The organism is Rhizobium sp. CRRU65, from assembly GCF_048551595.1.
Classification (GTDB): Bacteria; Pseudomonadota; Alphaproteobacteria; order Rhizobiales; family Rhizobiaceae; genus Rhizobium; species Rhizobium leguminosarum_J.
In genome coordinates this window covers 56263-110514 of the sequence record NZ_JBLYZH010000015.1, presented here as the reverse complement: position 1 = coordinate 110514, position 54252 = coordinate 56263, and the positions used below count along the sequence as shown (strand labels likewise).

56 protein-coding genes, 1 tRNA gene and 2 riboswitches (2 of these 59 cut by a window edge) are annotated in these 54252 nt (G+C 61.0%); of the genes, 27 read left to right on the top strand and 30 right to left on the bottom strand.

Annotated elements, in window-relative coordinates; translation table 11 throughout:
• Together ACM5SV_RS26530 and ACM5SV_RS26525 are read right to left on the bottom strand one after the other, a co-directional pair.
• Window positions 1-392: the 5' portion of a DUF1489 family protein gene (locus ACM5SV_RS26530; protein ID WP_221970232.1), read on the bottom strand. Its footprint begins 46 nt before the window's first position; only the first 392 of its 438 coding nucleotides appear in the window; the start codon lies at window positions 390-392; its stop codon lies beyond the left edge, outside the window.
• 61 nt (window positions 393-453) lie between these two features.
• A complete protein-coding gene (locus tag ACM5SV_RS26525) occupies window positions 454-1857 on the bottom strand; it encodes an L-serine ammonia-lyase (RefSeq protein WP_012757561.1) in 1404 nt (467 codons plus the stop codon).
• A gap of 353 nt (window positions 1858-2210) precedes the next feature.
• Here ACM5SV_RS26525 and ACM5SV_RS26520 point away from each other — a divergent pair, with 353 nt between their 5' ends.
• On the top strand, window positions 2211-2648 hold the full coding sequence (locus ACM5SV_RS26520) for a VOC family protein (RefSeq protein WP_128439313.1): 438 nt from the start codon (window positions 2211-2213) through the stop codon (window positions 2646-2648).
• Window position 2649: 1 nt separating this feature from the next.
• Here ACM5SV_RS26520 and ACM5SV_RS26515 read toward each other — a convergent pair whose 3' ends face one another.
• The gene (locus ACM5SV_RS26515) at window positions 2650-3849 is read right to left on the bottom strand and encodes an acyltransferase family protein (RefSeq protein WP_221970183.1); all 1200 of its coding nucleotides are present in this window, start codon (window positions 3847-3849) and stop codon (window positions 2650-2652) included.
• 219 nt (window positions 3850-4068) lie between these two features.
• On the opposite strand from ACM5SV_RS26515, the gene rpiB reads away from it, so the two are divergent.
• The 3 genes from rpiB to ACM5SV_RS26500 all read left to right on the top strand — a co-directional run bounded on the left by rpiB (window position 4069) and on the right by ACM5SV_RS26500 (window position 6508).
• A complete protein-coding gene (rpiB, locus tag ACM5SV_RS26510) occupies window positions 4069-4518 on the top strand; it encodes a ribose 5-phosphate isomerase B (RefSeq protein ID WP_012757564.1) in 450 nt (149 codons plus the stop codon).
• Window positions 4519-4754: 236 nt separating this feature from the next.
• Entirely contained in the window at window positions 4755-5519 is a 765-nt protein-coding gene (locus ACM5SV_RS26505) for a DUF599 domain-containing protein (RefSeq protein ID WP_012757565.1), read from the top strand.
• The gene (locus tag ACM5SV_RS26500; protein WP_113545042.1) at window positions 5519-6508 is read left to right on the top strand and encodes a heparan-alpha-glucosaminide N-acetyltransferase; all 990 of its coding nucleotides are present in this window, start codon (window positions 5519-5521) and stop codon (window positions 6506-6508) included. The genes ACM5SV_RS26505 and ACM5SV_RS26500 overlap by 1 nt, the downstream gene beginning before the upstream one ends.
• A gap of 24 nt (window positions 6509-6532) precedes the next feature.
• Here the strand turns inward: ACM5SV_RS26500 and ACM5SV_RS26495 are convergent, their stop codons facing one another.
• Both ACM5SV_RS26495 and mgtE read right to left on the bottom strand, forming a co-directional pair.
• A complete protein-coding gene (locus tag ACM5SV_RS26495) occupies window positions 6533-6925 on the bottom strand; it encodes a MerR family transcriptional regulator (RefSeq protein ID WP_011652104.1) in 393 nt (130 codons plus the stop codon).
• A gap of 64 nt (window positions 6926-6989) precedes the next feature.
• Complete coding sequence (gene mgtE / locus ACM5SV_RS26490; RefSeq protein WP_012757567.1) at window positions 6990-8405, bottom strand: magnesium transporter; 1416 nt, start codon at window positions 8403-8405, stop codon at window positions 6990-6992.
• 241 nt (window positions 8406-8646) lie between these two features.
• Between mgtE and ACM5SV_RS26485 the strand changes: the two genes are divergently transcribed.
• From ACM5SV_RS26485 to ACM5SV_RS26475, 3 genes are all read left to right on the top strand, one after another.
• Window positions 8647-9141 (top strand): peptide deformylase, encoded by a 495-nt coding sequence (locus tag ACM5SV_RS26485; RefSeq protein ID WP_222017198.1) that lies wholly within the window; start codon window positions 8647-8649, stop codon window positions 9139-9141.
• A 96-nt stretch (window positions 9142-9237) separates the two neighbouring features.
• Window positions 9238-9756 carry a BON domain-containing protein gene (locus ACM5SV_RS26480; protein WP_012757569.1) on the top strand — a complete coding sequence of 173 codons (519 nt, stop codon included), beginning with the start codon at window positions 9238-9240 and terminating at the stop codon, window positions 9754-9756.
• Window positions 9757-10077: 321 nt separating this feature from the next.
• On the top strand, window positions 10078-10443 hold the full coding sequence (locus ACM5SV_RS26475) for a hypothetical protein (RefSeq protein WP_012757570.1): 366 nt from the start codon (window positions 10078-10080) through the stop codon (window positions 10441-10443).
• Window positions 10444-10539: 96 nt separating this feature from the next.
• On the opposite strand, the gene ACM5SV_RS26470 is transcribed toward ACM5SV_RS26475, so the two are convergent.
• Together ACM5SV_RS26470 and lipB are read right to left on the bottom strand one after the other, a co-directional pair.
• Window positions 10540-11184, bottom strand: a complete 645-nt coding sequence (locus ACM5SV_RS26470) for a methyltransferase family protein (RefSeq protein ID WP_017994154.1) — start codon at window positions 11182-11184, stop codon at window positions 10540-10542.
• A gap of 163 nt (window positions 11185-11347) precedes the next feature.
• Window positions 11348-12067, bottom strand: coding sequence for a lipoyl(octanoyl) transferase LipB (gene lipB, locus ACM5SV_RS26465; RefSeq protein WP_017994155.1), 720 nt, complete (start codon window positions 12065-12067; stop codon window positions 11348-11350).
• A 182-nt stretch (window positions 12068-12249) separates the two neighbouring features.
• On the opposite strand from lipB, the gene ACM5SV_RS26460 reads away from it, so the two are divergent.
• The 7 genes from ACM5SV_RS26460 to sugE all read left to right on the top strand — a co-directional run bounded on the left by ACM5SV_RS26460 (window position 12250) and on the right by sugE (window position 17978).
• Window positions 12250-12334 (top strand) — tRNA-Leu (locus tag ACM5SV_RS26460).
• A 97-nt stretch (window positions 12335-12431) separates the two neighbouring features.
• A complete protein-coding gene (locus ACM5SV_RS26455) occupies window positions 12432-13382 on the top strand; it encodes a DMT family transporter (RefSeq protein WP_222017200.1) in 951 nt (316 codons plus the stop codon).
• Window positions 13383-13479: 97 nt separating this feature from the next.
• Entirely contained in the window at window positions 13480-14184 is a 705-nt protein-coding gene (locus tag ACM5SV_RS26450) for a hypothetical protein (protein ID WP_222017202.1), read from the top strand.
• A 75-nt stretch (window positions 14185-14259) separates the two neighbouring features.
• Window positions 14260-16281: an acetyl-CoA carboxylase biotin carboxylase subunit gene (locus ACM5SV_RS26445; protein ID WP_222017204.1), complete on the top strand. Its 2022-nt coding sequence runs from the start codon at window positions 14260-14262 to the stop codon at window positions 16279-16281.
• Between the two features lie 106 nt (window positions 16282-16387).
• Entirely contained in the window at window positions 16388-16972 is a 585-nt protein-coding gene (locus ACM5SV_RS26440; protein WP_221991611.1) for a GNAT family N-acetyltransferase, read from the top strand.
• Between the two features lie 10 nt (window positions 16973-16982).
• The gene (locus ACM5SV_RS26435) at window positions 16983-17450 is read left to right on the top strand and encodes a YaiI/YqxD family protein (protein WP_012757576.1); all 468 of its coding nucleotides are present in this window, start codon (window positions 16983-16985) and stop codon (window positions 17448-17450) included.
• A 213-nt stretch (window positions 17451-17663) separates the two neighbouring features.
• Window positions 17664-17978: a quaternary ammonium compound efflux SMR transporter SugE gene (gene sugE / locus ACM5SV_RS26430; protein ID WP_003559670.1), complete on the top strand. Its 315-nt coding sequence runs from the start codon at window positions 17664-17666 to the stop codon at window positions 17976-17978.
• Between the two features lie 42 nt (window positions 17979-18020).
• Here sugE and ACM5SV_RS26425 read toward each other — a convergent pair whose 3' ends face one another.
• The 7 genes from ACM5SV_RS26425 to crcB form a co-directional block, all read right to left on the bottom strand.
• A complete protein-coding gene (locus ACM5SV_RS26425; RefSeq protein ID WP_012757577.1) occupies window positions 18021-18413 on the bottom strand; it encodes a DoxX family protein in 393 nt (130 codons plus the stop codon).
• 139 nt (window positions 18414-18552) lie between these two features.
• On the bottom strand, window positions 18553-20085 hold the full coding sequence (locus tag ACM5SV_RS26420; RefSeq protein ID WP_221970171.1) for an acyl-CoA carboxylase subunit beta: 1533 nt from the start codon (window positions 20083-20085) through the stop codon (window positions 18553-18555).
• 50 nt (window positions 20086-20135) lie between these two features.
• Window positions 20136-20594: a hypothetical protein gene (locus ACM5SV_RS26415; RefSeq protein ID WP_221970169.1), complete on the bottom strand. Its 459-nt coding sequence runs from the start codon at window positions 20592-20594 to the stop codon at window positions 20136-20138.
• A gap of 67 nt (window positions 20595-20661) precedes the next feature.
• Entirely contained in the window at window positions 20662-21447 is a 786-nt protein-coding gene (locus ACM5SV_RS26410) for an ATP12 family chaperone protein (RefSeq protein ID WP_222017206.1), read from the bottom strand.
• Window positions 21448-21456: 9 nt separating this feature from the next.
• The gene (locus tag ACM5SV_RS26405; protein ID WP_221970165.1) at window positions 21457-22110 is read right to left on the bottom strand and encodes an HAD-IA family hydrolase; all 654 of its coding nucleotides are present in this window, start codon (window positions 22108-22110) and stop codon (window positions 21457-21459) included.
• Window positions 22107-23099, bottom strand: coding sequence for an RluA family pseudouridine synthase (locus ACM5SV_RS26400; RefSeq protein ID WP_012757582.1), 993 nt, complete (start codon window positions 23097-23099; stop codon window positions 22107-22109). Before ACM5SV_RS26400 ends, ACM5SV_RS26405 begins: the two co-directional genes overlap by 4 nt.
• Before the next feature lie 94 nt (window positions 23100-23193).
• On the bottom strand, window positions 23194-23571 hold the full coding sequence (crcB, locus tag ACM5SV_RS26395) for a fluoride efflux transporter CrcB (protein ID WP_003539962.1): 378 nt from the start codon (window positions 23569-23571) through the stop codon (window positions 23194-23196).
• 121 nt (window positions 23572-23692) lie between these two features.
• Here crcB and ACM5SV_RS26390 point away from each other — a divergent pair, with 121 nt between their 5' ends.
• Window positions 23693-23959, top strand: coding sequence for a hypothetical protein (locus ACM5SV_RS26390; RefSeq protein ID WP_012757583.1), 267 nt, complete (start codon window positions 23693-23695; stop codon window positions 23957-23959).
• Between the two features lie 73 nt (window positions 23960-24032).
• Here ACM5SV_RS26390 and ACM5SV_RS26385 read toward each other — a convergent pair whose 3' ends face one another.
• Complete coding sequence (locus ACM5SV_RS26385) at window positions 24033-25046, bottom strand: copper chaperone PCu(A)C (RefSeq protein ID WP_012757584.1); 1014 nt, start codon at window positions 25044-25046, stop codon at window positions 24033-24035.
• Window positions 25047-25119: 73 nt separating this feature from the next.
• Window positions 25120-25500, bottom strand: coding sequence for a hypothetical protein (locus ACM5SV_RS26380; protein ID WP_221964215.1), 381 nt, complete (start codon window positions 25498-25500; stop codon window positions 25120-25122).
• Window positions 25501-25657: 157 nt separating this feature from the next.
• Window positions 25658-25746: riboswitch (glycine riboswitch) on the top strand.
• Between the two features lie 3 nt (window positions 25747-25749).
• A riboswitch (glycine riboswitch) is annotated at window positions 25750-25830 on the top strand.
• Between the two features lie 77 nt (window positions 25831-25907).
• Between ACM5SV_RS26380 and gcvT the strand changes: the two genes are divergently transcribed.
• Genes gcvT through gcvP form a run of 3 tightly spaced genes read left to right on the top strand, consistent with a single transcriptional unit; the run spans window position 25908 to window position 30294 of the window.
• Window positions 25908-27044: a glycine cleavage system aminomethyltransferase GcvT gene (gene gcvT, locus ACM5SV_RS26375; protein WP_222017208.1), complete on the top strand. Its 1137-nt coding sequence runs from the start codon at window positions 25908-25910 to the stop codon at window positions 27042-27044.
• 23 nt (window positions 27045-27067) lie between these two features.
• The gene (gene gcvH, locus ACM5SV_RS26370; RefSeq protein WP_017994172.1) at window positions 27068-27430 is read left to right on the top strand and encodes a glycine cleavage system protein GcvH; all 363 of its coding nucleotides are present in this window, start codon (window positions 27068-27070) and stop codon (window positions 27428-27430) included.
• Window positions 27430-30294 carry an aminomethyl-transferring glycine dehydrogenase gene (gene gcvP, locus ACM5SV_RS26365; protein WP_222017211.1) on the top strand — a complete coding sequence of 955 codons (2865 nt, stop codon included), beginning with the start codon at window positions 27430-27432 and terminating at the stop codon, window positions 30292-30294. The genes gcvH and gcvP overlap by 1 nt, the downstream gene beginning before the upstream one ends.
• A gap of 307 nt (window positions 30295-30601) precedes the next feature.
• Here the strand turns inward: gcvP and ACM5SV_RS26360 are convergent, their stop codons facing one another.
• Complete coding sequence (locus tag ACM5SV_RS26360) at window positions 30602-31570, bottom strand: SDR family NAD(P)-dependent oxidoreductase (protein ID WP_222017213.1); 969 nt, start codon at window positions 31568-31570, stop codon at window positions 30602-30604.
• Window positions 31571-31665: 95 nt separating this feature from the next.
• On the opposite strand from ACM5SV_RS26360, the gene ACM5SV_RS26355 reads away from it, so the two are divergent.
• The 3 genes from ACM5SV_RS26355 to ACM5SV_RS26345 all read left to right on the top strand — a co-directional run bounded on the left by ACM5SV_RS26355 (window position 31666) and on the right by ACM5SV_RS26345 (window position 33741).
• Window positions 31666-32289, top strand: a complete 624-nt coding sequence (locus ACM5SV_RS26355) for a TetR/AcrR family transcriptional regulator (protein WP_020486980.1) — start codon at window positions 31666-31668, stop codon at window positions 32287-32289.
• Between the two features lie 86 nt (window positions 32290-32375).
• On the top strand, window positions 32376-32537 hold the full coding sequence (locus ACM5SV_RS26350; RefSeq protein ID WP_162770400.1) for a hypothetical protein: 162 nt from the start codon (window positions 32376-32378) through the stop codon (window positions 32535-32537).
• A 163-nt stretch (window positions 32538-32700) separates the two neighbouring features.
• Entirely contained in the window at window positions 32701-33741 is a 1041-nt protein-coding gene (locus tag ACM5SV_RS26345) for a GH25 family lysozyme (RefSeq protein WP_221964206.1), read from the top strand.
• Between the two features lie 31 nt (window positions 33742-33772).
• Here the strand turns inward: ACM5SV_RS26345 and ACM5SV_RS26340 are convergent, their stop codons facing one another.
• Entirely contained in the window at window positions 33773-36058 is a 2286-nt protein-coding gene (locus tag ACM5SV_RS26340) for an FdhF/YdeP family oxidoreductase (RefSeq protein ID WP_222017215.1), read from the bottom strand.
• Between the two features lie 484 nt (window positions 36059-36542).
• Here ACM5SV_RS26340 and ACM5SV_RS26335 point away from each other — a divergent pair, with 484 nt between their 5' ends.
• Both ACM5SV_RS26335 and ACM5SV_RS26330 read left to right on the top strand, forming a co-directional pair.
• Complete coding sequence (locus ACM5SV_RS26335; RefSeq protein ID WP_012757593.1) at window positions 36543-37061, top strand: Dps family protein; 519 nt, start codon at window positions 36543-36545, stop codon at window positions 37059-37061.
• Between the two features lie 461 nt (window positions 37062-37522).
• The gene (locus ACM5SV_RS26330) at window positions 37523-37828 is read left to right on the top strand and encodes a flagellar basal body rod protein FlgC (protein ID WP_017994179.1); all 306 of its coding nucleotides are present in this window, start codon (window positions 37523-37525) and stop codon (window positions 37826-37828) included.
• Window positions 37829-37886: 58 nt separating this feature from the next.
• Here ACM5SV_RS26330 and sufA read toward each other — a convergent pair whose 3' ends face one another.
• The 8 genes from sufA to ACM5SV_RS26290 all read right to left on the bottom strand — a co-directional run bounded on the left by sufA (window position 37887) and on the right by ACM5SV_RS26290 (window position 45190).
• Entirely contained in the window at window positions 37887-38279 is a 393-nt protein-coding gene (sufA, locus tag ACM5SV_RS26325; RefSeq protein WP_222017217.1) for a Fe-S cluster assembly scaffold SufA, read from the bottom strand.
• Window positions 38280-38376: 97 nt separating this feature from the next.
• Entirely contained in the window at window positions 38377-38757 is a 381-nt protein-coding gene (locus ACM5SV_RS26320) for an SUF system Fe-S cluster assembly protein (RefSeq protein ID WP_003559708.1), read from the bottom strand.
• Window positions 38758-38769: 12 nt separating this feature from the next.
• Window positions 38770-40011, bottom strand: a complete 1242-nt coding sequence (locus ACM5SV_RS26315) for a cysteine desulfurase (RefSeq protein WP_221970148.1) — start codon at window positions 40009-40011, stop codon at window positions 38770-38772.
• Window positions 40012-40023: 12 nt separating this feature from the next.
• Window positions 40024-41298 (bottom strand): Fe-S cluster assembly protein SufD, encoded by a 1275-nt coding sequence (gene sufD / locus ACM5SV_RS26310; RefSeq protein ID WP_419425448.1) that lies wholly within the window; start codon window positions 41296-41298, stop codon window positions 40024-40026.
• A 25-nt stretch (window positions 41299-41323) separates the two neighbouring features.
• Entirely contained in the window at window positions 41324-42079 is a 756-nt protein-coding gene (gene sufC / locus ACM5SV_RS26305) for a Fe-S cluster assembly ATPase SufC (protein WP_003539985.1), read from the bottom strand.
• A gap of 83 nt (window positions 42080-42162) precedes the next feature.
• Complete coding sequence (locus ACM5SV_RS26300) at window positions 42163-42408, bottom strand: hypothetical protein (protein WP_012757599.1); 246 nt, start codon at window positions 42406-42408, stop codon at window positions 42163-42165.
• Between the two features lies 1 nt (window position 42409).
• On the bottom strand, window positions 42410-43879 hold the full coding sequence (gene sufB / locus ACM5SV_RS26295) for a Fe-S cluster assembly protein SufB (RefSeq protein ID WP_012757600.1): 1470 nt from the start codon (window positions 43877-43879) through the stop codon (window positions 42410-42412).
• 93 nt (window positions 43880-43972) lie between these two features.
• Window positions 43973-45190: a cysteine desulfurase family protein gene (locus tag ACM5SV_RS26290; RefSeq protein ID WP_222017223.1), complete on the bottom strand. Its 1218-nt coding sequence runs from the start codon at window positions 45188-45190 to the stop codon at window positions 43973-43975.
• A 217-nt stretch (window positions 45191-45407) separates the two neighbouring features.
• Between ACM5SV_RS26290 and ACM5SV_RS26285 the strand changes: the two genes are divergently transcribed.
• Complete coding sequence (locus ACM5SV_RS26285) at window positions 45408-46085, top strand: alpha/beta hydrolase (RefSeq protein WP_012757602.1); 678 nt, start codon at window positions 45408-45410, stop codon at window positions 46083-46085.
• Between the two features lie 142 nt (window positions 46086-46227).
• A complete protein-coding gene (locus ACM5SV_RS26280) occupies window positions 46228-47403 on the top strand; it encodes an acyltransferase family protein (protein ID WP_012757603.1) in 1176 nt (391 codons plus the stop codon).
• On the opposite strand, the gene ACM5SV_RS26275 is transcribed toward ACM5SV_RS26280, so the two are convergent.
• Together ACM5SV_RS26275 and ACM5SV_RS26270 are read right to left on the bottom strand one after the other, a co-directional pair.
• Window positions 47400-47927 (bottom strand): GNAT family N-acetyltransferase, encoded by a 528-nt coding sequence (locus tag ACM5SV_RS26275; protein WP_017994184.1) that lies wholly within the window; start codon window positions 47925-47927, stop codon window positions 47400-47402. The genes ACM5SV_RS26280 and ACM5SV_RS26275 overlap by 4 nt on opposite strands.
• Window positions 47924-49042 carry an anhydro-N-acetylmuramic acid kinase gene (locus ACM5SV_RS26270; protein WP_017994185.1) on the bottom strand — a complete coding sequence of 373 codons (1119 nt, stop codon included), beginning with the start codon at window positions 49040-49042 and terminating at the stop codon, window positions 47924-47926. The genes ACM5SV_RS26275 and ACM5SV_RS26270 overlap by 4 nt, the downstream gene beginning before the upstream one ends.
• A 131-nt stretch (window positions 49043-49173) precedes the next feature.
• Between ACM5SV_RS26270 and tyrS the strand changes: the two genes are divergently transcribed.
• Window positions 49174-50430 (top strand): tyrosine--tRNA ligase, encoded by a 1257-nt coding sequence (tyrS, locus tag ACM5SV_RS26265; RefSeq protein ID WP_026157361.1) that lies wholly within the window; start codon window positions 49174-49176, stop codon window positions 50428-50430.
• A 70-nt stretch (window positions 50431-50500) separates the two neighbouring features.
• Here the strand turns inward: tyrS and ACM5SV_RS26260 are convergent, their stop codons facing one another.
• Window positions 50501-50812, bottom strand: coding sequence for a hypothetical protein (locus ACM5SV_RS26260; protein WP_221974219.1), 312 nt, complete (start codon window positions 50810-50812; stop codon window positions 50501-50503).
• Window positions 50813-51036: 224 nt separating this feature from the next.
• Here ACM5SV_RS26260 and ACM5SV_RS26255 point away from each other — a divergent pair, with 224 nt between their 5' ends.
• Window positions 51037-52698 carry an alpha-amylase family protein gene (locus tag ACM5SV_RS26255; protein WP_017994187.1) on the top strand — a complete coding sequence of 554 codons (1662 nt, stop codon included), beginning with the start codon at window positions 51037-51039 and terminating at the stop codon, window positions 52696-52698.
• A 40-nt stretch (window positions 52699-52738) separates the two neighbouring features.
• On the opposite strand, the gene ACM5SV_RS26250 is transcribed toward ACM5SV_RS26255, so the two are convergent.
• A protein-coding gene (locus ACM5SV_RS26250; protein WP_026157363.1) for an AsmA-like C-terminal domain-containing protein crosses the window boundary here: on the bottom strand, window positions 52739-54252 show its 3' end. It continues 1885 nt past the right edge of the window; the window shows 1514 of its 3399 coding nt (coding positions 1886-3399); its start codon lies beyond the right edge, outside the window — the gene reads right to left on this strand; its stop codon occupies window positions 52739-52741.

The following is a 54252-nucleotide window of genomic DNA, read 5'->3' as shown; positions in this document are numbered from 1 at the left end:
ATTTCAACAATGCCGGCACCAAGGCTTGTCAGGTCGCGCGGCACATCGTCCTCAGTGTAATAACGCCAGCCCTGGAAGGGACGCTTCGGCTGCACAGCCGTCTCGATAACCTCAGGGCCAAGCATCAGGCGGCAGCGCGAGATGCCCTCGCCGTCGGTGAAGGTCTCGATGTCGAGCAGCTTCTGCCTCGCCTGCACCTGCCCCTTGATCACCCAGTAGAGCGAACCGCCGTCAAGCAGCTCTGCCATACGTTTCGGCGCCATGCGCGTCGTGTGCACCGAATGCGGCTCAAGGCCAGCGGCGATGGCGCGCAGCGAGCGTTCCGCCACCCATTCGCGCAGATCGTCTATCGAGTCGGCGCCGACGCAGAGTTTGATGAGATGCAATGCCATGCTGCCGTTGAAATCCTTTTGGCAGCGAGCGTCAAGCACCAAGCTTCAAGCGTCCACAAACTCAGCATTCAACGACGTTGACCGCAAGACCTCCGGTCGAGGTCTCCTTGTATTTCTCGCTCATGTCGTGGCCGGTCTGGCGCATCGTCTCGATACAGGCGTCGAGCGGCACGAAATGCTGGCCGTCGCCCTTGATGGCGAGCGAAGCCGCAGTGACCGCCTTGACAGCGCCGAGCGCATTGCGCTCGATGCAGGGAACCTGCACCAATCCGGCGATCGGATCGCAGGTCATGCCGAGATGATGTTCGAGCGCGATTTCGGCGGCGTTCTCGATCTGCTCCGGCGTACCGCCCATGACGGCGGCAAGGCCCGCGGCCGCCATCGCCGCCGCCGAGCCAACCTCGCCCTGACAGCCGACCTCGGCGCCCGAGATCGAGGCATTATGCTTGATGATGCCACCGATGGCGGCGGCCGTCAGCAGATAGTCGCGGATGCCGTTCTGGTCCCAGTCCTCGTGGAAATGCTCGTAGTAGCGGATCGTCGCCGGGATGACACCGGCAGCACCATTGGTCGGTGCCGTGACGACGCGCCCACCGGCTGCATTCTCCTCGTTGACCGCCATCGCATAGACGCTCAGCCAGTCATTGGCGAGCAGCGGGTTGACGCGGTTGCTGCGCCACTCCTCCTCCAGCTTGTCGTGAATCCTGCGGGCGCGGCGCTTGACGTTGAGGCCGCCGGGCATGATGCCCTCGACCTTGAGACCACGCTCGATGCAGGAGCGCATTGCCTCCCAGATACGGTCGAGCCCCTGGTCGAGCTCCTCTTGGCTGCGCTGGCTCTCCTCGTTCGCCCGCTTCATCTGGGCGATCGACAGCCCGGAGCGCTCCGCCATCTCGAGCATCTGCTTGGCGGTGGAGAAGGGATAGGGCACGCGTGTGCCGCCGGGCGCGTTCTTCTTCGCCCGCATCTGCTCCAGCTCGGTGTCGGTGACGACGAAGCCGCCGCCGACCGAATAATAGATGCGCTTGACGAGCAGCCGGCCGTCTTTGTCATAAGCGGAAAAGACCATGCCGTTGGCATGGCCGGGCAGCGGCTGTTTCTTGTCGAAGATCAAGTCGGTTTTCGGCTGGAACTGATAGCCGGGATGGCCCTCCGGCGTGATGCGGCCCGTGCGCTCCACCGTGTCGACAATGCCGTCCATCTTGTCGGGATCGACGCTGTCGGGCGCTTCGCCCATCAGCCCGAGAATGACAGCCCTGCCCGTGCCGTGGCCGATACCGGTATGGGCGAGCGAGCCGTGCAGGCTGACCTTGATGGCTGTGACCTGCGCGCCCGATGACGGGCGCGGCCATTCGTTCGAGAGGATCAGCTCGAGAAACCGTTTGGCCGCCGACATCGGACCCATCGTGTGTGAGCTCGACGGCCCGACACCAATCTTGAAGACATCGAATACCGAGAGAAACATGGGTGCGCCTTCTGAAGATGAGGATGCAAGCTTAAGCGAGGCCGGTTTCGAATCCGTGCGGCGCACCGACATCGCATGGAGCCGGTGCGACATTCGCACTGCACGCTGGAGCGCCACCCGTCCAATAGGACGCTCCAGCACTTTGAGCTTGCGCATAATCCCGTCCGAAAATCGAATCCGATTTTCGGGATCATGCGCTAAACCAAACGGCCCGTCTTACCAATCATTGCTGCATTCAATGAAGGCTATGCGGAGGAAGAACTGGTTGCCTTATCTTGACAGTCTGCTCCGGCTCCCAATGTCCTGCTGACGTCGATGCTAGACGACACCTTGTAGATTGGGAGATTGGACACATGCCGCTCAAACGGATGGACAACGTAGGAATCGTCGTCGATGACCTCGACGAGACGATTGATTTCTTTCGCGAGCTCGGCCTCGAGCTCGAAGGGCGGGCTGCGATCGAAGGAGAATGGGCGGGGCGTGTCACTGGACTGGGCGATCAGCACGTCGAGATTGCCATGATGCGCACGCCTGATGGCCACAGCCGGCTCGAGCTCTCCCGCTTCCTCAGGCCGCCTGCCGTCGCAGATCACCGCAATGCCCCGGTGAACGCTCTAGGCTACCTCCGCGTCATGTTCACCCTTGATGACATCGATGAGACGCTTGAGAGGCTCCGCAAGCGCGGCGCGCAGCTCGTCGGCGAAGTCGTGGACTATCAAGACACCTATCGGCTCTGCTACATCCGCGGGCCTGGAGGGCTTCTCATCGGACTCGCCCAAGAACTTGGCTGAGCTATGCGCGAAGCTTCTCGTCGCGATCATCTTGAATGACCGTGCCGTCGGCTCCATCCCGGGGTTCGGGCGTCGTCGAGATTTGTCGTTGATCGGCGGTGGTTGACGTTGCGCCGCTCAGCAGGCGCTTTTCGATTTCTTGCAGGTCGAGGATCGCGCGGTCCATTTGGTCAGCCGGAGTTTCGCGCGAAACCAGACGCCAGCGATTATCCTGCCATATCAGGACCAGCAGCCGCCGGCCTGGAACCTCTATCGTCTCATGGATGAACCATGCCCCAACGACCGCAATGCAAAGCGTCACCACGATGAGCGCCGGTTCGGGCATCATGGCATCAAAAGTCAGACGCGCCAGGAACATGATGGGGACATGGAAAAGGTAAAGTGAAAAACTGATCTTTCCGAAAAACCGCATTGGTGCAGTTGCCAGGACACGGGCTGCGATGGGAGGCTGTCGAGCGACGAGCGCGACAATCACGGCTGCGGCCACCGCACTTTGCAGGCCCCAAAATTCAGGGGAAAAACCGGGCAAGATATGCCGGTAAACGAAAAACACCGCCAGGAGAAAAAGCGTTGAAATGCCTGTGAGGGCGGATGGAATCCAGCTGTTCCAGTGGGAATGCATCATTCCGGCCAGTGCGCCGAAAAGAAAGTAGGGGAGCTTCGAGACGAGCAGGATTCCCGGGCCTGGCAATTCAACCAGGCCATCCACGACGACGACCACGGTGAGGCCCACAATCATGCCGCTATAGCGGCGCGGCTGGGCCAAGCAAAGCCACAGGACGGGAAAGAGCAGATAGAACTGGATCTCGGGTGGTATCGACCAGAAAACACCACTCGAGCCGAGAAGGACGATATGACGGACAAAATCCGTGCCGCTAACGATCGGCTGAACAAAATCCAGATTTTGCATGATCGACAGCATCGCTACGAGAACGACAGCCGCTAGGTAAACCGGATAGATGCGGGCAAAGCGGCTGACAAGAAAATCCAGGACGTTGTCTCTCGTGACCGGCCGTGAGCCGTAGAGATGAGCCATCAGGAAGCCGCTGAGAGCAAAAAACAAACCGACGGCTTCGTCGCCCATCGTCACGAGATGCGGCGCTGTGATCGGAAAGATAAGGCCAATATGGGCTCCAACGACCAGAAGCGCAGCGACACCGCGCAGGCCATCAAGACTCGGGATGTAATCCGGCCGACTCATGGGTCACTTTTGAATTCGGAGTTGAGGTTCAGTCCTGAACAATTGGCCATCACGACTTTACAAGCGGTTAACGCGGCGCCCTGCTCGTGCGCCTCTAGACTGGTGTGGCGCTAGAGCGACGCATCGTGCTCTCCGAAAATCGATTCCGATTTTCGGGCCGATGCGCTAGCGTGCATCCTCAAGACGGCAAATTGCTTTGGAAAACGGGACCACTTCTCCATGACAGCTACCAACCGCATCGCCCTCTCCAGCGACCACGCCGCCATTCAGCTCCGACAGGCTATTGCCGGTCATATCGCGGCGCAGGGGTGGGTAGCGGTCGATATCGGACCGACGACGCCGGAGAGCACACACTATCCCAAGCACGGCGAAGCGGCGGCGCGTCTCGTCGCCTCCGGCGATTGCCGCTTTGGCATCATTTTATGCGGTACCGGCCAGGGCATCATGATGGCGGCGAACAAGGTAAAGGGCATCCGTTGCGGCGTCTGCGTCGACACATTCTCAGCCCGCATGATCCGCCAGCACAACGATGCCAACATGCTTTCGATTGGCGTGCGCGTGGTGGGCGAAGGGCTGGCACTCGATATCGTGGATGCGTTCCTGACCGCCCAGTTCGAGGGCGGCCGTCATGCGACGCGGGTGGGGATGATTGAGGCGCTGGAGGGCTAGCGCCGTCCTTTTCTTCTTCTTTGGGCGCCGTCCCGAACCCCCAAGCGACGAATGACCGCTGCAGTTAGCTCCAGAAGATGCGGTCGGCGATCCACCAAGCCTTGTCGTTTCCCGACGCCTCGATTATGCCGAACTGCCGCATGGCCAAAAAGCCTGCGCCGAGCCGCCGAACTCGGCCATGCGGCATAATCCGGGTTGCGGCACGATGGCCGCGTTCATGCGGAGACTGAACACTGATGACGACGGCGGACTATATCGCTCTGGCCTTCTTTGCCTGTGTCTGGGTGGGCTATTCCTGGCTGCTGCACGGCCGCACCTTCTTCGGACGCACCAGCCTGACTCACGCGATGACCGAACGGCGCCGGGAGTGGATCTACAATTCGCTGCGCCGCGACCTGAAGATGATCGACACACAGATCATGGCCGGCCTGCAGAACGGCACCGCCTTCTTCGCCTCGACTTCGATCTTCGCGCTCGGCAGTTGCTTCGCTTTGCTCGGCGCGACGGAAAAGGTCGACGCGGTCTTCGCCGATCTGCCCTTCGTCCTCCATGGCGGCCATGCCGTCTTCGAGATGAAAGTCGGCGGACTGGCAGTGCTTTTCGGCTACGCCTTCTTCAAATTCGGCTGGTCTTATCGGCTGTTCAACTACTGCACCATTCTCTTCGGCTCGATCCCGATGATGCGCGACAGCGAGCGCGACATCATCGCCGCCGAGCGGGCCGCCGAACGCGTCATCCGCATGAATGTCATTGCCGGCAGCAATTTCAACGAGGGCCTCAGAGCGATCTTCCTGTCGATCGGCTATCTCGGCTGGTTCATCAACCCTTATGTCTTCATGATGACGACGGCGATCGTCATCTTCGTGCTGACACGCCGGCAATTTTTCTCGCAAGCGCGACTGGCGATCATGGATACCGGCCCGCCATCAAATCTCCACCTTTCTGCTATTCGCCGCGATAGGCCGTCGAGCGACGGAAGTGATTTGCCGGAGGAACTTTGATGACATTGCCGGCAAGGGAAACCGATGCAGCGGCAAAACCGCCGCGCATCGGCCTATTGGATACGGCGCGCGGCGTCGCGTTGATCGCCATGGCGAGCTACCATTTCAGCTGGGACATGGAGTTCATGGGCTATCTCGCGCCGGGCACGGCCGAGACAGGCTGGCTGAAGATCTATGCCCGGGCGATCGCCACCACCTTTCTCTTCATCGTCGGCGTCAGCCTGGTGCTGTCGAGCAAGCCTGAGATTCGCTGGCCATCCTTCTGGAAGCGCTTCGGCATGATTGCCGCGGCAGCCGCGGTGATCTCGATCGCCACGCGCATCGCCATGCCAAACGAGTGGATCTATTTCGGCATCCTGCACTGCATCGCGGTGCTCACGCTCATCGGCGTCGTTTTTTTGAGATTGCCGCTCGCCTTCACGCTCATCGCCACGCTCGCGCTCCTTGCCGCCTGGATAACCGATAATTTCGGACCACCCGGCCTGCTTCGCTCATCCTTCTTCGATCCCCGATATCTCGCCTGGATCGGCCTTGCGGTGACGCCGGAGCGCTCCAACGACTACGTGCCGCTGTTTCCTTGGGCAACGCCCTTCTTCGCTGGATTGAGTATCGCCTCGATCGCCATCAGAACCAGGCTGCTGCACCGGCTTGCCGCCGTCGGCACCGGCTCCTGGTGGCTGGCAAAGCTTGGCCGCCACAGCCTTGCTTTTTATCTCATCCACCAGCCGGTGTTGATCGCCATCGCCTACGGGATTTCCCTCGTCCTCCCGCCGCAGGCGCCTGATCCGGTCGCGACTTACCTAAGGCAATGCAACGCCTCTTGCGTCATGCAGCAAGGCGAAGCGCTCTGCCACAGCTTCTGCCAGTGCACGCTGGGGAAATTGCAGGCGCAAGCCCTGTTCACGCCGCTGCAGGAGGGCGCGATCGATATACAGAACGACGAGCGGGTCCAGACGATCGCTGCCGAATGCAGCGCCGAGGCTGAATGAGTTCGCCGACAATACGGCGCGTGATCAGGTGGTGACCCCGATTTCGGCGAGGCGGCCGAGGCAGGTCTCTTCGATAGCGTCGAGTTCCGCCAGCGTGTCGTCGATATCCTTGCGCTTCTGGCGCAGGTCGTCGCGCTTCTCGTCGACGCGCTTCATCAGGAGCTTCAGCTGGCCGAGTTCGCCCGGCGGCTCCTTGTAGACCTGGATGATCTCACGGATCTCTGCGATGGTGAAACCGATGCGCCGGCCGCGCAGGATTTCCCCGATGAGGCGACGGTCGGCTTGCCGGAACAGACGGGTACGCCCGCGCCGCTCCGGATGGATCAGTCCCTCGTCTTCGTAGAAGCGGAGCGTGCGCGTCGAGACCCCGAATTCGCGCGTCAGTTCCGTTATGCTATAATATTTGTTCACCGGCATGTGTTCCCCGTCGTCGGACAGACGATAATATTGACTTTTACGTAATAGTCAATTTTTGGGCGGTTCAGATGCCGAACCACCAAGTGGCGATACCAAGAAAGGCGAAGAAGCCGGTACAGTCCGTCACCGTCGTGACGAAGACCGACGAAGCGATCGCCGGGTCGGCGCCCATCTTGTCGAGCAACAGCGGCAGAAGGATGCCGGCAAGAGCGGCTGCCATCAGGTTGATGACCATCGCCGCCGCAATCACCCCGCCGAGCTGGTAGTCGTGGAACCAGGTCCCGGCGATCGCGCCCATGATCGTCGCGAAGACGATGCCGTTGAGGATGCCGACGCCCGCCTCCCTGCGGATGATGCGGCCGGCATTGTAGATGTCGAGATCGCGGGTGGCGAGCGCGCGCACCGTCACCGTCATCGTCTGCGTGCCGGCATTGCCGCCCATCGAGGCGACGATCGGCATCAGCACGGCGAGCGCGATCATCTTCTCGATCGAGCCGTCGAACAGCCCGATGACGCTTGCCGACAGCATCGCCGTGCCGAGATTGATCAAAAGCCACAGGAAGCGCGAACGCACCGTCGAAAGCACATTGTCCGACAGCTCTTCGTCGCCGACGCCGCCGAGGCGCTTGATGTCCTCGTCCGCCTCCTCATGGATGACGTCGACGACGTCGTCGATGGTCAGCACGCCGACCAGCCGGCCGTTCTCGTCGACGACGGCGGCCGAGAGAAGATCGTACTGCTCGAAGAGCTGGGCCGCCTCCTCCTGGTCCATCTCGGCCGGAACCGGATGGTTGGTCTCACGCATGATCTGCTCGATCTTCGTCTGCCGCTTGGTGCGCAGGATCTGGTCGAGATCGACGGCGCCGAGCAGCTTGAAGGTCGGATCGATGACGAAGATCTGCGAGAAGGAATAGGGCAGATCCTCTTCGTCGCGCATGTAGTCGATCGTCTGGCCGACCGTCCAGAACGGCGGCACGGCGACGAATTCCGTCTGCATGCGGCGCCCGGCCGAACTTTCGGGATAGTCCAGCGCCCGGCGCAGCCGCACCCGCTCGGTGAACGGCAGCTGGGCGAGGATCTCTTCCCGGTCCTCCTTGTCGAGGTCTTCGAGAATGTAGACGGCATCGTCCGAATCGAGCTCGCCGATCGCCGCGGCGATCTGCGCGTTCGGCATCTGGTCGACGATTTCGCGGCGGATCGCCTCGTCGACCTCGGTCAGCGCCGTCATGTCGAAATCGTCGCCGAGCAGGCGCACCAGCGCCAGGCGCTGATCCGGCTGGATCGATTCCAGCAGGTCGCCTATTTCGGATTCATGCAGGCGGGCAACGTTCTGGCGCAGGAACAGTGTGTCGCGGTCGGCGATCGCAGCACCCACGAGCGCCAGGAAATCGCCGCGGACATTGCCGTCCTCGTCGTAGATATCGGCTTCCTCGTCATCGGGACGCCTGCGAATGCGGTCTTCCCCATCGGTCGTCGTCATCTGCCGCCCTCGCATCTGGTTCGAATTTCAACGACTGCCGCGCCGCATTCGCAAATGTCGGCCGAAAACACATTATCAACAAGCGGATAAGCGAATCCGGCGCGAGGCTCCCGCAGCCGGAATTCTTGGCTCCTGCTAGCCCAAAGCATCCGTGTCGTAAAGCGGCAAACGTGCTTCGTGATGACAATGCCCGCGGCCGGCGATAGTTTCCTCCCCCGTCCAAGCAGAGGAAACCTTCCCCATGCCCATCCGTCCGATTCTGCGCTATCCGCATCCGGGCCTGAAGACTGTCTGCGCGCCGGTGACAGCCTTCGATTCCTCGCTTACAGCCCTTGCCGGCGACCTGCTGGCGACGATGCGCGCAGCCCCCGGCGTCGGCATCACCGCCGCCCATATCGGCGTCTTCAGCTGTGTCACGGTGTTGGAGCTCGACAAGGCCGACGGCGTGCGCCTCTACGTCAACCCTCATATCACCTGGTTTTCGCAGGAGACGATGAGCCATGTCGAAGGCAGCGTCTCGATGCCCGGCGCGACCGACGAGGTCACGCGCCCTCGGGCGATCCGCTTCCGCTATCAGGATGCCGAGGGCGCCGTGCACGAGGACGGTGCCGAAGATTTCCTCGCCATCTGCGTCCAGCACGAAGTCGACCAGCTCGACGGCATATTCTGGCTGCAGCGCCTCTCGCGGCTGAAGCGCGACCGTCTCGTGAAGAAATGGGAGAAGGCCCAAGGCTGACAATCAGGACTGACAATCACGGCTGACAAATCGCCGTCCACACCGAACCATTCGCCGCCGCCGGCGTTTCCAGCAGAGAAACAAGGAGCAAATGCAATGGCAAGGATCGGTGACAAAACCCAGTTTTCCCGGGAGAAGCCTGAGCTTTCCCGGGAAGAAGATTATCGCGATCTCGAAGAGCGCAATCTCGACGACGGCTGGCCCTATGCCGATGGCAGCGGCGCCGGCACCGGCGGCCCTGATAATCGCCCCTACGGCGAGACAGCGGCCAATTTCGACAGCGATCCCAACAAGGGCTTCCGGGTCGACGGCACGGATGAGGACGGCAATGAAAACCGCCTGAGAGATTCGCTGCGGGCCGATACGATCGACCGCGATGAAAGCGACGAACTCGAAGCGCGGGTAAACGACAATCTCGAAAACATTCCCGAGGTCGATATCGACAGTATCGAGGTTCATGCAGACGGTCACGTCGTCACGCTGGAAGGCTCGGTGGAGACGATCGGCATCGCCCGCAAGGTCGAACTCGGCGCGCTTTCGGTCGACGGCGTCCATCATGTCCGCAACAAACTGCAGCTGACAGGTGTCGATGCGCATATCCCGAACGAGGACTGAACTTCACGCCAAAGCGCGGATCATAACGGGTGGCGGGCTGCCGTCGCCTGTTGACGATCTTTATCAACATTACCAAAAGTTAACAATTTACGATTGTAGCAACAACTGTCTTATTTCTGAGACCAATCGCCGATTTTTGTTAGGCGACTTCTGTCACAAGAACGTTAGTTTCGTTGACAACACTGTGATTTCATTTGGACAAATGGTCGCGGCTGCGTCGCCATATTATCACAAAATTGCCTGAATTGGAGCGCGAACTCGTGTGTGCCGAGGGTTAGTTTACGTTTGTGGAATTCAACAGCAGATTGAGGAGATAGACCCATGCGCATCAAATTCGCCCTTGCCGCGTCCCTGTTCGCCGTCAGCCTTGCAGGCGCTGCCTTCGCCCAGCCGACCTATTCCGACGACTACAACAACGACAGCGACGGCTTCGCCCCAAGCCCCATGTCAAAGCCTGCTCCGGTCCACTACAGCAGTCGCAAGGCGCCGGCCTATTCCAGCGACTACACCAATGACAGCGACGGCTTCGCCCCGAGCGCCATGGCGTCTCCTGTCGTCGACAAGACCGCAACGGCCAGCATCAATTCCCTGCCTCCGTGCCATAGCATGATCGGCCCGAAGGGCTCCCATACCAAGGGTGCCGACAGCGGCGCCTCCCGCACCGAAGCATGCCGCGCGACGCATTGATCCGATAAAAGACCGGGATCCTATAAAGGACCGAGATCCGATAAAAGAAAGGGCCGGAAACGGCCCTTCTCTTTTTCAATCGACGTGCTTGTCGTCTCAGAACACGAACGGAACGAGCCGGTAACGGGTCGTGGTCATGAAGGCCTCGTAAGCAGGATCCTGCTTCAACAGGCGCTCCTCCGCCAACAGACGGAAACACTGTGCGGAAAGGGCCGTCGCATAGATGGCAAAATTCCAAAGGCTCGGATGGGTCAGGAAGAAGCCGATATGCGTCATTAGATAACCCGCATACATCGGATGGCGTATAAACTTGTAGGGTCCGCCGATCTTGACGCCGCGATTGGCCGGCACCAGGCCGAAGCTTCGCCGCAATGTCAGCTTTGCCGATATCTGCAGGACGAAACCAAGTGCCATCACCGTCCCGCAGAATGCCAGCGGCGCTAGCGGCTGTGTCGCGGAGGGCGCGGCGAGCAGCGGGAAGATCGTGCCGATGGCGGTGACCGTCCAGTCGAAGAGGCGTAAAGACGCGTTTTTCGTCGGCCGGCGCGTCAGGATGAGGAAGGCGGCGGCTCCCTCCGAAACGATCAGCAGGCAATCGATGATCGCCCGATTATCCTGCATCTGCGGCAGGACACGCATGACGATCCCGACGAAAAAATAGCCGATGAGGACTTTCTCGATAAGATCGAGAACGAAATACACATCGAGGAATGACCAGCTTGCCGCTGCATTTTTTTTCATTGTCCTCAGACTTCCATATTCACAGAGCTGTAGTGTCGTATATATTTTCCATTGCTAATTATAGGTTAAAATGTTGGCTCGCATCTGACAGTGAAGCGATTGCCGAGCCTGACTGCGGGATGCGCCAGGCAATGCAAATTGCCCCGGTCGCCGCCGTGATCAGTCAGATTTCGCCGGTCGTTTCGCCGAAAACCGCTTCGAAGGCGGTGCGCAGCCGGATATCGACATCAGCCATCATCACCGGCAAGCCAAGATCGACGAGGCTGGTCACGCCGTAGGCCGATATCCCGCAGGGCACGATGCCGCCGAAATGATCGAGATCGGGATCGACGTTGAGCGACAAACCGTGGAAGGTCACCCATTTCCGCAGCCTTATGCCGAGGGCGGCGATCTTGTCCTCGGCCATCGCCCCATCGGTCAGCAGTGGCTTTTCCGGCCGGCGCACCCACACGCCGACGCGATCTTCACGTCGCTCGCCGCGCACATTCATCATGTCGAGCGTGCGGATGACGACATCTTCAAGGGCAGCGACGAAGGCCCGCACGTCCTGCCGCCGCCTTTTCAGGTCGAGCATGACATAGGCGACGCGCTGGCCGGGTCCGTGATAGGTGTATTCACCGCCGCGCCCTGTCGCAAAGACCGGAAACCGGTTCGGCTGGACAAGGTCCCTCGCATTGGCGCTGGTGCCGGCAGTATAGAGCGGCGGATGTTCGACGAGCCAGACGAGCTCATCACCGCCATCAGCGATCACAGCCACCTCGCGCTCCATCGTTTCCACCGCCTCCTCATAGGGGACGAGGCCGTCGGCAATGCGCCAGCGGACCGGCCGGGTGCCGAGTTGGGGAAGCATGGAAAATTCGAGATCGGTGCGAAGCATAGCCATTCCTTGCCGCTCTCCCCGAAACGCCTGCGAAAAAGGGGCGGCAGGACAGCTATATGGACCCGTTTCGGGGCCAATTCAAATGCTGTGAGCGGTTTTCAAAAAAACTGTCATATCGCCCTTGTGCACCCCAGATGCTTTTGCTACATGCTGCCCCGCCGACGCAAATCGGCACCTACCACGATGCGGTCGTGGCGGAATTGGTAGACGCGCAGCGTTGAGGTCGCTGTGGGGCAACCCGTGGAAGTTCGAGTCTTCTCGACCGCACCATTCCCCTTCAGGGAAACGCTTTCTAAGCGACGATTTCGATTTCACCTCGAAGCTATTTGCGGTTGCTCGGCTTGATTGCCCAACCTTCTCATGGTTGATGGCATCATCCTCGCAAGAATCAGCAGCCATGTCAGAGCCCCATCAAAATTCCCTGCAGGGCATGGCCATCATGTCCGGCGCCATGCTCATCCTGCCGATCATGGATGCGATCGCCAAATACATGGCGACCTTCGAAGCGATGTCGCCGGGTCAGGTGACCTTCTACCGATTCTTTTTCCAGATCGTCTGCACCCTGCCGATTCTTTTCGCCCTTTTCGGCCTGAAGGCGCTTTCGGCGCAACGGCCGTGGATGAACCTGTTGCGCGGTGCGCTGCATGGTGGTGCGAGCCTGCTTTTCTTCGTCGCCGTCAAATACATGCCGCTTGCCGATGTCTTCGCCATCTATTTCGTCGAGCCCTTCATGCTGACCGCCCTGTCGGCGCTGTTTCTCGGAGAGAAGGTCGGCTGGCGGCGCTGGACGGCGATTGTCGTCGGTTTCGGCGGCGCGATGATCGTCATTCAGCCGAGCTACGAGATTTTCGGCTTGAAGGCGCTGCTGCCGGTCGCCTGCGCCTTTCTGTTCTCGCTCTATCTCTTCCTCAACCGCGCCATCGGCGAGGCCGATTCTCCGCTGACCATGCAGACGATGGCCGGCATCGGCGGAACGGTCTTCATGGCGGCCGCCCTTTTCCTCGGCAACAGTTCAGGCAATGCCGATTTTGCCGTCTCTTTACCCTCCTCCGGCCTCGGTCTTGTTCTGCTTCTCGCCCTCGGCTCGATCTCGGGATATGCGCATATGCTCATCGTCCGGGCTTTCCGGCTCGCGCCGCTGTCGCTGCTTGCGCCGTTCCAGTACTTCGAGATCATCTCGGCCACCGTTCTCGGCTATGCGCTGTTCAACGATTTCCCGAGCTTTTCCAAATGGATCGGCATCTTCATCATCGTTGCTTCGGGCCTCTTCATCATCTGGCGAGAGCGGCTGCAGGCGCGATCATTAAAATCTTCCTGACCCGGAGAATATCGGGTTAACTCCGCTTCTTGAGGGATCGTCAATTCGCAGACGGTAAAACTGTCTCCGGTTTCATGATGAAGCCTGGAGTTAAAACATGAGCGAATTTCGTCTCGCTTTTCCGGCCTGTGTCGTGGCCGGCAAGCATCGGCTGACGGCCGAAGATATAGTGCTGTTGCGCAAACATGCTTTCCCGGAGGGCATCCGGACATCCGACGATGTCGTGGCGATGTTGGCGCTCAATAATTCCTGCCCTGAAAAATGTGCCGCGTGGAACGCTTTCTTCGTCGAGCAACTCGCCGGCTTCATCGTCCATTACACCTATCCGCAAGGCTCGCTGGATGAAATCAACGTCGCCTGGATCATGCGCATGTTCACGACCGATGGTGTCGTCAACTCGGCGCTGGAGCTCGAGCTCATTCTCCACGTCATGGAGATTTCGGCCGATGTCCCAGTCGAGTTGAGAGCGCTCGCCCTCGATCAGCTTCGCCTGGCGATCACCGACAATATCGGTGGCTACAAGCTGTCGCGCGCCATCGATCGCCGGGGCATCACCCGCCAGGACATCGACTATGCGATGCGCATCTTCAGAAGCGTCGCCGAAGGCGGCGTCATCCCGGTCTCGTCGGTCGAATACGGCGTTCTCCAGCAGATCGAGCAGGCAACGCTGCGCGGCGCCAATCATCCGCACTGGGCGGGGATCATGGCTGCCGTCGAGCTGCGCGACTATGCCGAGCCGCGGCGCAGCCGCTGGCTGCGCATCGTCGACGAGGAACCCGTCTGCGAAGCTGCCGTCGCCTGAGCCTCGGCAAGCCTGATTGTGCGTTCCGGTGTTTTGTGCGTAAAACTCCGGGATGCATTTCTGGGTGGAGTCTCGATGTTCAAGAAAATCCTGATCGCGAATCGCGGCGAAATCGCCTGCCGCGTGATCAAGACTGCGCGCCGCATGGGTATTTTGACCGTCGCGGTCTATTCGGATGCGGATCGGGACGCGCTGCATGTCGAGATGGCCGACGAGGCCGTTCATATCGGCCCGGCCGCGGCGTCGGAGAGTTATCTGGTTGCGGAAAAGATCATTGCCGCCTGCAAGGCAATCGGCGCCGAGGCGGTGCATCCCGGCTATGGCTTCCTGTCCGAACGCGCCTCCTTCTGCGCTGAATTGGAAAAACAGGGCATCATCTTCATCGGCCCGAAGCCGAAAGCCATCATGGCGATGGGCGACAAGATCGAATCGAAGAAATTCGCCAATGCCGCCGGTGTATCCACCGTGCCCGGCCATCTCGGCATCATCGAGGATGGCGCCCATGCGGAAGTGATATCGGGCGGGATCGGTTATCCCGTCATGATCAAGGCATCGGCCGGCGGCGGCGGCAAAGGCATGCGCATTGCCTGGAACGAGGCGGAAGTGCGCGACGGCTTCGAGCGCGCCCGCTCGGAGGCGAAAAGCTCTTTCGGCGACGACCGCGTCTTCATCGAAAAGTTCGTCGTCGAGCCGCGACATATCGAGATCCAGGTCCTGGCCGATGCACATGGCAACGTCGTCTATCTCGGCGAGCGCGAATGCTCGATCCAGCGGCGGAACCAGAAGGTGGCGGAAGAGGCGCCCTCGCCCTTCCTCGATGAAGCGACCCGCAAGGCGATGGGCGAACAATCGGTGGCGCTGGCGAGAGCCGTCGATTACCAGAGCGCCGGCACCGTCGAATTCATCGTCGACCGGGACCGCAATTTCTATTTCCTCGAAATGAACACCCGCCTGCAGGTCGAGCATCCCGTGACCGAACTCATTACCGGCATCGACCTCGTCGAGCAGATGATCCGTGTCGCAGCAGGAGAGCCCCTTCCCTTTGCCCAGGAGGATATCAGGCTTGACGGCTGGGCGGTCGAGAGCCGGCTCTATGCCGAGGATCCCTATCGCAACTTCCTGCCCTCGATCGGCCGCCTGACGCGCTACCGGCCGCCGGCGGAAGGCAGGACCGGCAATGTCGTCGTCCGCAACGATACCGGCGTCTTCGAAGGCGCCGAGATCTCGATGTATTACGACCCGATGATCGCCAAGCTCTGCACCTGGGCGCCGACGCGGCTGGAAGCGATCGAGGCCATGGGTCAGGCGCTCGACGGTTTCGTCGTCGATGGCATCGAGCACAATGTTCCTTTCCTGTCGGCGCTGATGAAACATCCGCGCTGGCGCGAGGGCCGGCTTTCCACAGGCTTCATCGCCGAGGAATACCCCGATGGCTTTGCGCCGATGAAACCGGACCCGGCGCAAGAAGCCGTGCTTGCCGGCATCGCGCTCTCCGCCTGCCTGATCGAGACCAACCGCCGCGAACGTTTCGCCGATCGCCTGCGCGCCGCAGCGGGCGCGCTGCGCGAGGATTGGGTGGTCAAGATCGGCGACAACCACGTCGCGGCAAGATTGCTCGACGGCCTCGTCACCATCCCCTTCGATATGGATATCGCGATCGATGGGGCGATAGAGGGCGGGAGCCAGAATGTTGTCACCGATTGGAGACCGGGCGCCCCTGTCTGGAGGGGCAAGGTCGGCGGTCGCGACATCACCGCGCAGATCCGCCCCGTTCTGAACGGCTTGCGCATCGACTGGCAGGGACTTTCAGTGACGACCAAGGTCTTTTCGCCGCGTCATGCCGAGCTCGACAGGCTGATGCCGGTGAAGCTGCCGCCCGATACTTCCAAGCTCCTGCTCTGCCCGATGCCCGGCCTCGTCGTCGCCATCGCGGTGGCCGAGGGCCAGGAGGTCAAGGCCGGTGAGACGCTTGCGATCGTTGAAGCGATGAAGATGGAAAACGTGCTGCGCGCCGACCGCGATCTCGTCGTCTCGAAGATCAATGCCGCGGCCGGCGAAAGCCTGGCCGTCGATGCCGTCATCATGGAATTCGCCTGAGAGACAAGCCAGGCGGCCGGCTTCACATCGGCCCGGCTTGCCGACCATGCCAAGCTCAGCCCGACAAGCAGCTGGGTACCGACAAAATCAGCAGGGAGATATCAAGATGGACGTTCGCGCCGCCGTTGCCCTTCAGGCAGGAAAACCGCTGGAAGTGATGGCCGTGCAGCTGGAGGGGCCGCGGGCCGGCGAAGTGCCGGTGGAGGTCAAGGCGACGGGGGCTGCGGCCACCTATAGGGCAGACCTCAGGAGTCTTGATGAACTTACCACGCGGGAACTCTACGACCTCTTGAGAATGCGCGTCGATGTCTTCGTCGTCGAGCAGAACTGCCCCTACCCGGAACTTGACGGCAAGGATATCGATGCCTTGCATCTGCGGCTGCTGGAAGGTGCCGAACTCCTCGGCGCGGCGCGAATCCTGAAACCGTATGAGCCACAGGATCCGTCGAAGATCGGCCGCGTTGTCGTCTCGCCTGACCATCGCGGCAAGCGGCTGGGCGATGTACTGATGAGCGAGGCGATTGCCGCTTGCGAGCGGCTTTATCCGGAAAATCCTATTGCCTTGTCAGCACAGGCCCATTTGCGGCGGTTCTACGAATCTTTCGGTTTCATAGCGGTGTCACAGGAATATCTGGAAGACGGCATTCCCCACATCGATATGGTCCGCCAGCAGGCCACGCAACCGGCATGAGGATATTGCCATGATCTATGTCGACGCCGATGCCTGCCCGGTGAAGCCGGAAGTCCTGAAGGTCGCGGAACGTCACGGCCTCGAGGTCACCTTCGTTGCCAATTCCGGCCTGCGCCCCTCGCGCGATCCGATGATCCACAACGTCATCGTCTCCAACGCCTTCGACGCCGCCGACAACTGGATCGCCGAACGTGCCGGCACGGGCGATGTCGTCGTCACCGCCGATGTGCCGCTTGCCGTGCGCTGTGTCGCGACCGGCGCCTTCGTCAGCGGCCCCACAGGGCGCGTCTTCGACGAGACCAATATCGGCATGGCGAGCGCCATGCGCGATCTCGGCGCGCACTTGCGCGAAACCGGCGAGAGCAAGGGCTACAACGCCGCCTTCAGCCCGAAGGACCGCTCACGCTTCCTCGAAACCTTTGATCGCCTCTGCCGCCGCGCCAAGAGCCTTGCCTCGGAGGCTGGCGGGCAGCCGTGATGCAGCAACTAAAGCTGCTACAGCGTCCTATGCACGTCTGAAAGCCGCGCGGCGCTGTAGACCGCAAGAAACGGGTGGCATGGCAGCCATGCCGATTCCTATCTTGAAGTCGGCCGTTTCCTCACGCATATAAGCGCTATCGCAGACGACTGCGGCATCCTCTGGGATGCAACTGTCGCGGGGACGGCCTCGCTCTTGAACAAGGAGAGTCGCATGGCCTGGTTTCTGCTTTTTCTCGCCGGTCTTTTCGAATGTGGCTGGGCAATCGGCCTTAAATATACCGAGGGTTTCACACGGCCGCTGCCGACGGCGCTGACCGTCATATCCATGGTGGTGAGCATCGTGCTGCTCGGCCTGGCGGTGAAGCACCTGCCGATCGGCACCGCCTATGCGGTCTGGACCGGCATCGGCACGGTCGGTACCGTATTTCTCGGCATCTGGCTGCTTGGCGATGAGGCAAGTGTCTCCCGTCTTGCCTGCATCACGCTGATCGTCGCCGGCATCGCTGGTCTGAAGCTTACCGCCTGATGTGAAGGTTGAGGGGCGTCGCGACGCCCCTCAGTCTATCGTTCAGGCTGCTTTGCGGTTATCGACGGCAAAAGCGCCGGGACCGGAGAAGAACAGGTAGAGGAAGACGAAGCAGAACAGGATCGCGGCGTCGCCCTGGTTGACGGCCGGGAAGAAGCTGCTCGGGGCATGCGCCATGAAATAGGCGACCGCCATTTCGCCGGCCAGCAGGAAGGCGACAGGGCGCGTCAGCAGGCCGACGAGAATGAGGATACCGCCGATAAGCTCAAGAAGGGCGGCGAAAAGCATCAGCGGCGGCAACGGGCCAGCCATCTGCGCAGCCGGGAAAGCGAAAAGCTTCATCGTGCCGTGTTCGATGAACAGCAGCGCGGTGATAATTCTGAGAGCGGCCAGCCCATAGGGGCGATAGGCAGAAAGACGCTCGAAAGATGACATTAAACCTCTCCTTTAAAATAATAAGAGCCGAGCGTTAGCCTGTCCCCCGTAAGGATAGAACACACGGATCGCTGACGGCCGTTCACTTTTTCGACAGTGGCTAAACACCCGACCGGACAGTTTTATTCGCCGGCAGCCGTCAAAGCGGGATGTTGTCGTGTTTCTTCCAGGGATTGGCGAGATCCTTGTTGCGCAACATCTTTAGACCGCGCGCAAGCCGCCTGCGGGTCGAGTGCGGCATGATCACCTCATCGACATAACCGCGCTCGGCGGCGACGAAGGGCGAGAGGAACCGGTCCTCGTACATTTTAGTGTGGGCGGCGATCTTTTCCGGATCGGCGATATCCTTGCGGAAGATGATCTCGACCGCGCCCTTGGCGCCCATCACGGCGATCTGAGCCGTCGGCCAGGCATAGTTGAGGTCGCCACGCAGATGCTTCGACGCCATCACGTCATAGGCGCCGCCGAAGGCCTTGCGGGTGATGACGGTGAGCTTCGGCACCGTCGCCTCGGCATAGGCGAAGAGCAGCTTGGCGCCGTGTTTGATGAGGCCGCCATATTCCTGCGCCGTACCGGGCAGGAAGCCCGGCACGTCGACGAAGGTGACGATCGGAATGTTGAAGCAGTCGCAGAAGCGCACGAAGCGGGCCGCCTTGCGTGAGGCGTCGCTGTCGAGAACGCCGGCCAGCACCATCGGCTGGTTGGCGACAAAACCGACTGTGGAGCCTTCGACGCGGCCGAAGCCGCAGACGATGTTTTTGGCAAAACTCGTCTGGATCTCGAAGAAATCCCCCTCGTCGGCCACCTTCCGGATCAGTTCCTTGATGTCGTAAGGCTTGTTGGAGCTCGCCGGCACCAGCGTATCGAGCGACATGTCGACCTCTGTCACCGACTGGTAACATTCGATCTCCGGCAATGGCGCGGTGTTCGAAAGCGGAAGGAAATCGATCAGCCGTCGCACCTGCAGCAGCGTTTCGACATCATTGTCAAAGGCGCCGTCGGCAATCGACGAGCGCACCGTATGCACGATAGCGCCGCCGAGTTCTTCTGCCGTCACCGTCTCGTTGGTGACGGTTTTCACCACATCGGGACCGGTGACGAACATGTAGGAGGTATCACGCACCATGAAGATGAAATCGGTCATCGCAGGCGAATAAACGTCGCCGCCGGCGCAAGGACCCATGATCACCGAGATCTGCGGAATGACGCCGGAGGCGAGCACATTGCGCTGGAACACCTCCGCATAACCGCCGAGGGCCGCCACGCCCTCCTGGATGCGGGCGCCGCCCGCATCATAGATGCCGACGATCGGCGCGCGGTTCTTCAGCGCCATGTCCTGCACTTTCATGATCTTCTCGGCATGCGCCTCAGACAGCGAGCCGCCGAAGACGGTGAAGTCCTTGGCGAAGACGAACACCGTGCGGCCATTGACCGTGCCCCAGCCGGTGACGACGCCGTCGCCGGCGATGCGGCTCTTGTCCATGCCGAAATCGGTGGAGCGATGTTCGACGAACATGTCGAATTCCTCGAAGGAACCTTCGTCGAGGAAGAGGTCGATACGCTCGCGCGCCGTCAGCTTGCCACGCTTGTGCTGGGCGTCGATGCGCGCCTCGCCGCCGCCAAGGCGGGCAACGTCGCGGCGCCGTTCCAGTTCTTCGAGAATTTCCTTCATGCGATCTCCCTCGCCGCTGCGGGCGGCAATCCGGCGTTTAGAGCGTCACGCTAATGAGCGCGTCCGCTGAGTGAGAAAACCGAGCGTATCCTTGCAGCGGCGTCCTCAGCCAGGATCTCGTCGGCAAGCTTGGGATCGGCCGCGATGCTGGTGACGTCGAAGGCGCTGACGGCGATGACCGAACCGTCCTCCACCGAGGCCGCGTCGATGCTGAGCTTGACGACGTTGCGGTCCTTCTGGAAGCCGAGGCCTTTCTGGATGGAAACCACGCGGATCGTCAGCACCACCCGCGGCAGCACGGTGTCGCGCATGGTTGCGTTGATCGCCGCGTTGACGCGGTCGTTGATGCCGGAAAGCAGCTCGGCCGGCATGTTCGGACCGGAGAGAACGACGGCACTGCGCACATCATAGACCGGCGCCGCCGGCTTGGTGACCGAGAGGCTGCCGCAGGCCGTGAGCGCGACACAGACGAGTGTGGCCCGGCAAAAACACGACCTCAGCCAATTCATTGCAAAATCCCGCACCACCCCGTTGGAGTCGCAGACTTCGTCATAATGCATTGGAAGGCAATATGTTTCAGGCGCTTAGGGCGAAAAAAACATCCGCTGCGGCTTTGAACTCGGCAAAGCGCTTGGCCCGCCGCTGCTCGGCTTCCTCGTCGCTGCCCCAATGCTCGATCGTCCAGTCCTCGTCGAGATGGGCAAGCGACCAGGCCTCCTCCACCGTCACCCGGCCCTCGGCGAAGGCAAGCGCCAGGATCGCCGAGCCGGTGAGCGTGGTGACTGTGTGGAGTGCGGCCAGCGCCATCGGGCTATCATATCTTGCGAGCGTGACGGCGAAGGCGGCCGTCGCCTCGCGCGGCTGCTCCTGCGGCATCACCCCTTCGACGAGGATGAAGCGGGCGCCGAGATCGGTCGCTGCCCAGTCGATCACCGGATCCCAGTGCGCGGCCTGGCGTTCGACCAACAGTTCCGGCTCCTCGGCGCGGTAGCAGATGAGGTCGCTGGATGAAAAGCGCAATATATCCTCGAAGATCGCCTGCGCGTTGGCGGCAACGCCGTCGATTGCGGTGTTGACGAGCCGGGTCACCGGCATGCTCACCGGGTTGATCTCTTCGCCCTGCGCCTGCCATTCGGCGGCGACAAGCCGCGCGAGCGCCTCGGTCGGCACGGCGAGAACCTGGCGCGCCGGCGTGCGCACCATCTTGCCGTCGAGCGTGATCGCAAAACCAGCCTCGTGCTCGGCAACGGAGACGTCGGTATAGAAGCGCTTGGGCAGCGGCTTCTTCATCTGAATCTGCGCGCGGCGGATGGGATCGGGATGGCTCAGGCCTTCGGAAAGGTCGTTCAGCAGATCGCGCATGGGCTCACCTCAGGAAAAATGACGCAATATCTCGTTCGGATGGTAGGCGATCGCATCAGCGCCGTTGGCGATCAGCTCATCCACGCTGGCATAACCCCAGGCAACGCCGATCGCCTTGGCGCCGGCAGCCTTTGCCATCTGCATATCGTAAACCGCATCGCCGATGACAATGGTGTCGGCAGCATTCATGCCTGTTTCATCGCAGCATTCCGTCACCATGGCCGGATGCGGTTTGGAGGGGCAATCGTCGGCGGTGCGTGCGACAATGAAATGCTTGTCGAAGCCATGCGTCTCCATCACGACCTTGAGCCCGCGGCGGGATTTGCCCGTCACCGCGCCGATCAGCAGCTCATCGCGTCCGCTGATCGCGTCGATCATCTCGCGAATGCCGGGAAACAGCGGCTCCTTATAGTCAAGATCCTGACGCACGATCGAGAACAGCGATTTGTAATGCGCCGTCATGTCGATATCTTGCTGCTCCACATGCGGCCTGCCCTGCATGCGGGCGATCGCAATATCGAGGGACAGGCCGATAATGGCCTTGGTGTCTTCAAAGCGCGGTTCCGGCTTGCCGAACTTGTCGAAGGTCCTGCGCATGGTTTCGTGGATCAACGCAGCACTGTCGACCAGCGTGCCGTCGCAATCGAAAAGCGCCAGTTTCATTCGGCGTCCCTTTCGGCACCGGCAAGGTCGAGACCGAGAAGGTTCCAGGTCTGCACCATATGCGCTGGCAGCGGCGCACTGATGCGCAGGCGGCCGCCGGAGGGATGCGGGATGTCGATGTGACGCGCGTGCAGATGCAGCTTCTTCTGGACGCCACCTGGAAAATCCCAATTCGGATCGTCGTCGAAATATTTCGGATCGCCGATGATCGGATGGCCGATATGCAGGGCATGGACGCGCAACTGATGTGTACGGCCGGTATAGGGCTCCATCTCCAGCCAGGCGAGGTTCTGTGCCGCCGTCTCCAGCACGCGGTAGAAGGAAATCGCATGGTCGGCGCCGTCCTCGCCGTGCTTGGCGATGCGCATGCGGTCGCCGTCGGCGGTCGGCTCCTTCACCAGCCAGGTCGAGATCTTGTCCTCGTGCTTGCGCGGCACGCCCTTGACCAGCGCCCAGTAGGTCTTCTTGGTGTCGCGCTCGCGGAAGGCAGCCGTCAGCTTCTGCGCTGCACCGCGGGTGCGGGCGATGACGAGAACACCCGATGTGTCGCGGTCGAGACGGTGAACGAGCCGCGGCTTCTCGCCCTTCGGGCTGGTCCAGGCTTCGAGCATCTGGTCGATATGCCTGGCCACACCCGAGCCGCCCTGCACCGCAAGACCGGGCGGCTTGTTGAGCACGATCACCTTGTCGTCCTCGTGCAGCACCATGCGCGACAAGAGTTGGAAATCCGACGAATGTTTGAGATCCTTGCCGGCGATCGGTCCGGATTTCAGCTTCGCATCGACATCCATCGGCGGCACGCGCACCGTCTGGCCGGGCTGCACGCGTGCATCCGATTTGACACGCCCACCGTCGACGCGCACCTGGCCGGAGCGCAAGAGCTTTTGCAGCGGACCGAAGCCGAGCCCGGGAAAATGCACCTTGAACCAGCGATCGAGCCGCATGCCGGCTTCGTCGGGTTCAACCTTGATATGTTCTATGCCAGCCATAAACGATCTTTCGGAAATTGCAGCGCAGGCCGAGCCGGCGTTCTTGCCGCAGCCTTTAGAGCATTTTCAAGCAAAACGGAAACCGGAAAAGAAATCAGGCCAAAGCGCGCATGACGGCGAGCCCGGCGATGACGGCCGCCATCGAAAGTCCGACGCTCGCAGCGATGTAGATACCGCCGGCGACGGCCTCGCCGCGCTCGAACAGCGAGATCGCATCCAGCGAGAAGGCCGAGAAGGTTGTGAAGCCGCCGAGGAAGCCAGTGATCAGCAGCAGGCGCAGCTCCACCGAGGCGTTGAACTTCCGCGCGATCAGCTCGGCGAAGACGCCGATGACGAAGCAGCCGACAACATTGACGGCGAGCGTGCCCCACGGAAATGCCGGCCCCATGAGTCTCAGCGCCCACTGGCCGACATAATATCTGAGAAGAGAACCGATGGCGCCGCCAACGGCGACGAGAAGAGCCTGGATCATCAGCCGGATTTATCGCAACTCCGCAGCGATTCCAATCGAGAAGGTATGAATTCTTACCATCCGGTAAAATGCCGATGATTTTCTTATAATGGCGCCAAGATCGTGCCGATACCGTGACGGCATGACCCAGCTCCTGTCCATATCGGCCAACACCGCCGCTATTGCGTTCGAGTCGCTCCGAATCCCGCAGCGTGTCGCGACGAGCACCGCCGCCCGCGATGCGCGCCGCGTTGCCGACCGGCAGTTGAAGGCCGAAGGCACCGAGGAAATAGACGAGCCCTCCAGCATCATCCAGTCGACCGAAGTGGCCCTCGACCTGATGGCCAAGGGCAATCGCCAGCCGCAGGCCGGCCTGAAACAGGCGCTGCGATCCTACGAAGACTTCTGAGGCCATCGCCTTCCAAACGAAAGCTCGCGACTGCCGTCACAGTCGCGGGCTTTTCTGTTTAACGAGTCTACTTTCATTTGCCCTGGGCGGAGAGCACCTGCAGGACGAGATCGACCTTGCCGGCCTTTTCGAAGATCAGCGTCACCGGCACCGTATCGCCCTGCTTGAACGGCGTCTTCACCTTCTGGAACATCAGATGCAGGTTGCCGGGCTTGAGCTTGACCGTCTCGCCGGCGGCGATGGCGATGCCGTCCTTCAGCTGGCGCATCCGCATGACGTTGTCCTTCGTCACCATCTCGTGGATCTGAACCTCACCAGCTGCGGGCGAACTGACGGACACCAGGCGATCGTCCGTCTGGCCGTTATTCTTCACCGTGAAGAAGCCGCCGCCGACCGGCTGGCCGGGCAGCATTGCCTTGGCGAAGCCACCGGAGACTTCGAGATCGCCGGCCTTGACCGTTTCGCCGGCCGGCGCCGCAGCGCCCATGCCCGCCGTCCCGCTCATGTTCATACCGGACATATCCATGCCGGCCATGTCGTCATGGTCATGGCCACCTTCGCCGGCGACGACCTTCAACAGCGGCGCCGGGCTTTTCAGTCCGTGCGCGTCGCCGCCTTCCGCCGCCACCTGATCCCAGGCCGTGACCGTCTCGCCGCACATCTGCGTCACCGGAAAGACGAGCGAGGAGCCGGCCTCGACACCCGATACCTTACCCTGGATGACGAAGGTATCGTAGAAATCGTCGGAGAGATTGCCGTTCCTCCAGCGCACTTCGATCGCGCCCGTCTTCACCTTGTCGCCGTGATTGTCGTAGGTCTTCTGGTAGTCGCCCTTGATCACCTCGAGCTCCCAGCCGGCCTTCGGCTGCGGCTTGGCGAAGACGAATCCCTCAGGCAGCTTGACTCGCACTTCCGTGGTCGCCTTGCCGTCGCAGCCATGCGGCACCTGCAGCGTGGCGAGAATGGTGCTGTCCTGCGTCGCCTCTCTGTCGAGGAAGGTCACATGCGCCTCGGCGCTGGCAAAGGCGGTCGCGGAAAGAACGGCGGCAAGCCCGAATGTCTTGCCAAATGTCTTGATAGTTTTCATCGGATGTCTCCTCGCCGGCCACGGACCTCTCTCGGGCGGACCGGCATGCTGCATCATGGATTGCGAAGGCAGATCAGGCGAGGATGGGAGGCGCGCGGGAATTCGGCCGGCTGACAGCGCTTGCGCCTGAAACGGCTGATGTTTCGATCGGCGAATTCATCAGCGAAGCGAGTTTGCGCTCGAGCCACGAGCCCGCATCCGGCGTCGGCAGGATGGTGGAGGCCGACAGCCGGCAGGCTTCGCAATTCGGCTTGAAGGCGACGGTCTTGCCGTCGGCATCCTTCACGGTGACGCAGAGCGAGGCGAAGGTGCCGTCGGGCAGCACATAGGCCGCGGCATCATAGCCTTCGGCGGCGACAGCCTGTGGCACCTGATGGGCGAGGCCGAGCAAAAGCAGGCTCAATGCGCAAAGCATGCGCAGGAAGAGCGTCGCTTTCAGTCCGGTCTGCTGCATGAGATCCCCTTCAACAGAAGGCCGCGATAGCCGGTTTTAGCACGGAATGCAAAAGCAGATTTGCCTGAGATCAACGCTTGCTGGGAATAAGACGACAAAAATTTGCCCGGTCACGACATTTGGTCTTGCCAAGTGCTGCACCCGCCGGATAATTGCGCCAACCTTGTTGGGAGAAGCCGGTGCTTTCGCCACCGGTGCCGAAGGAGCAACCGCCCCGGAAACTCTCAGGCAAAAGGACCAGCAAGGGGCAGACGGAACTCTGGAGAGAAGCGTTCTCGAAACGCTCGCCGAAGGGATAACAATCTCAGGCAAAGGGACAGAGGGGGCTCAGGAGAGAAGTGCGCAGCCGCGCCTTCAGATTTGAGCCCGCGCCTTCGTGAAGAAGGCGCAAACCCCGGAGGCGTCTTTTGGACGATACTGCTGCCCTGAAAAGAACCCCGTTGCATGCCCTGCATCTCCAGCTCGGCGCCCGCATGGTGCCGTTCGCCGGTTACGACATGCCGGTGCAATATCCGGCCGGCGTGATGAAGGAGCATCTTCATACCCGCGCCGAAGCCGGCCTCTTCGATGTCTCCCACATGGGCCAGGTCATCGTGAAGGCGAAGTCGGGCAGCTATGAGGATGCGGCTCTCGCGCTCGAAAGCCTGGTCCCCGTCGACATATTGGGCCTTGGCGAAGGCCGCCAGCGCTATGGCTTCTTCACCGACGATACCGGCTGCATTCTCGACGACCTGATGATCGCCCATGTCGACGACCACCTCTTCGTCGTAGTCAACGCCGCCTGCAAGGAGGCCGACGTCGCCCATTTGCAGGCACACATTAGCGACCAATGCGACATCACCGTCCTCGATCGCGCCTTGATCGCGCTGCAGGGACCGCGCGCCGTTGCGGTTCTTGCCGAACTCTGGGCCGATGTCGCAGCGATGAAATTCATGGACGTGCGCCACTGCCGTCTGCACGACGTTTCCTGTCTGGTCTCGCGCTCCGGCTATAGCGGCGAGGACGGCTTCGAGATCTCGATTCCATCAGACAAGGCCGTGGATGTCTCCAAGCGGCTGCTCGAACATCCGGACGTCCAGGCGATCGGCCTTGGCGCTCGCGATTCGCTGCGCCTCGAAGCCGGCCTCTGCCTCTACGGCAACGATATCGACACGACCACCTCGCCGGTCGAGGCCGCACTCGAATGGGCTATGCAGAAAGCAAGGCGCGGCAGCGGTGCGCGCGCCGGCGGCTTCCCGGGCTCTGGCCGCATCCTCTCCGAACTCGAAAACGGCGCCGCACGCCGCCGCGTCGGCCTGAAGCCAGAAGGCAAGGCGCCAGTGCGCGGCCATGCCAAGCTCTATGCCGATGCCGAGGGCAATATCGAAATCGGCGAGGTCACCTCGGGCGGCTTTGGCCCCAGCGTCGAAGGCCCCGTCGCCATGGGCTACGTGCAGCTCTCCCATGCTGCGGCAGGCACGCTCGTCTACGCCGAGGTGCGCGGCAAATATCTGCCGACCACCGTCAGCGCCCTGCCCTTCGTCACACCGACCTACAAACGCTAAACCTTTTCCAGAGAGGACCAACCATGCTGAAATTTACCGAAGAACACGAATGGCTGAAGATCGAAGGCGGCGTTGCGACGGTCGGCATCACCACTTATGCCGTCGATCAGCTCGGCGACTTGGTTTTCGTCGAACTGCCGGAAGTCGGCGCGACCTTCTCCAAGAACGGCAATGCCGCGACCGTTGAATCGGTCAAGGCTGCTTCCGACGTCTATTGTCCGCTGGATGGCGAGATCACCGAGGTCAATCCGGCCATCGTTGCAGATCCATCGCTGGTCAATTCCGATCCTCAGGGCGCCGGCTGGTTTTTCAAGCTGAAGCTTGCAAATGCTGCCGACGCCGATGGCCTGCTCGACGAGGCGGCCTACAAGGAGCTCACTGCGTAATGACGACGCCGACAGAATTCCAGTTCACCGACTATCAGCCCTACGATTTCGCCAATCGCCGCCATATCGGCCCCTCGCCGGCCGAGATGACCGACATGCTGAAGGTGATCGGTTATAACAGCCTCGACGGCCTGATCGACGCGACGCTGCCGCCCTCGATCCGCCAGAAGGCGCCGCTCGTCTGGGGCGCGCCGATGACCGAGCGCGAGGCGCTCGACAAGCTGCGCGAGACCGCCAACAAGAACAAGGTGCTGGTCTCGCTGATCGGCCAGGGTTATTACGGCACGATCACGCCGCCGGTCATCCAGCGCAACATCCTGGAAAACCCGGCCTGGTACACCGCCTATACGCCTTACCAGCCGGAGATCAGCCAGGGCCGCCTGGAAGCGCTGCTGAACTACCAGACGATGGTCTGCGACCTCACCGGCCTCGACGTCGCCAACGCCTCGTTGCTCGACGAGGCGACCGCCGCCGCCGAAGGCATGGCGATTGCCGAGCGCGTCGCCAAGTCGAAGGCGAAGGCCTTCTTCGTCGATGCCGACTGCCATCCGCAGACCATTGCCCTGATCCGCACCCGCGCCGAGCCGCTCGGCTGGAGCGTCATCGTCGGCAATCCCTTCACCGATCTCGATCCCGTCGACGTCTTCGGCGCGATCTTCCAATATCCCGGCACGCACGGTCACGTGCATGATTTTACCGGCCTGATCTCGCGCCTGCACCAGACCGGCGCCATAGCGATCGTCGCCGCCGATATCCTGGCGCTGACGCTGCTGAAATCGCCCGGCGAAATGGGTGCCGATATCGCCGTCGGATCCTCGCAGCGCTTCGGTGTGCCGGTCGGCTACGGCGGCCCGCATGCGGCCTATATGTCGGTCAAGGATGCCATCAAGCGTTCCATGCCCGGCCGCCTCGTCGGCGTTTCCGTCGATGCCCGCGGCAACCGCGCCTATCGCCTGTCGCTGCAGACCCGCGAACAGCATATCCGCCGCGAAAAGGCGACGTCGAACATCTGCACCGCCCAGGTACTGCTTGCCGTGATGGCCTCGATGTACGCCGTCTTCCACGGCCCGAAGGGTATCAAGGCGATCGCCCAGCAGGTGCACCAGAAGGCCGTGCTGATGGCCAAGGGCCTGGAAAAGCTCGGTTATAAGGTCGAACCCGAGACCTTCTTCGACACGATCACCGTCGATGTCGGCCATATGCAGGGTCTCATCCTGCGTGCCGCCGTCGCCGAAGGCGTCAATCTGCGCAAGGTCGGCGAAACCAAAATCGGCATGAGCCTCGACGAACGCACCCGGCCGGCGACGCTCGAAGCCGTCTGGCGCGCCTTCGGCGGCAATTTTACCATTGCCGATTTCGAGCCTTCCTACCGCCTGCCGAAGGGCTTGCTCCGCACCAGCGATTACCTCACCCATCCGATCTTTCACATGAACCGCGCCGAAAGCGAGATGACGCGTTACATCCGCCGGCTCTCCGACCGGGATCTGGCGCTCGACCGCTCGATGATCCCGCTCGGTTCCTGCACGATGAAGCTCAATGCGACGGCGGAAATGCTGCCGATCACCTGGCCGGAATTTTCCGACATCCATCCCTTCGTGCCGGCCGACCAGGCGCTCGGCTACCGCGAGATGATCGACGACCTGATCGAAAAGCTCTGCGCCGTCACCGGCTACGACGCCTTCTCCATGCAGCCGAATTCCGGCGCGCAGGGCGAATATGCCGGCCTGCTGACGATCCGCAACTATCATATCGCCAATGGCGACGGCCATCGCGACGTCTGCCTGATCCCGACCTCTGCGCATGGCACCAACCCGGCCTCGGCTCAGATGGTCGGCATGAAGGTCGTCGTCGTCAAGGTGCGCGAAAATGGCGATATCGATCTCGACGATTTCCGCGCCAAGGCTGAGCAGCATGCGGCAAACCTCTCCTGCTGCATGATCACCTACCCTTCGACGCACGGCGTCTTCGAGGAGACCGTCAAGGAAATCTGCGACCTCGTGCACGAGCATGGCGGCCAGGTCTATCTCGACGGCGCCAACATGAACGCCATGGTCGGCCTATCCCGCCCCGGTGACATCGGCTCCGACGTTTCGCATCTCAATCTGCACAAGACCTTCTGCATTCCGCATGGCGGCGGCGGACCCGGCATGGGCCCGATCGGCGTCAAGGCGCATCTGGCCCCCTACCTGCCCGGCCATCTCGAAACCGACGGCCGTCCGGGTGCGGTCTCGGCCGCCGCCTTCGGCTCCGCCTCGATCCTGCCGATCTCCTGGAGCTATTGCCTGATGATGGGCGGCGAAGGCCTGACGCAGGCGACCAAGGTGGCGATCCTCAACGCCAACTATATCGCCACCCGGCTGAAGGGCGCCTATGACGTGCTCTACAAGTCGTCTGCCGGCCGCGTCGCGCATGAATGCATCATCGACACCCGTCCGCTGGTCGACAGCTCGGGTGTCACCGTCGACGACGTCGCCAAGCGGCTGATCGACTGCGGCTTCCATGCGCCGACCATGAGCTGGCCGGTCGCCGGCACGCTGATGATCGAGCCGACGGAAAGCGAGACCAAGGCCGAACTCGACCGTTTCTGCGAGGCGATGCTGGCGATCCGCGAGGAAGCCCGCGCCATCGAGGATGGCCGCATGGACAAGGTGAACAACCCGCTGAAGAACGCTCCGCACACGGTGGAAGACCTCGTCGGCGAATGGGACCGCCCCTACTCACGCGAACAAGCCTGCTTCCCGCCCGGTGCCTTCCGCGTCGACAAATACTGGTCGCCGGTCAACCGCGTCGACAATGTCTATGGCGACCGCAACCTGATCTGCACCTGCCCGCCGGTGGAAAGCTACGCAGAGGCCGCCGAATAGCGGTCAAGCCTGACGCTGTAGCGACGGGCCCAGCAATCTGAGCCCCTTCCATCATGGGAGTGGCTTTCCTAATTCTGATAGAAATGTGCGGCTAACCTGTCTTGTTAGCCGATCCAGGTTCAATTCCTCGGCAGGGGCACCAGTTTCCCAGTTCCCCTGCTCTCTATCAGCGTCGAAGCGTGCCGGTTTGCGGGCTAGAACAGGATGATTTTAGGCCGGGTCGGCCTAAAATCTGAATCCTGTTCTACATTATATAGTTAGAGCATGATGTCGTCCGAAAACCGCTTACACTTTTCGGCATCATGCTCTAGAAGCGCTCGCCGACCATATGCTCGCTTTTCGTCCACAATCCCCTGGCCGTCTCGGGATCGAGCGCGTAGGTACGCACGCCTTCGGAAATCGGGCTGATCTCCGCATCCGTCACTTCGGAGACGTGGCAATTCTCGCAATATCTGCCACCGACCGCGTCTGCCGGGGCGACGAAACCTGCCCAGACGGAGGTAGCCGCACCCTGAGGAATCGTCTTCCACTGGAAAGGCGGCTTGCCCTCGGCGGAGAGTGCTGCGTTGATCTGCGTTATCATGCCTTCAATCATGTCAGGGTCGAGATGACGGTCGAGCTCGGTCTGGATGCCGCCGGGATGCAGTGCCGTTGCACGGATGTCGCGCTCCTTGAGGCGCCGGTCGAGTTCCACCGCGAACAGGATATTTGCGGTTTTCGACTGGGCATAGGCCGCCCAGGGCTCATAGGTCTTGCTCTCGAAATTGAGGTCATCGAGGCTGAAAGGTGCCATGCGATGGCCCGAGGATGCGACGATCACCACTCGGCCGCCCGATTTGACGAGCGGTGCGATGCGGTTGACCAGCACGAAATGACCGAGATGGTTGGTGCCGAACTGCGTTTCGAAGCCATCGGCGGTGCGGCCGAAGGGAGCGGCCATCACGCCGGCATTGGCAATGACGACATCGAAGGGCCGGCCATCCGAAATGAGCGCATCGGCACAGGCGCGCACGCTTGCCAGAGAGGCAAGATCAAGCTCGACGATATCAAGGCTGCCGCCATTGGCCGCACCGGCACGCACGACTTCCGTTGCCGCCCTCGCCTTTGCAAGGTCACGTGCCGTACCCGTCACCTGCGCTCCATGGGCTGCCAACACACGCGCGGTTTCCACGCCGAGGCCGGCCGAAACACCCGTCACCAGAACACGCTTGCCCTTGAGATCGACGCCGGCGAGCACCTCATCGGTGGTCGATGTCGCGCCAAAAAGTCCACTCATGATTATCTCCTTGATCATGGACGCACCGCTCCAGGCTGGTGGACCATTGCCCGCCGGCCTCAACTGAAATAAAAGGAGGATGCCTCCAGATAAATATGGAGGGTACCTCCGCTTATCAAGGGGACCTCTCGGAAATGGCCGAAAAAAGCGACGAGCCCACCGCCCGAAAGCCGCGTGCGGATGCCGAACGCAATCGTCTTCTGCTGATGGAGACGGCAAAGACCGTCTTTGCCGACAAGGGTTCCAGCGCCAGCCTGGAGGAAATCGCCCGCATCGCCGGCGTCGGCATCGGCACGCTCTATCGCCATTTCCCGACCCGCGACGCACTGGTTTCCGCCATCTACCGCAACGAGACGGCGCAGCTTGCCGCTGCCGCCAAAAGCCTTGCCGAGACACATCCGCCTGTCGAAGCGCTTCGCCTGTGGCTGGTGCAATTCGTCGACTATGTCGTGACGAAACACGGCATGTCCGAAGTGCTGGATTCTTTGGTCGGCGGCACCTCCGAGCTCTATGCCGATTCTGCCGATTTGATCATAGGTGCCGTCAATCTGCTGGTGGATCGCGCAGTCGCCACCGGTGAAATCCGTCTGGCGATGGACCCGCTCGATATCCTGCGCGCCCTGGCCGGCGGCGCGAGCATCAGCAGTGGCCCCGCCTGGCGGGAGGCGGCAAGGCAACTCATCGATATTCTGATTGCGGGTATGAGAGCCAGTCGCTGAGGCTGTCGTACCATTGCGGCACGGCTGTCTCAGATGACGGTTGGGGACATCGACATGGAGGGTTTCCGCGCGCAAGGTGGAAGAACTTGTCGGCGATTGGGAGCCGCGAACAGGCCTGCTTTCCACCCGGCGCCTTCCGTGTCGACAAATACTGGTCGCCGGTCAACCGCGTCGACAACGTCTATGGCGATCGCAACCTGATCTGCACCTGCCCGCCGGTGGAAAGCTACGCAGAGGCGGCTGAGTAGCAGCGTTAGGCAAAGCTCCTTCCCCAGGTTGGGAGGGTCTGCATGCTTTTGGTGCGCAAGGATCAAATTTAACCTTTCTTAGCAAGTCTCTGTTAGCAATTCAGAAAGGCGGCTTCCATCAACATGGATCTCCGTCGATCCCTTGTTCTGCGTGCAGGTTCTTATGCGTACATCGGCAGTGCCAGCAATCCTCCTCGCCGCCCTGATCCTGTCGGGATGCGCCGCCAGTTCTGGCGCCGAAGATGTGCTGGGCAACGTGCCGTCGTCGGAAACGACCAATGCCATCGCCCAGCCAAGCGGCCCGATTCCTGCCGCTGCCGTGGGCGATCCTGCGCCGCAGGCAAGCCCGCCGCAGCAAGCGTTGCGCTGGGCGGGAGAGGAGCCGCAGGCGCTCGTGCCCGCCGACAGGCCGGTTGGCATGCCGCTGCCGACAGATAAACCGGTCGCGCTGCTGATGCCGGCCAATCCCGCCGGCAATGCAATGCCCGATGTCGGCACGAGATCGCCGACACGCGGCCAAATTTACGGCCACCGCTTCCGCGATGCCAAGCCGATCAACTTCGGCTCCACCTCGCCGAGAAAGCTTGCCGTGCATGGCGTCGATGTCTCGCGTTGGCAGGGCGAGATCGACTGGGAAACGTTGCGGAGGCAAGGCGCCAATTTCGTCTACATCAAAGCCACGGACGGCGGCGATCACCTTGATCCGATGTTCAAGAAAAACTGGCGCCGCGCCAAGGAAGCCGGCCTGAAACACGGCGCCTATCACTTCTTCTACTGGTGCCGGACAGCCGGCGAACAGGCCGACTGGTTCATCCGCAACGTGCCAAGGGAAGCCAACGCTCTTCCGCCCGTCATCGACGTCGAATGGAACGGCGAATCGAGCTGCAAGAGGCGCATCTCGCCTGCACGTGTCCGGGAAAAGATGCAGGTCTTCATGGACAAGCTGGAGCGCTATTACGGCCAGCGCCCGATCATCTACACGGCGCCGGACTTCTACCGCGACAATTTGAAGGGCCAACTGCTCGACTACCCCTTCTGGCTGCGCTCTGTGGCCGCTCACCCCTCCAAGGTCTATCCGGGTCGCAAGTGGCTGTTCTGGCAATATTCCGGCTCCGGCCTTTCCGATGGCGTTGACGGCAAGATCGACCTCAACGTGTTCAACGGCAATGAAAGCGATTGGCACGACTGGGTGGCGTCGCGATAGCCGAAGCTGGCAATGGCTCCGCGCCACGTCCTCACGCGGACTTCTGCACCTTCACCGGCACGCCTTTGTAGGCAGGCGTTCCCGATTTCCGGTCGTAATCGCCAAGCGCGATGACCCTGTTCATCTCGGGATAATATCCGGCGATGGAGCCAACAGGGATGTCGTAGGCCACTGCGGTGAAGCCTCTGACCGCCCTGCTGCTGGTTTCAGCGACCGACTCGATATCAACCTTATCGCCATCGGCGAGGCCGCGTGCGAAGAGATCCCCGCTGTTCATGAAGATCACGTCACGGCGGCCGAAGACGCCACGATAGCGGTCGTCAAGGCTATAGATTGTCGTGTTGTACTGGTCGTGACTGCGCAGCGTTGTCAGAACCAGTGTGTCTGCGTCTGCAAGGCGCGGATCTTCCTCCAGCCCAGGCGCGATGAGGAACTGTGCTTTTCCTGAGGGCGTGCGCCATTGCCGGTCGGAGGCCGCCACCGTAAGCCGGAAGCCGCCGGGTTTCCTGACCCGTGTGTTGAAATCATGGAAATCGGGAAAGACCACTTCGATCTTTTCCCGAATGCGATTGTAATCGCTGATCATCCCGTCCCAATCGATACCGTATTTGACGCCGAGCGTTGCCTTGGCGATGCCGGCGATGATCGCCGGTTCGGATCTCAGCTCTTCGCCTGGTGGTTTCAGGAAGCCGCGCGAGGCGTGCACCATCGACATGGAATCCTCGACGGTCACCGATTGTGGTCCCGTCGTCTGAATATCCTGGTCGGTGCGGCCGAGAACGGGAAGGATGATGGAGGTTCGGGCGATCAGCAGGTGCGAGCGGTTGGGCTTTGTCGCCAGATGGACGGCAAGGTCGAGCTTGCGCATGCCGGCGAATGTCGCCTCCGGATCGGATATGGCGACGGCGAGATTGCCGCCGAGGCAGACCAGCGCCTTCGACCGGCCTTCGATGATCGCCTCGATGGCCTCGACGGCGTTATGGCCCTTCTCCTCCGGCGGGCGAAAGCCAAAGGCCTTCTCCATGCCGTCGAGAAGCGCCATGTTGGGGATCTCGGTGATTCCGACGGTCCGGTCGCCCTGAACGTTCGAATGCCCCCGCAGCGGGCAGATACCGGCGCCCTGGCGGCCGATATTTCCCCGCAACATCAGGAAATTGGCAAGCTGCTGGACATTGGCAGTGCCGTGGCTGTGCTGGGTGATGCCCATGCCATAGCAGAGGATGACGTTGCGGGCGTTGAGATAGACATCAACGGCGCTGTCGAGCGCCTCGAGCGTCAATCCCGATCTCTTCAGGATCGACGCCCACTCCGTCTTTGCAATATCGGCCTTAAGAGCCGCCAGTCCGATCGTGTGGGCTTCGATGAATTCCCGGTCGAGAAAGCCTTTGCCGCCTGCCGCGATATCGGCATCGTCGCGCTCGAATATCCGCTTCATCAGGCCCTTGAGGGCAGCGAGATCCCCTCCGGTGCGCAGCTGATGATAAGCAGATGCGATCGGCGTCGAAGACATCGTCGCCATTTCCACCGGGTTCTGCGGTGCCGCAAATTTCTCGAGCGCGCGTTCTTTCAGGGGATTGAAGACCACGATCGGGACGCCGCGCCTCGCGGCATCATGCAGAGTGGTCATCATCCGCGGGTGGTTGGTGCCGGGATTGTGGCCGAAGCTGAAGATCGCATGGGCATGATCGAAATCTTCCAAGGTCACCGTGCCCTTCCCGACCCCGATCGAGTCGGGCAGACCGACGCTGGTCGCCTCATGGCACATGTTCGAGCAGTCGGGAAAATTGTTGGTGCCGTAGGCCCTGACGAAAAGCTGGAACAGGAAGGCTGCCTCGTTCGAGGCGCGTCCCGATGTGTAGAATTCGGCCATGTCAGGATCGGGCAGTTTGCGCAGTTCGGCGCCGATCAGCGTGAATGCTTCCTCCCAGCCGATCGGCAGGTAGCGGTCGCTGGCGTGATCATAGACCAGCGGATGCGTCAGGCGGCCCTGGTCTTCCAGCTGATGGTCGTTCCATTGCCACAGTTCGGCGACCGTATGCGCCGCGAAAAAGTCAGGCCCGGCACGTTTCGCCGTGGATTCCCAGGTGATCGCCTTGGCGCCGTTTTCACAGAACTCGAATGAACTCGTATGTTTGGGATCGGGCCAGGCGCAGCCCGGACAATCGAACCCCTCGGGCTGATTGGCTTTCAGCAGCGTCGCAGCCCCCTGCGCAATGACCTGCTGGCGCGCAAGGGTTTCGGCGACGGCTTTGAGTGCACCCCAACCGCCGGCAGGGGCCGTGTATTTCTCGATGCCTTTCGGCCGCTTCTTGGTCATCACCTGCTCCACAAATCCGTCCGAGGGCCAGCGCCTATTATCAATGCAAAGGGATGCCATGCGATAGATGGCGCGGACATCCTTTTAAAAGATCGGACCGCTCCGAGGGGGCGGAGCGGTCCTGGCGGATCATGGGATCCACGAGACTCGGCGCGGGAGGGGACATGCCGATGTCTATCGGCACATTCGCGGTGCCGGTCTCCACATGGAAGTCACTTCCGAGAGACAGCCAGACCTTACGTCCCGGCAGCAGACCACGAAACTATACATAGGTATGGGGGATCTTGTTGATACCATATTGCCCAAGCTCGTGGTGCCCGCTGAGACCTAAACAGAAGGATAGGTCCGGCTACACCAGCATTGAATGTCCTGCTTTCCAAACCTGCTCTACGGTTCTTTCAAGGCCAGCGAAGCAGGAACGCCAAATTGACGGCCGCGCAGCCAGATCGCTCATTCCCGAAATCCCCAGCCAGGGAGAACAGCCATGGACCGTATCGAACTCGAAAACCGTCGCAAGGCGTCGCTTGCCACTCCGTCCGACCTTGCCTCCAACGCGACCGCCGACATCTCGGGCCCGCTGGCAGCGCTGCTTGCCGATACCTTTGCCCTCTATCTCAAGACCAAGAACTTCCATTGGCATATGAGCGGCCCGCATTTTCGCGATTATCACCTCCTGCTCGACGAACAGGGCGACCAGATTTTCGCGATGACCGATGCGATCGCCGAGCGCGCCCGCAAGATCGGCGGCATGACGATTCGCTCGATCGGTCATATCGGCCGGCTGCAGCGCCTTCTCGATAATGACGCCGATTTCGTCACGCCGCGCGACATGCTCGCAGAACTGAAAGACGACAACCAGCAGCTCATCTCGTTCATGAGGCAGGCGCACGAGGTCTGCGCCGAGCATAACGACGTCGCCACATCAAGTCTGCTCGAAGTCTGGATCGACGAGACGGAACGCCGCGCCTGGTTCCTGTTCGAAACAACCCGGAACGCCGCATAACCGGCTGACCGTCCGCTGGAAAGGGTAATGTCATGACCACTATCCGGACACTTGAGGATCCTCAACTCGGAAGATTTGGTCTTCTGGCGAAGGCGGCCGCCAACGGATCAGCTTTCGTCGACACTTGTTATGAAGCGCTATGTCACGGACGCGAATGGCCTCCGTTGCGGTCGTTCGGGAACCATGTCAATCGACGCCGGCTGATCATCGGCCAGTTGCTCATCCTGGCTGCGGCGCTTGCATTTGCAGCCGCCGCATCGCCCATGTCGGCCCTGGTGGCGGCGTCTCTTATCGCCGCCGCAGGCTCCACTGCCGCTTATCCTGGATACAGTGCCGTGCCGATCCTGAACAGAGGCGACGGCACGAGGCCCTGACCTAAGGCTTTTGCTAACACAAAGCCTTCAGCATTTCCTAAAGCCTCGCAGCTACAAGCTTACCATCCAGTTCTGGGGAAACGGCTGATGAGCATATCGGGCATTACGAGCACTGCTCTTTCGGGAATGCGGGCACAGACGACGCGAGTTAGCGCGATTGCCAACAACATCGCAAATAGCAGCACGCCGGGCTATGCCAGGCTGAACACCAGCCTCACCTCCGTTGAGTCAGGCGGCGTGCAGGCCGTCGTCAGCCCGACTGCGTCAGATGTCGATCCGGCTGCCGAACTGACCGACCTGATCGAAGCCGATCAGAGCTACAAGGCGAACGCCGTGGTCTTCGAGACCGGCGCCGACATGTGGGAAATGCTCATGAGCATCAAGCGCGACTGAACACACCCGATTTCATCGGAGACTTGCTGGCCGAGAATTTTCCGCCGCTCTGAAGCTGTCAGGAATGCGCCGGTTCGCCCTGGCGCTGGGCGGCAAGGGCCGCGAGATCGGCAGGCTTCAGCTCGACGGATTCACCGCAGCCGCAGGCCGATGTCTGGTTCGGATTGGTGAAGGTGAAGCCGGAGCGGAGCGTCGTCACCTCGAAGCCCATCTCGGTGCCGAGCAGATAGAGAGCTGCGGATGGCTCGACCCAGACTTTGGCACCGTCGCGCTCGATCAGGTCGTCCTTGGCGTTGGGCTCGGTCACCAGGTCGATGGTATATTCCATCCCGGCGCAGCCGCCCTTCTTGATGCCGACGCGCACACCCTTGGCGTCAGGCCCCGAGTTCTCGACGATTGTCTTGACGCGGGCCGCAGCACCGTCCGTCATGCTCATGATTGCAAAGCCCATCGGCCCCATTCTCCTTCCGCAACCGGGGTCAAGATCCGGCGCTTCGTGATTCAAATGTAGTCTTCCGAGGTAAACGGATCAATACCACGGTGCCGTATCAGTACCAGCCGACGGCGACCTGCGCCTCTTCCGACATGCGGTCCGGCGTCCACGGCGGATCGAAGGTCATGGCAACCTCGACGCCCGACACGCCTTCGACGGCGCCGACGGCGTTTTCGACCCAGCCGGGCATCTCGCCGGCAACCGGGCAGCCGGGTGCAGTCAACGTCATCATGATTTTCACCATCCGGTCGTCCTCGATGTCGATCTTGTAGATCAGACCGAGCTCGAAGATGTCGGCGGGAATTTCCGGATCGTAGACCGTCTTCAGCGCGCTGATGACGTCGTCGCTGAGTCGCGCCAGCTCATCGGCCGGAATGCTGGAATGCACGATGCCTTCGCGCACGTCGATCTTCTGTTCGCTTTCGTCCAGGCTCATCACGGACACTCCTCAAGCAAAGAACTTGCGCGCATAATCAAGCGCATCGGCCAGGGCATCGACCTCGGCGCGGGTATTGTACATGCCGAAGGATGCACGGCATGTGGAGGTGACGCCGAAGCGTTTCAAGAGCGGCATGGCGCAATGCGTGCCGGCCCTGACTGCAACACCCTGCCGGTCGATCACCATCGAGACGTCGTGGGCATGAATGCCGGCAAGTTCGAAGGAAAAGATGCTGCCCTTGTCGGGCGCCGTGCCGAAGACTCGCAGCGAATTGACGGATTTCAGCCGCTCGACCGCATAGGCGGCAAGATCGGCCTCATGCCGGGCGATCGCCTCGCGGCCGATCTTCTCCATATAATCGAGCGCATAACCGAGCCCGATCGCCTGCACGATCGGCGGTGTGCCTGCCTCGAAGCGATGCGGCGGGTCGTTATAGGTAACCACGTCCTCGGCGACTTCGAAGATCATCTCGCCACCGCCCTGGAAGGGGCGCATCTCAAAAAGCCGCTCCTTCTTGCCATAGAGCACGCCAATGCCCGATGGGCCGTAGAGCTTGTGGCCGGTCATGACGTACCAGTCGCAATCGATATCCTGCACGTCAACAGGCAGATGCACGGCGCCCTGGCTGCCATCGATCAGCACCGGGATGCCGCGCTCATGCGCGATCCGGCAGACTTCCTTGACGGGAACGATCGTGCCGAGCGCATTCGACATATGGGTGATGGCGACGAGCTTGGTGCGCTCCGTCAGGCTCTTTTCGAAATCCTCGATATGGAAGGCGCCCTCGTCGTCAACAGGCACCCAGACCAGTTTGGCCCCCTGCCGCTCGCGGATGAAGTGCCAGGGCACGATGTTGGAATGATGCTCCATGATCGTCAGCACGATCTCGTCGCCTTCACCAATCTTCGGCATGCCCCAGCCATAGGCGACGGTGTTGATCGCTTCCGTCGAATTCTTGGTGAAGACGATGTCGTTCACCGAAGGCGCATTGAGGAAGCGGCGGACCTTCTCGCGCGCTGCCTCATAGGCGTCCGTGGCCGCATTCGAGAGATAGTGCAGGCCACGATGCACATTGGCATATTCATGGCTATAGGCATGCGAGATGGCGTCGATCACCACCTGCGGCTTCTGCGCCGATGCGCCGTTGTCGAGATAGACCAGCGGCTTGCCATGCACCTTCTCCGCGAGAATCGGAAAATCCCGGCGGATGGCTTCGACGTCGTATGGCTTGGCCGGCACTATCTTGTCCATTGATATATCCGATCAGGCGTGCTTTTCGAGCCAGGCCGAAATCACGCCTTCCAGCGCCTCGACCAGGGCTTCATCATCAAGTTCCTCGACGATTTCGGCAACGAAAGCGTTGACGAGCATCGCCCGCGCCTTGTTCTCCGGAATGCCGCGCGCCATCATGTAATAGAGATGGTTGGCGTCGATATCGGTCACCGTGGCGCCGTGGCCGCACTGCACGTCGTCGGCGAAGATTTCGAGCTCGGGCTTGACCGAGAATTCGGCATCGTCGGACATCAGCAGCGTGTTGCAGGCCATCTTGGCATCGGCCTTCTGCGCATCGGGCGCCACCCGGATCATGCCCTGGAAGACACCCTTGGCACGGTCGAAGACGACGTTGCGGATGACTTCGGTCGACCCGGTATTCGGCACGTCGTGGCCGAGTACCATCGTCACGTCGGTATGCGTGTCGCCGCCGAGCAGATTGATGCCGCGCAGCGTCAGGTCGGCGCCCTCGCCTGTCACCTTGATATGCAGCTCCTGGCGCACCAGCTTGCCGCCGGCATTGATGACAAAAAGCCGGAGCTTGGCGTCTGCGCCGAGATCGATGCGGATCTGGCCGAGATGCGTATCGTCGGCTCCCTGCTGCTGCAGGATGATCCAGGTCAGTTCCGTGCCTTCGCCGACCGTGATGTCGGTGACGTGGGACACCAGCGCAGCATCGCCGGTCACCGTGCGGTGACGCTCGATGACCGTCGCCTTGACACCGGCGCCGAAGGACACAGGCAAGCGAGTATGCGTCTGCCCGCCCGCATGGATGAACTGGATTTCGAGCGGGTTTTCAAGCTCGGTCTCGGCAGGCACGTCGATGACATAGCCATCGCGCACGAAGCTGCCATTGATGCGGCCGACCGCGTCGTCGCTGCCGAGCGCATCCAGGCCATCCGCGGCGGAGCCGTCGAGCAGATGTTCGGAATAGGCCGAAACGCCAAGACCGTCGGCCGTAGCCTTCTGGTTGGAATGGCCTTGGATCACCGCCAGCACCGTGGCATCAGCAACGAGCGGCTCCAAAGCCTCCGAGCCGGCATCGCCCGCCTGCTGCGGAACGGTGCGCAGCAGATTCTTGAGGTCGGTATAATGCCAGGCTTCGATCCGGCGCGTCGGCAGGCCGGCCTTCTTCAGGTCGTCGAGAAGCCGGTCGCGCAGGGCCGTCACCGCGCCATTGCCCGGCAGTTCGCCGATCTGCTGATTGAAGGCCTCGATCAGCGCCGTCTCGGCCGCAGTCAGGCGGCTCGTCGTCTGCATGTTCATGGACATCATCCTTTCCACCCGAAACTCAGGCCGCCGTGCCGATGATGTCGGCATAGCCGTTGGCTTCCAGCTCATGCGCCAGCGTCTTGTCGCCCGACTTGATCACCTGGCCCTTGTAGAGCACGTGGACGGTATCCGGCACGATATAGTCGAGCAGGCGCTGGTAGTGGGTGATGACCACGACCGCGCGGTCCGGCGAACGCAACGCGTTGACGCCGTCGGCGACGATCTTCAGCGCATCGATGTCGAGGCCGGAATCGGTTTCGTCAAGCACGCAGAGCTTCGGCTCGAGCAGCGCCATCTGCAGGATTTCGGCCCGCTTCTTCTCGCCGCCGGAGAAGCCGACATTCAGCGGGCGCTTCAGCATCTCGGTATTGATCTGCAGCTTGCCGGCGGCATCCTTGACGCGGCGCATGAAGTCCGGCGTCGTCAGCTCGTCCTCGCCACGCGCTTTGCGCTGCTCGTTCATCGCCACCTTCAGGAACTGCATGGTGGCAACACCCGGGATTTCGACCGGGTACTGGAAGGCAAGGAAGATACCCTTGGCGGCGCGTTCGGCCGGATCGAGCTCGAGAATGCTCTCGCCATTGTAGAGAATGTCACCCTCGGTGACTTCGTAATCGCTGCGGCCGGAAAGGACGTAGGAGAGCGTCGACTTGCCGGAGCCGTTCGGCCCCATGATCGCGGCGACTTCACCGGCCTTCACCGTCAGGTTCAGGCCACGGATGATCTCGGTGCCGTCTTCGGCGATACGGGCATGAAGGTTCTTAATTTCAAGCATCTTTGGTTCCTGCGTTTTTCTCTGCGCAGCTCACTAGGAGCCTCGCGTAATTTCTAAGGGACATCGACATGTTGCGCTCGGCGCTATCGAGCAAAAAAACGGACGACGCGGAAAACCGCGACCGTTACGAGCCCAACCCATTCGAGAAAATCCGAGATCCCCTGAAAGATCATTCCCGGTTTTTCCATGCGCTGCCGGAGAAACACATAAGGCTGCTCCGGCGGCGTTTCGGTCTCGTTTCTTAGCTCGCGGGGGCGAATTTTCGCCAATATCTCCCCGCGCATATTCGTCAGACGTTCAAGAATGCGCTTCTTGTCCGCTTCGCTCATGTCAGCCCACAGAGCCTTCCAGCGAAATGCTGATCAGCTTCTGCGCCTCGATGGCAAATTCCATCGGCAGTTCCTGCAGGACTTCCTTGACGAAGCCGTTGACGATCAGTGCGATCGCCGCTTCGGTCGGGATGCCGCGCTGCAGGCAGTAGAACAGCTGGTCCTCGGAGATCTTCGAGGTTGTCGCCTCATGCTCGAACTGCGCCGTCGAATTCTTCGCCTCGATGTAGGGCACGGTATGGGCGCCGCACTTGTCGCCGATCAGCAGCGAATCGCACTGGGTGAAGTTGCGCGCATTCGATGCCTTGCGGTGAGCCGAGACCTGGCCGCGATAGGTGTTGTTGGAAACGCCGGCCGCGATGCCCTTGGAGACGATGCGGCTCGACGTGTTCTTGCCGAGATGGATCATCTTGGTGCCACTGTCGATCTGTTGGTGGCCGTTCGACACAGCGATCGAGTAGAACTCGCCGCGGCTATCGTCGCCGCGCAGGATGCAGGACGGATACTTCCAGGTGATCGCCGAGCCGGTTTCGACCTGCGTCCAGGAGATCTTTGAACGGTCGCCGCGGCAATCGCCACGCTTGGTGACGAAATTGTAGATGCCGCCCTTGCCGTTCTTGTCGCCCGGATACCAGTTCTGCACCGTCGAATATTTGATCTCCGCATCGTCGAGCGCAACCAGCTCGACCACGGCGGCATGCAGCTGGTTTTCGTCGCGCTGCGGCGCCGTGCAGCCTTCGAGATAGGAGACGTAGGCGCCCTCTTCGGCAATGATCAGCGTGCGCTCGAACTGGCCGGTGCCCTTCTCGTTGATGCGGAAATAGGTCGACAGCTCCATCGGGCAGCGAACGCCCTTCGGCACGAAGACGAAGGAACCGTCGGTAAAGACCGCCGAATTCAGCGTCGCGTAATAATTGTCCGTGGTCGGTACGACCGAACCGAGGTACTTCTGCACCAGTTCCGGATATTCGCGGATGGCTTCCGAGATCGACATGAAGATCACGCCGGCCTTCTTCAGCTCTGCCTTGAAGGTGGTGACGACCGAGACGCTGTCGAAAACGGCGTCGACGGCGATCTTTGGCCTCTCGACACCGGCAAGGATCTCCTGCTCACGCAGCGGAATGCCGAGCTTCTCATAGACCTTCAACAGCTCCGGATCGACCTCGTCGAGCGACTTCGGACCCGGCGTGCTTTTCGGCGCGGCGTAATAATAGATGTCGTTGAAATCGATCTTGGGATAGTCGACGCGCGCCCAGGTCGGCTCTTCCAGCGTCAGCCAGCGACGATAGGCCTCGAGACGCCATTCCAGCATCCACTCAGGCTCCTGCTTCTTCGCCGAAATGAAACGAATGATGTCCTCAGACAGGCCTTTCGGCGCCTTGTCCATCTCGATGACGGTCTCGAAACCGTATTTATACTGGTCCACATCGATCAGGCGGACCTGGTCGATTGTTTCCTGCACGGCAGCCATCTCATTCTCCAATCTCGCCGGATACAAGGTCCGGCAGCTTGTAGTGTTTGGGCAATTGTCTTGCCCTTTATGTAAGGGGCCAAAAGGGACTTTTCAGCCCGATTGGCAAGCAGAAATTTGCGTTTCCGCAAGTTTTGACACAGGGCAAGCCGCCTCGCCAGCCGACCTGCGTCGGTTGGCGATCTTTGCGAAAGCCGCAATCGCCCTGTCGATATCCTCTTCCGTCGTCGAAAAGCCGAGCGAAATGCGCAGCGCTCCGAGCTTGGCGTCACGTCCCATCGCCGTCAGCACATGGCTTTCGCCAAGCCGGCCCGATGAGCAGGCCGAACCTGCGGAAAGTGCAACGCCTTCGAGATCGAAGGCGATCTGTCCGGTCTCGGCCTTCAGCCCCGGCAGGGTGAAGAAGATCGTATTGGCGACACGCTCGCCACCCTCGCCGTGGATCATCACGTCGGCTGCCGTCTGACGCATGCCGGCTTCGAGCCGCTCGCGCAACGCGCCGATTGCCGCATTGCGCGCCTCGAGTTCGTCGACCGCCGCTTCTGCTGCCGCGCCAAAGCCGATCAGCGCCAGCGAATTCTGTGTCCCCGAGCGGTGACCCCGCTCCTGTCCGCCGCCCTGGATCAGCGGCCTGGGCATCAGCGCCTCGCCGCGCGCAATGAGCGCGCCGGCCCCCTTCGGCCCGCCGATCTTGTGCGAGGAAACGATCATGAAGTCGGCGCCGATCTTCTCTATATCGAGCGCGATGCGGCCGGCCGCCTGCACGGCGTCGACGACGAAGAGGCCACCATGGGCATGGACGATCTTTGCCGCCGCCTCGACAGGCTGCACGATGCCCGTCTCATTGTTGACGAGCATGATAGCGACCATCGGCAGGCCGGCAGCCTTGTCATGCGCTTCGAGCAAGCGGCCGAGCGCATCGAGATCGACGATGCCGGCTTCCGTCACCGGGATCTCCGTCATCGTCTCTCTGGCGAAGCGGCCGCCTTCGCGCACCGCCGGATGCTCGATCGCCGAAAAATAAAGCTGGCCGAGCCGAAGCGGCGTGCGGCCCATGCGGAAATCCGGCGTCAGCACCAGATTGGCGGCCTCAGTCGCGCCGCTGGTAAAGACCACATTGCCGGCGTCGGTGCCGACCAGTGCCGCCACTTTGCGTCGTGCGCCTTCGATCGCAGCGCGGGCGGCACGCCCTTCGCCGTGAACGGAATTTGGATTGCCGAAAATGTCGATGGCGCGCATGATCGTCGCGCGTGCCGTGGGGTGCAGCGGCGCTGTGGCATTCCAGTCGAGATAAAGGCGTGGCGGCGCCATGATCTTCAGTCCTGCGCTTGACGAGCTTGCTTCGGCACCCGCGGCTCATTTTTCTTGAAATTTCCGCCGGGCTTGCCTTATGACACATTCCACGATGCGTGGATCGCCATGCAAGTTTCGAATTGTTCTAAACTGCGTTTTAGAAAAGCTGACAACACTAGTCAAGTCATGTTGTCATCCAACGCAGCGCGAACGCGAAATAAAACCCGGAGTACCAATGCCCGAAGTTATTTTCAACGGCCCAGCCGGCCGTCTTGAAGGCCGCTACCAGCCCTCCAAGGAAAAAAGCGCGCCCATCGCGCTCATTCTGCATCCGCATCCTCAGTTCGGCGGCACGATGAACAATCAGATCGTCTACCAGCTCTTCTATATGTTCCAGAAGCGTGGGTTCACGACGCTGCGCTTCAATTTCCGTGGCATCGGCCGCAGCCAGGGTGAATTCGACCACGGCGCCGGCGAACTCTCGGACGCTGCCTCGGCGCTCGATTGGGTGCAGAGCCTGCATCCTGATTCCAAGACCTGTTGGGTCGCCGGTTATTCCTTCGGCTCCTGGATCGGCATGCAGCTCCTGATGCGCCGGCCGGAGATCGAGGGCTTCATGTCGATCGCGCCGCAGCCGAACACCTATGATTTCTCCTTCCTGGCGCCCTGCCCCTCTTCCGGCCTGATCATTAATGGTGAGGCCGACAAGGTGGCGCCGGAAAAGGATGTCAACGGCCTGGTCGAGAAGCTGAAGACCCAGAAGGGCATCCTCATCACCCACCGCACCGTTACCAACGCCAACCACTTTTTCAATGGCCAGGTGGAAACGCTGATGGGCGAATGCGAGGATTACCTCGACCGTCGTCTCAACGGCGAACTGGTGCCGGAACCCGCCGCCAAGCGGATTCGCTGACACCCAAATCTCGGCCTCATCGAGGCCATGACGGTCCGCAACACAACCGGGCCGGCTGTCCCGGAACAGATCACCTACCGTGTTGCAATCCATGTTGCAGTGCGGTAGGGTCCTCGCGATCCTAACAAAAGCGAGGTCCGTAATGACCAAGTCGTTCGGGGAAGTCCTGGATAAGTATAGGGGAATTGGTCCGGGGTTCGATTTTCTTCGAATAGGGCTCGCCTTTTCCATCGTATTGACCCATTCCTTTTTGTTAACCGACAACAATGACTTCATCAGGGGGTCAGTATTCTGGTTTACTGAATACGCTCTTGTTCCGATGTTCTTCGCTTTGAGCGGATTTCTGATTGCCGGTAGCGCCCAGCGCTTGAGCCTTCGGAATTTTCTGATCAACCGAGGCTTGCGCATCGTCCCGGCCCTTGCCGTCGATATCGTCGTTTGCTCGCTGATCATCGGGCCGATCATTACGGTCGTTTACCACTCCGAATATTTTACCGATCAGCGGTTTTTCAAATACTTCCTGAATATCGTCGGCTGGATCCATTACGAGCTTCCGGGCGTCTTCCAGGACAATCCGAGCCAGCGTGTCAACGGCGCTCTGTGGACGGTTCCCTGGGAAATCTTCTGCTACATCATCATGTCGTTCCTGATGATCACCGCCATCGTCAAGACGCGCTACAAGCTGCTGGCGGTGACGATCGCCTACATCGTCATCGGCCTTATCGTGCAGAAGATGCCCTATCTGCTGCCAGGCTCGATCAAGCCGATCGCTCGCTTCCTGTTCATGAGCCGCGGCTCCCAGCTGATAACGGCCTTCATGATGGGCATCGTCGTCTTTCAGTTCAAAGCGGTCATTCCGCATTCTCGCTGGCTGTTTGCCGCCGCCTGCCTGGTTTGCATCGTCGCTATCCTCACCCTCGACAGCAGTGCGACGGAATCGGTGATGAACCGGCCCCTGGTCATCACCTCTCTCGTTTACATCACCGTCTTCGTCGGCCTGTCCGAGGTGCCCATTCCGGCCTTTTTCAGGAAAGGCGACTATTCCTACGGCGTCTATCTCTATCACGACCCGTTTTTGCAGATCTGGATCAGTTCGTTCCCATCAGTGTTTCTCTACCCGAAATACGGTGCGCTGGCGCTCTATCTCGTCGGCCTGCCATCGGCTCTCGCCGTTGCCGTGCTGTCCTGGCATTTCATCGAGAAGCCGATCCTCGGCCTTCGTAAGAAGTTCTCATTCATCGCCCAGGTCAGGGGCGTCGAGGATGGCAATCAGGCTGGGCGCGAATCCCATGTCCGGCCGGTCGCCGTAAAGAGTTAGAGCTTTGCCGGCCGCATACTGGCGATAAGTTCGAAAGCCGTGCCAAGCACTCCATCGATCAGGATCGGCGCGCGTTCGCGCATGCCGATCTTTCTGAGGACGCATTGCGAGGCAATGTTTTCGGGATGCGTGAAGGCGATGAAGCCGGATGCAAACTGCCGTTCGAAGAACCAGTCGGCCAACGCGCTCGCCGCTTCGGTCGCCAGGCCCTTGCCCCAAGCCTCCTCGCGCAGGGAATAACCGAGTTCGAATTGCTCGTTCCTGAACCTCGAAATCCCCGCGCGGCCGACGAAGCTGCCGTCCTCGGCAAGGAGCTTGTATTTGGTCGTGCCGTCGCGCGCCTGCTCCTCGAACCAGCCCTGCAGCCGCTGCTCAGCCTTCTCGAGGCTCCAGGGTGCGATGCCGGAGAGATAGCGTGTCGTCGCCATGGTCGAATGCAATTGCTCTACGAGGGCGGCATCGCCTTCGTCCCACATGACGAGGCTGAGCCGTGGCGTCTTCAGCATGACCCTCTGCTCTCTCATGCCGTTGCCAGCACCCCACCGCTGACGGGAGCGTCGACGCCCGTCGTGCCCGGAAATGTCAGCGGCAGCCCATCCAGCGACCGGACGGCGAGATAGGCCCAGGCCTCGGCTTCCATCGCATCGCCGTCGAAGCCTGCCTCCTCCGCCGTCAACACCTTCGATCCCAGCCGTTCGGCCATGGCCGAGAACTCCGCCATCACGGTGGCGTTCAGCCGCCCGCCGCCGCAGACGATATAGATCGCTGGGGTCTCGGGAAGGAAGTTGGCAGATATGATGATCGACGCGGCGGCGACATGGGCCAGCGTGCGTGCGCCGTCTTCGAGGCTCGCGTCCTCCGGCCGAAGCGGCGCGAAATCGCCGCGGTCCAGCGAACGGCGAACATTGCCGCGGAAGAACGGGCTTTGCAGATAACGTTCCGCCAGGCTGGCCACCACCCTGCCGCGTCCGCCGATCTCGCCGCCGGGATCATAGGTTTTGCCGGTCTGCATCTCCACCCACTGGTCGATCAGCGTATTGCCCGGACCGCTGTCGAAGGCCGATATCCGGCCGTCCGTGCCGATAAAGGTGAGATTGGAGATGCCGCCGATATTGACGAAGCACACCGCCTGTCCCGCCTGCTGGAATTTTCCTGCAAGTGCTGCGTGATAGGCTGGCACCAGCGGCGCTCCCTGCCCGCCATGGACCATGTCGTTGGCGCGCATGTCGTAGACCACCGATATGCCGGTTCTCTTCGCAAGTTCCTGGCCGTCGCCGATCTGGATCGTCAATCCCTCATCAGGGCGATGAAGCACCGTCTGGCCATGGAAGCCGAGAATATCGACGGCATCGGCAGAAAGCCCGAAACGCTCCAGGAATACCGTAACGGCAATTGCATGCCGCAACGTCAGTTCAAGCTCGATATCGCGAAGCTCAGCCGGTCGCTGGCTTCTCTCACTGAGTGGACGCGACAGTTCCAGCGCCCGTTTGAGCTGCCCGCGAAAATCCGCGCCATAGGGCACGCCCATGAACGGGCCGCGCTCGATAAAGCCGCGGCCGTCGGTCCTGATCAACGCGACGTCGATTCCGTCCATCGACGTGCCGCTCATCAGCCCGATCGCGGTCCTGATGACATCCATGAGGCTTGCCTCCCATGCGATTCCCGGATGCACTTTTATAAAAACAGTGCTAAACGCGCCGCGACAGATCAACAACAACGAACTTGCGCGAGGCCCAGATGGGCGAGCGCAGATATCAAGAGACGAAGGCCATGTCCGAGTTCAAGTCCGATTTCCTCCGCACGCTGAAAGAGCGCGGCTTCATTCATCAGGTCTCCGATGAAAGCGGCCTCGATGACCTGTTCGCCAAGGAAACCGTGACGGCCTATATCGGCTACGACCCGACGGCATCCAGTCTTCACGTCGGCCATCTGACACAGATCATGATGCTGCATTGGCTGCAGGCGACGGGCCACCGCCCGATTTCGCTGATGGGCGGCGGCACCGGTATGGTCGGCGATCCCTCTTTCAAGGAGGAGGCGCGTAAGCTGATGACGATCGAGACGATCGAGCAGAATATCGCCTCGATCAAAAACTGCTTCTCAAACTACCTCGATTATGACAGGCCCGCCACCGCCGCGCTGATGATCAACAACGCCGAGTGGCTGCGCGCATTGAATTATCTGGAGTTCCTGCGCGATGTCGGCCGTCATTTCTCGGTCAACCGCATGCTGTCCTTTGACAGTGTGAAGACGCGCCTTGACCGCGAACAGTCGTTGTCCTTCCTGGAATTCAACTACATGATCCTGCAGGCCTACGATTTCGTCGAGCTTGCCAAGCGCTACGATTGCCGCCTGCAGATGGGCGGTTCGGACCAGTGGGGCAATATCGTCAACGGTATCGATCTCGGTCACCGCATGGGGACACCGCAGCTCTATGCGCTGACATCGCCGCTGTTGACCACGTCGTCCGGTGCGAAGATGGGGAAATCGGCTTCCGGTGCGGTCTGGCTGAATGCCGATCTGCTCCCTGTCTATGACTTCTGGCAATATTGGCGCAATACCGAGGACGCTGATGTGCCGCGTTTCCTCAAGCTCTTCACCACGTTGCCCATGGATGAAATTACACGGCTTTCGGCGATCGGTGGTTCGGAGCTGAACGAGGTCAAGAAGATCCTGGCAACTGAGGTTACCGCGATCCTGCACGGCCGCCCGGCCGCCGAGCAGGCCGCTGAAACCGCGCGCAAAACCTTCGAGGAAGGCAGCCTCTCGGAGAACCTGCCTTCGGTCGATATCCCCGCCACCGAACTCGACGGCGGCATCGGCCTGCTGTCGCTGATCGTTCGTGCCGGCCTTGCCGCCTCGAATGGCGAAGCTCGCCGTCACGTCCAGGGTGGCGCGGTCCGAATCAACGACGAGACGGTCAACGACGAACGCAAGATGATCGGCAGCGGCGAAATCACCGCCGACGGCGTCATCAAGCTCTCGCTCGGCAAGAAGAAACACATCCTGATCCGCCGCGCGGCGTAAGCGGCGTCAAATTTTGAACGGATATCGAAGCCGGCGTCCGCGCCGGCTTTTCTTTGCCTCACTATTCGGGTCAGCGAGCAAGATCGTTCAGCTCCCCGCCGGTATTCCGCGTCATCTCGTCTGGTCTCTTGAGAAGATAGCCGGGCGGATCGACGCTTGAAGCGGGCTTCACCCGCGACCACCAGCTAATCGAGAAGATCGGCGGCGTCATTTCCGCGTCCAGAGGAACCATCAGGACGTGGTCGGAACGGATGACCGCCTCTTGCGATTTCAGCCGCACGCTCTTTTCCGCAGAAAGCGAAGCGTCGGCAATCATGACGGCCATCATGGCGGCCGATGCAAAAGAAACTGTCCGGGCGCACTGCATGGCATCCTCCGACATTGCACCGGCCGTTGCCTGCTGACCGGGGCAGTATAGTACATCAGATTTTCCTAAAATAGGCAAAGCATCACTGCCGGATTTGTCAGCCTGGATTGGAACCGGCTTTGTCGAGGAGGAGCCTGCGCATTTTCAACTGCGAAGTTTAGCGACCCATATAGCGAATGCATTGTCGGAACCTTTTCCGCCCGCCGGGATTTGCGACCAGATTGGATTGGAGCCCCGGCATGATCAACGACCTCTGGTATAAGAACGCTGTCATCTACTGCCTCTCCGTCGAGACCTTCATGGATGCGAATGGTGACGGCGTCGGTGATTTTCAGGGTCTGATGCGGCGCCTCGATTATCTCTCCGGCCTTGGCGTGACGGCGATCTGGCTCATGCCGTTCCAGGCATCGCCCGGTCGCGATGATGGCTACGACGTTTCCGACTATTACAACGTCGATCCGCGTTATGGCTCGCTGGGCGATTTCGTCGAATTCACCCACGGCGCCAAGCAGCGCGGTATCCGGGTGCTGATCGATCTGGTGATTAATCATACATCCAAGGATCATCCCTGGTTCCAGGACGCCAGGACCGATCCGCGCTCGCGCTATCGCGACTGGTACGTCTGGTCGGAGAAAAAGCCTGATAATGCCGATCAGGGCATGGTCTTCCCGGGGGTCCAGAAGACGACCTGGACCTATGACGACAAGGCCAAGGCTTATTATTTTCACCGCTTCTATGATCATCAGCCCGATCTCAATACGTCGAACCCCGAGGTGCAGGCGGAAATCCTCAAGATCATGGGCTTCTGGCTTCAGCTCGGCGTTTCCGGCTTCAGGATGGATGCGGCCCCCTTCATCATCGCGACGAAAGGCGCCGACGTTACCAAGCCTGTCGAACAGTTCGATATGCTGAGGAAATTTCGCGAATTCCTGCAGTGGCGCCTGGGCGATTCCATCATCCTGGCAGAAGCCAATATCCTGCCGAAGGACAATTTCGAATATTTCGGCGATGACGGCGACCGCATGCAGATGATGTTCAATTTCCAGGTCAATCAGGCGCTATTTTATGCTTTCGCCAGCGCCGATACCCGGCCGCTCAAGAAGGCCATGGAGGCCACCAAACCGCGCCCTGCGACCGCGCAATGGGGCCTCTTTCTCCGCAACCATGATGAACTGGATCTCGGCCGGCTGACGGAAAAACAACGCGCCGCGGTATTTGCCGCCTTCGGGCCTGAAAAGGACATGCAGCTTTATGACAGGGGCATTCGCCGTCGCCTCGCGCCCATGCTCGGCGGCGACCACCGCAGGATCGAAATGGCCTACAGCCTGCTGTTTTCACTGCCTGGAACGCCCGTCATCCGATACGGCGACGAAATCGGCATGGGCGACGATCTAGGCCTGGCCGAGCGCAATTGCGCACGCACGCCGATGCAGTGGTCGACCGAACCGGAAGGCGGGTTCACCAAAAGTGAAAAGCCGATCTCGCCCGTTATCAAGGACGGTCCCTACGGTTTCCAGCATGTCAATGTTGCCGAACAGCGGCGCGATCCCAATTCTTTGCTGAACTGGACAGAGCGGATGATCCGGATGCGCAAGGAAGCCCCTGAGATCGGCTGGGGCGACTTTTCTGTAATCGACACCGGGGATGACGGCGTGCTGGCGCTTCGTTATGACTGGCGCGGCAATTCCGTGTTGATCCTGCACAATCTGCATGCGCAGCCGGCGGAAGTGACCTTCGATCCCGAGATAGGCGAAGACGGGCGGCAATTAATCGATATCGCCGATGGCGCGAGCAGCAAAGCGGACGAAAAAGGATTTCATACCGTCACGCTCGATGCCTACGGCTATCGCTGGTATCGCGTCGGCGGTCTCGATTATCTCCTCAGGCGGATGGAGATTTAGGTAGGTCTCGCCACGACCTCTGCCGTAACCGCTTCCCGCCTCACTGGAATTCAAAAATCTGCCGGAAGACGCCCGGCGCGATGATCGACAGCGGATTGATCTGCAGGTTCGGCTGGTCGAACTTGCCTGTCAGCTTGAAGGTGATACCGATCAGGCCGCGGTCGCTGCCATTGCCGAGGATGACCCCGATCAGCGGCAGTTCGGCGAAGAGGCGGTTGAGGCCGTAGGCGGGCATGAAGGTGCCGGTCATGTCCATGTTGCCCTTGCGGTCGCGCACGATGCCCTGGAAGGTCGCGCCGATCTGATCGCCGCGCAGCACGCCGTTCTCGATGCCGACCATGCCATTGCGCGATACGACACGGGCAAAGCCGCGCTGGAAGCGCTGCGACGAGGTATCGATGTCCCGCTTGACGGCTTCGTTGAGGCTGCGCTGCTCATTTCCGACCGGTGTCGAGACGATCGAGCGCAGCCGTTGTTCGTTGACGATCGCGAAGCGGCGCACGTCGAGCGAGCCGTCCCAGCCGCCCTCCGCCCCTAGCCGGATCGCCAGGTTGAGCAGGCCGCCCTGCATGTGCTGGTAGAGATCGGCGAAACGCGATACCGCGCCGGCATCGCCGCTGGTGATGTTGATGACGCCGCCGTCCTTCATCTGGCTGACCACGGCCTCGCCACTGTCGGTAACGGCGGAAAAATTGAGCGCCTGCAGCTTGTCGCCGCGCAGTGATATTTGCGCCTGGAAATTGCCGACCTTCTCGTCGTTGAAACCGATGACGTTTTTCAGCCTGGCGCGCACCGAGACGCCGGTGTCGCCGCCATCCCCGTCACCATCGCCGTCCGAGCCCGATTTCAACCGCTGGATGACCGGTCGCGCATCGGCGCTGTCACCGGAGACCGAGACGTCGAAATTGCCTTTGCTGCGCTTCACCGACAGGGCGAAATCGTCGAGCGAGGAGAGCTTGACGCTGTCGAAATCGGCCGAGATCAGCCCACCCTTGCCGATGTTCAACGATCCATTGGCGCCAAAACCGTCGCCCTTCAGCCGGAAGTTCTTGATCTGGGTATTGTCGGCCGGCCCGGATGTTTCGAATTCGGCCGTGGCGGCAATGCCGCTGCCCTTCGCCCAGCCGATCCAGGGCAGTTCGAGCAGCGACTTGGTGAGGTCGAGCTGGACGTCCTGCCGGTCGTCGTCGATCCGCGTCAGCACCATCTTCACGCTGCCGCCGACGATGCCGGAAAGGCCGGGTATCAGCTTATTGCGCTGGTCCTCGGAAAGGGTCGCGGTGATCACCCGTTGTTTGGCCGCCGCGTCGGATGCCTCGACCGGTTCGGTAAGATCGATATCGGCCGGGACGCCGTCGATCTGGGCTTTGGCGTCAAGCGTGATTCTTTTAGGATTGCCGTTCAGCGTTCCGTCGAGATTGCTGATCATCCTGCCGGAAAACGGCTTGGCAAGATCGATATTGGTGAGCTTCATTGCCGCCGACCATTCGGCAGGCGGCGGGTTTTGCGAGGAAAGCAGACCGAAATGGGCCTTCACATTCGCCTCGATCCGGC

What these genes read in the sequence shown, in the direction of transcription:
- ACM5SV_RS26355 (WP_020486980.1), top strand. Translation starts at nt 31,666, where the DNA reads ATGGAGGGTACCTCCGCTTATCAAGGGGACCTCTCGGAAATGGCCGAA.
- sugE (WP_003559670.1), top strand. Translation starts at nt 17,664, where the DNA reads ATGGCCTGGTTTCTGCTTTTTCTCGCCGGTCTTTTCGAATGTGGCTGG.
- crcB (WP_003539962.1), bottom strand. Translation starts at nt 23,571, where the DNA reads ATGATCCAGGCTCTTCTCGTCGCCGTTGGCGGCGCCATCGGTTCTCTT.
- ACM5SV_RS26405 (WP_221970165.1), bottom strand. Translation starts at nt 22,110, where the DNA reads ATGAAACTGGCGCTTTTCGATTGCGACGGCACGCTGGTCGACAGTGCT.
- ACM5SV_RS26330 (WP_017994179.1), top strand. Translation starts at nt 37,523, where the DNA reads ATGAGCATATCGGGCATTACGAGCACTGCTCTTTCGGGAATGCGGGCA.
- ACM5SV_RS26335 (WP_012757593.1), top strand. Translation starts at nt 36,543, where the DNA reads ATGGACCGTATCGAACTCGAAAACCGTCGCAAGGCGTCGCTTGCCACT.
- ACM5SV_RS26285 (WP_012757602.1), top strand. Translation starts at nt 45,408, where the DNA reads ATGCCCGAAGTTATTTTCAACGGCCCAGCCGGCCGTCTTGAAGGCCGC.
- ACM5SV_RS26425 (WP_012757577.1), bottom strand. Translation starts at nt 18,413, where the DNA reads ATGTCATCTTTCGAGCGTCTTTCTGCCTATCGCCCCTATGGGCTGGCC.
- ACM5SV_RS26420 (WP_221970171.1), bottom strand. Translation starts at nt 20,085, where the DNA reads ATGAAGGAAATTCTCGAAGAACTGGAACGGCGCCGCGACGTTGCCCGC.
- rpiB (WP_012757564.1), top strand. Translation starts at nt 4,069, where the DNA reads ATGACAGCTACCAACCGCATCGCCCTCTCCAGCGACCACGCCGCCATT.
- ACM5SV_RS26415 (WP_221970169.1), bottom strand. Translation starts at nt 20,594, where the DNA reads ATGAATTGGCTGAGGTCGTGTTTTTGCCGGGCCACACTCGTCTGTGTC.
- ACM5SV_RS26455 (WP_222017200.1), top strand. Translation starts at nt 12,432, where the DNA reads ATGGCATCATCCTCGCAAGAATCAGCAGCCATGTCAGAGCCCCATCAA.
- ACM5SV_RS26380 (WP_221964215.1), bottom strand. Translation starts at nt 25,500, where the DNA reads ATGCAGCAGACCGGACTGAAAGCGACGCTCTTCCTGCGCATGCTTTGC.
- ACM5SV_RS26270 (WP_017994185.1), bottom strand. Translation starts at nt 49,042, where the DNA reads ATGGATGTCATCAGGACCGCGATCGGGCTGATGAGCGGCACGTCGATG.
- ACM5SV_RS26320 (WP_003559708.1), bottom strand. Translation starts at nt 38,757, where the DNA reads ATGAGCCTGGACGAAAGCGAACAGAAGATCGACGTGCGCGAAGGCATC.
- lipB (WP_017994155.1), bottom strand. Translation starts at nt 12,067, where the DNA reads ATGGCTATGCTTCGCACCGATCTCGAATTTTCCATGCTTCCCCAACTC.
- ACM5SV_RS26390 (WP_012757583.1), top strand. Translation starts at nt 23,693, where the DNA reads ATGACCCAGCTCCTGTCCATATCGGCCAACACCGCCGCTATTGCGTTC.
- sufB (WP_012757600.1), bottom strand. Translation starts at nt 43,879, where the DNA reads ATGGCTGCCGTGCAGGAAACAATCGACCAGGTCCGCCTGATCGATGTG.
- ACM5SV_RS26345 (WP_221964206.1), top strand. Translation starts at nt 32,701, where the DNA reads ATGCGTACATCGGCAGTGCCAGCAATCCTCCTCGCCGCCCTGATCCTG.
- ACM5SV_RS26525 (WP_012757561.1), bottom strand. Translation starts at nt 1,857, where the DNA reads ATGTTTCTCTCGGTATTCGATGTCTTCAAGATTGGTGTCGGGCCGTCG.
- ACM5SV_RS26440 (WP_221991611.1), top strand. Translation starts at nt 16,388, where the DNA reads ATGGACGTTCGCGCCGCCGTTGCCCTTCAGGCAGGAAAACCGCTGGAA.
- ACM5SV_RS26480 (WP_012757569.1), top strand. Translation starts at nt 9,238, where the DNA reads ATGGCAAGGATCGGTGACAAAACCCAGTTTTCCCGGGAGAAGCCTGAG.
- ACM5SV_RS26475 (WP_012757570.1), top strand. Translation starts at nt 10,078, where the DNA reads ATGCGCATCAAATTCGCCCTTGCCGCGTCCCTGTTCGCCGTCAGCCTT.
- sufD (WP_419425448.1), bottom strand. Translation starts at nt 41,298, where the DNA reads ATGAACATGCAGACGACGAGCCGCCTGACTGCGGCCGAGACGGCGCTG.
- ACM5SV_RS26495 (WP_011652104.1), bottom strand. Translation starts at nt 6,925, where the DNA reads ATGCCGGTGAACAAATATTATAGCATAACGGAACTGACGCGCGAATTC.
- gcvH (WP_017994172.1), top strand. Translation starts at nt 27,068, where the DNA reads ATGCTGAAATTTACCGAAGAACACGAATGGCTGAAGATCGAAGGCGGC.
- ACM5SV_RS26520 (WP_128439313.1), top strand. Translation starts at nt 2,211, where the DNA reads ATGCCGCTCAAACGGATGGACAACGTAGGAATCGTCGTCGATGACCTC.
- ACM5SV_RS26505 (WP_012757565.1), top strand. Translation starts at nt 4,755, where the DNA reads ATGACGACGGCGGACTATATCGCTCTGGCCTTCTTTGCCTGTGTCTGG.
- ACM5SV_RS26385 (WP_012757584.1), bottom strand. Translation starts at nt 25,046, where the DNA reads ATGAAAACTATCAAGACATTTGGCAAGACATTCGGGCTTGCCGCCGTT.
- ACM5SV_RS26400 (WP_012757582.1), bottom strand. Translation starts at nt 23,099, where the DNA reads ATGGCTGGCATAGAACATATCAAGGTTGAACCCGACGAAGCCGGCATG.
- ACM5SV_RS26410 (WP_222017206.1), bottom strand. Translation starts at nt 21,447, where the DNA reads ATGCGCGATCTGCTGAACGACCTTTCCGAAGGCCTGAGCCATCCCGAT.
- ACM5SV_RS26360 (WP_222017213.1), bottom strand. Translation starts at nt 31,570, where the DNA reads ATGAGTGGACTTTTTGGCGCGACATCGACCACCGATGAGGTGCTCGCC.
- ACM5SV_RS26280 (WP_012757603.1), top strand. Translation starts at nt 46,228, where the DNA reads ATGACCAAGTCGTTCGGGGAAGTCCTGGATAAGTATAGGGGAATTGGT.
- ACM5SV_RS26435 (WP_012757576.1), top strand. Translation starts at nt 16,983, where the DNA reads ATGATCTATGTCGACGCCGATGCCTGCCCGGTGAAGCCGGAAGTCCTG.
- gcvP (WP_222017211.1), top strand. Translation starts at nt 27,430, where the DNA reads ATGACGACGCCGACAGAATTCCAGTTCACCGACTATCAGCCCTACGAT.
- ACM5SV_RS26485 (WP_222017198.1), top strand. Translation starts at nt 8,647, where the DNA reads ATGCCCATCCGTCCGATTCTGCGCTATCCGCATCCGGGCCTGAAGACT.
- ACM5SV_RS26290 (WP_222017223.1), bottom strand. Translation starts at nt 45,190, where the DNA reads ATGGCGCCGCCACGCCTTTATCTCGACTGGAATGCCACAGCGCCGCTG.
- ACM5SV_RS26500 (WP_113545042.1), top strand. Translation starts at nt 5,519, where the DNA reads ATGACATTGCCGGCAAGGGAAACCGATGCAGCGGCAAAACCGCCGCGC.
- ACM5SV_RS26470 (WP_017994154.1), bottom strand. Translation starts at nt 11,184, where the DNA reads ATGAAAAAAAATGCAGCGGCAAGCTGGTCATTCCTCGATGTGTATTTC.
- ACM5SV_RS26340 (WP_222017215.1), bottom strand. Translation starts at nt 36,058, where the DNA reads ATGACCAAGAAGCGGCCGAAAGGCATCGAGAAATACACGGCCCCTGCC.
- ACM5SV_RS26275 (WP_017994184.1), bottom strand. Translation starts at nt 47,927, where the DNA reads ATGAGAGAGCAGAGGGTCATGCTGAAGACGCCACGGCTCAGCCTCGTC.
- sufC (WP_003539985.1), bottom strand. Translation starts at nt 42,079, where the DNA reads ATGCTTGAAATTAAGAACCTTCATGCCCGTATCGCCGAAGACGGCACC.
- tyrS (WP_026157361.1), top strand. Translation starts at nt 49,174, where the DNA reads ATGTCCGAGTTCAAGTCCGATTTCCTCCGCACGCTGAAAGAGCGCGGC.
- ACM5SV_RS26300 (WP_012757599.1), bottom strand. Translation starts at nt 42,408, where the DNA reads ATGAGCGAAGCGGACAAGAAGCGCATTCTTGAACGTCTGACGAATATG.
- ACM5SV_RS26315 (WP_221970148.1), bottom strand. Translation starts at nt 40,011, where the DNA reads ATGGACAAGATAGTGCCGGCCAAGCCATACGACGTCGAAGCCATCCGC.
- sufA (WP_222017217.1), bottom strand. Translation starts at nt 38,279, where the DNA reads ATGGGCTTTGCAATCATGAGCATGACGGACGGTGCTGCGGCCCGCGTC.
- ACM5SV_RS26445 (WP_222017204.1), top strand. Translation starts at nt 14,260, where the DNA reads ATGTTCAAGAAAATCCTGATCGCGAATCGCGGCGAAATCGCCTGCCGC.
- mgtE (WP_012757567.1), bottom strand. Translation starts at nt 8,405, where the DNA reads ATGACGACGACCGATGGGGAAGACCGCATTCGCAGGCGTCCCGATGAC.
- ACM5SV_RS26255 (WP_017994187.1), top strand. Translation starts at nt 51,037, where the DNA reads ATGATCAACGACCTCTGGTATAAGAACGCTGTCATCTACTGCCTCTCC.
- ACM5SV_RS26260 (WP_221974219.1), bottom strand. Translation starts at nt 50,812, where the DNA reads ATGTCGGAGGATGCCATGCAGTGCGCCCGGACAGTTTCTTTTGCATCG.
- ACM5SV_RS26450 (WP_222017202.1), top strand. Translation starts at nt 13,480, where the DNA reads ATGAGCGAATTTCGTCTCGCTTTTCCGGCCTGTGTCGTGGCCGGCAAG.
- ACM5SV_RS26515 (WP_221970183.1), bottom strand. Translation starts at nt 3,849, where the DNA reads ATGAGTCGGCCGGATTACATCCCGAGTCTTGATGGCCTGCGCGGTGTC.